A 57275-nucleotide genomic window follows, 5' to 3' on the forward strand; every position below is an offset into this window, starting at 1 on the left:
TCGTGGTCGTCGCCGTGAGCGTCCTGGCGCTCGGAATGGCGGTGATCTGGCGGAGAGCTGAGCGTGCAAGGCGCCGGCTTGACTGATCTGATCGCTCAACCGGTCCACAACTATTGACAATTACTCCGGGCTTCCGCCCACACCTCTCCGTATCCGGTGTCCTGGATGAGCCCGCCGCGCTGCGTCCGGAACAGCCGTCCGTCGGGGGCGACGCCGTAAGCCGTGACGTGCCACCGCAGCAGGTTCACGAGATCGGGCGGGATCGGCACGGTGCGGACGGCTTTCCGGGGCCGGTGCTTGAGCCCTCTCCGGTCGTGTGCCTCCCCGCTGTCCGTCCAGGCCGAACCCGAGCGCGGACGGGTCTCTCGGAGCCGCAGAGTGCCCCACCCACGACGGGGCAGGGCACAGTCCTGGAGGCGGAGACCGATGACTTCCGCCGGCCGCGCCGCCGCGTAGTACATGCAGCCGAAGAACGCGACCAGGCGCCGCCCGCGGGCGCTCTGCCTGCGCACGGCATCGAGCAGCGCGAGAGCCTGCCGGGGGTCTGGCACTGAGGCGGGGTCCAGTTCCTCCGCTACCTGCTCCGGAGCTTTCCACTGCACCTGCGGCAGAGGGTTGTCCGTCAGACGGCCGGCGTCGACGGCGTAGCCGAGTGCGTTGTGGAAGATGGCCCGCTTCCGGCGGATGGTCGACGCGGATGCTGTCGTGCCGTCCAGCTTCTTGGTCAGTGCGTCCAGGGCGGCTCGTACCTGCATGCGGTCGGCCAGCGCGGACGTGGGCAGGGACTTCTGTTCGAACCAGTCCAGCACGGCGGCCACGTCGTCCGGCGGTTCCTGGTCACGGCGGCTCACATTGAATGCCCAGCTATAGAGTGCCGTCCGTACCGTCTGGGCGTCGGCCATGCCCTTGGTGTCCCTGATGAGAGCGGGCGTGACCGTGGCCATGGCTTCAGCGAGCGTCCGGCGAGTGGAGCCGGGGGAGTGCTGCCACTTCATCTCGATGTACTCGCGGGCGTGCCGGTACCAACTCACGTCGTTGCGCTGCCGCAGCTCAGAGAGTGGTACCCCGGTCGACTCGTCGAACGGCTCGCCGGCGTGTGCGGCTCGCAGTAGCTCAGCGCGTCGGCCCTCCGCCAGCGTCTTGGTGCCGAACGTCTGGGAGTGCGGAGTCTCGCCCGTCTTCCAGCGCAATTCTGCGGAGGACTGGCCACGGTCCTTGCGCTGTCGGACAGACCAGATCCGAACGTCGTACGTCTTCCCCATCGGGGGCCTTCCTGCGAAAGGGGCCCGGCGTGAGCCGGGCCCCTGGGGCTGTATCGGTGAGGCGGTGTGATCAGTAGGTGGGCGTGTCCAGGCTGCTGAGCCAGTCGTCCAGGTCGTCGCGGCGCACCCGCAGGTGACCGTTGGGCAGCTTCACCAGCCGCGGCGCCTGCCCGCGTGCGCGCATGCGGTAGAAGGCAGCGCGGCTCATGCCGATCTCGGTGAGGACTTCGGGGAGCTTGAGCATCCGGGGGCGGGCCATTTCACTCCTTGGGGAAGGCGTGGTCCGGTGCTGAGTGAGTTGGAGTGACATTGCTCTGAGTCGCGACTCACCGCGACTCAGAGGCGGGTACGCGGCGTTTGAGTCGCGGTGAGTCACGACTCAGGCAGATGTGGTTCGGACGCGGTGAGCGTGATCCCGCTGTACGTGGCGACCTGCCGGCCGTAGGCGTCGCGGGGGCGCGTGCGGTTGAGCCGGGGGACGACGGAGAGCAGGTTGCGGCCGAAGACCTGTTTGGTCCCGGGGCGGACGCCGTTGTCCTCGGCCCACTCCCGCCAGACCATCCACAGCGCATCTACGGGGATGGTGCACGTGGGCCCGGTGGTGCAGCGCTCACGGACGAACGCGCTGGTGGGTGAGGCGGTGTCCTGCATGGTGGTGATGGCTTCGCGGCTGGACGTCGGTTCGGTGATCCGTCCGCTGTGCTGGAGACGGGCGAGCCCTTCCAGCGACCAGTTCAGGATGCCGGGCATCTCGGCGGTGAGCCGGTCGGTCAGGGTGGTGTCTTCCTTTCCCAGCCACGACGTGCGCATGCTGAGCAGGATGAACCGCTTGGCGATGACGCCTGAGGAGTCGCCGAAGTGCGGCAGCTCGTTGGACAGGATCACCAGCCGGGTGGGGAGCTTGCCGGTCCAGGGCTCGCGGTACTTGCGGTCGATGTCGATGGTGTCCTCGCCGGAAATGGTCAGCAGCCGTTCTACGACCTGCGTGTTGTCGTTGCCGGAGAGGCGGGCGTCGGAGATGACTCCGAGGGGCTTGCCGACCAGGGTGGACAGCCCGAAGTTGGTGCCGAGTCCGGCGAGGGTCGGGCCGGCGAGGTTCTCCTTGCCGACCAGCGCTTTCAGTACGCGCGCGATGGTGCCCTTACCGGACCGGGTGGGGCCGACCATGAGCAGGATCTTCTGCTGGTCTGTACGGCCGGACAGGACGTATCCGAACCATTCCTGTACTGCGCGGATGGAGTCGGGGTCATTGGGCCAGAGCTGGGACAGGAACCCTTCCCAGGTCGGCGCGGTGGCGTTGGGGTCGTAGGCGAAGGGGACGGACACGAGGTTGAAGAAGTCGGGGGTGTGCGGCAGCAGCGCGCGGTCACGGATGCGGAGCAGGCCGTTGGTGCACGCCACGATCGGGCCGCCGTCCGGCTCGCACGCGTCGGCGTCGTGGAGCCACGCGGGCGCGTCGGTGTCGGTCGGCAGGAGGGTGATGGCTCCGAGGGCGTCCAGCAGGTTGCTGATTTTCGGTTTGGTGGGGGCCCAGTGGCGTTCCTCGGTCTCTCCGTCCTTGACGGCTACCTGGTAGACGGCGTGCTCAAGGCGCTCGTACATGGCCTTGCGGACCTGGGCTTCGTCGATCTCGCGCCAGCAGGTTCCGTTCCAGCGCATCCAGGACGCACGCCAGCGCCGGTAGATGAGCTGTCCGTCCTCGGTCTGCCAGTCGGGCAGCAGGCGGCGGGCGACGGCCATTGGATGGGACGGCGCGGGGAGTTCCTCGGTCTCGGGGGCGGGGCGGTCCATCACGCGGCATCCCTCCGTTCCTGGGGGCTGCGGAGCGGGCAGGCGTCTCGGTGTGCGGTGTGGTCGGCGATCAGGGCCAGGACGCGGGCGCGGCCGAACGCCCGGCGGTTCCATCCGCACTCGCACCGTGAGGATGCGGTGGGGGTGGCACCGTTGGGGGCGCTGATGGTCAGCCACGCGACGGGGTACCGGCCGTCGGCACGGCGCGGGTCAGGGCGAAGGACAGAAAGGACGCCCTTGCGGGCGGCGACCTTCGCTTCGCCCACGGACGGCTGTGGCGGACCCTGTACGGCGCCCTGAGGACCGTTTACGGGATTCCGTGTTGGTTTGTTCATGCCGCCCGCCCTGAGGGCGCCTGGAGGCCGTTGGCGACCGCGCGGCGGGCGTAGGTCTCCGGGACGCCCACGGAGACGGCGGCGGCCACGATCTCTTCCCCGAGTGCCTCCAAGGCACAGGGGCCGGGGCATGCGGTGTGCTGGACGGCGAGGAAGCGTGCCGCGCCGAACGCCTGTGATCCGGCGCCGGATTCGGTCCGGGACCGTACGAGGGTGAGCCCGCGTTCCAGGCCGGTACGCACGAAGCGCTCGGTGTGTCGGCACCCGGTGGCGGCGTGCCGGTCCCATGGGGTGCTGGGGGAAGACACCACCCCTGCGCGGGCGGGGGTGGTGTCTTCCTTCTCGACCAGCGCGCGCACGGCCGACGGCAGCGCGGTCATCGGGCCGGTGCCGTGGCCCAGCCAGCGGGCGTACTGCATGCGCGACTTGACATCGACTCCGGGGCGCACGGCGTTCGCCGACCGCATGGCGCCCCGGTAGATCCAGTGCTCCCCGCGCGTCGTCTGCACGGTCCGCGTGGCGGGCAGGGTGGTACGGGCCCAGGCGATGGCGTCCGCGTCGTCCAGGTCGACCACGGTCAGCCCGGCGCCGCCGGGGTGGTAGCCGACGCAGACCGCTTGCCGCCAGGCCGCGACCCACGGGGGCGAGGCGATGAGGGACGGGTCGGTGGTGGCCGCGGCCCAGGCATGGCATACGCCGGGGCAGTGGCAGGGGCCGGGGGTCTTCATGTTCGGTCGGCCGCCGCACGAGTTGCCCGCGCACGTCGTGCAGTTGCCGAACGGCACCTTGCCCCGGCGCAGGGGCAGCACGGGCACGCCGGACGCCGCGAGGCTCAGTGCGGTGTGCAGGGGGTACGGCGTCTTGCTCATGCAGCGGCGCTCCCTTCGAGGGTGAGGAACTGGGCGGCGATCCAGTGGGTGTAGGCCGGGGGGACGGCCTTGCGGGCTTCGAGGTTGGTCATCCAGGTGCAGCCCATGGCGTCTGCGTAGGCGCGCTCTGCCTTGTGGGCGAACGCGAGCAGGCCTTTGTGGTGCCAGCAGGGTGGGACCAGGTCCCCGCCCCCGCCCCACGACGTCTCGAAGACCCGGTGACGGCGGACCTTGAGGCCGAACTGGGTCCCGCAGAGCAGGTAGTCCGGGCGCAGCAGCCCGGCGGCGGCGGTCTCGGGGACGTTCTCCAGCACCCACGGTCGGCCGGTCGCCTGCATAACTTGGCGCCCCGAACCGATCAGGTCTGGGTGCGACTCGGGGTTGCCGCGCCACCTGGTGACGGCGGCGTAGCGCTCGCAGGGCCAGGAACCGTGGACCAGGTCGAAGGCGTGGCCGTGCTGCGCTGCGTAGTCCAGGCCGTCGGCTTGGACGAAGGTGAAGGGGTAGTTGGGCTGCGGATGGATGTCGACCCCGACCACGTCGAAGCCGGCGAGGTAGTAGCCCATGGATAGCCCGCCCGCCCCGCAGCACAGGTCCAGCAGGCGCCGCCCGTTGGGGCGCCGCAGCGGCAGCGCGTGGCCGTTCATGCGGTCCTCTCCGGTCCGGCGTGGAGCGGGGAGTTGTCGGTTCGCGGGATGTCGGTGGGGTGCGTCATGCTGTGAGCTCCAGTTCTGGAAGTGGTTCTGGACGGTGGGCGGCCGCGGTCTTTTTGCGGAGAGGCGGCCGCCCGTGGCTGTCGGGACGTGGGCGAGGGGGAGTCGATGACGAACGCGTGGCTGGTGCTGGCGGTGGGGGACGATCGCACCCACGGCAGCAACGACGGCTACGACGACGAGCCGTCGCGGCACTACAGCTGGGACGACACGGTGCCCAATCACGCGGCGTTGGCGGTGGGCGATGTGATCGCCCTGTGGGACAAGAAGTCGCTGTTGGGCGTCTCGGTCATCGAGGTCATCGAGACGGGACAGGCGGTCAAGAACACCTACACGTGTCCCGAGTGCGGCAAGGCGAGCTTCAAGCCGCGCAAGGTCAAGAAGCCCACCTATCTGTGCTGGGACTGCGCGGCCCAGTTCGATGAGGTGGTCACCCATCGCAAGACGGTGAAGACCTACCGCTCCCGCCACGACGCGGCCTGGGTGGACATGTCGGGCCTGCTGCCCGGTTCCGTCCTCCGGTCGCTGTGCGATGCCCCCAAGTCACAGCTGAGCCTTCGCCCGCTGCGGTGGGAGAAGCTGAGCGCAGCCATCGCCGCGACCGGAGCACCGACAACGATCACCATCGCGGAGACCACACAACAGCGCATCGCGGGTGGGCACCGACAGGCCACCGTGCGAGTGCGGGTCGGACAGGCCGCCTTCCGCAAGCGGCTGCTGGACGAGCAGGGCCAGACGTGCGCCTTCACCGGGCCCGCCCCGGGAGCTGCCCTGGAAGCCGCCCACCTCTACAGCTACGCCGACTCCGGTGAGCACCACGCCCGCGGTGGCCTGCTGCTGCGTCGCGACCTGCACCGCCTGTTCGACCTGGGTCTGATCGCCGTCGACCCACGGACGGGCCTCCTGGACGTCTCGGGTGAACTGGCCGCGTACCCCGAGTACGCCCGGCTTCAGGGAAAGCCGCTCGGGGTCAGGCTGACTCCGGACCATCGTCGATGGCTGGCACAGCACTGGAACATGCACCGCACGCCACAGGCCGACATCCCTGCCCAACAGGGACAGGAACAGCTCCTGACCACGTGAACCACCAACCAGGTCGCCCGTGACCTGGCTAGCCGTGGAAGTGGTTGCGCTTGAAGACGGCCCTGCGGATGTTGACCGTGGTCCCGCCGCCCTGGCGGCCGGTCGTGCTGAGGATCTGCACGGCGATCCATCCGCCGAAGATGACCGTGGCCAGGGTGATGAGCTGGGTGACGAACGCGGTGAGTGCGGCGATGAACGAGGTGAGCAGAAGCAGCCCTGCGCACACGGCAAGGAAGCCGACGCCACCAAGGGCGACGTTCACGGCCGTCCGGGACACGGCCGGCTTGGCGACCACCGGTTCCGGGCGGGCCGGTTCGATGGCGTAGCCGGTGACGACCCGGCCGTCGGGCAGGACGATGCTCGCCACCGCCGGAACGCTGCCGGGCTGCACCGGCACGACCGACGCCGGGGCGGTGGCGGTGGGTGGGATCGGGGTGGGCTGGTGGACTTCCACGGCCCGCCGTGCGGGCGGTTGGTGGGTGTGTTCGGGGTGCATGCGGAATCCCTTCCGAACGTTGGTCAGGGAGGCAGCGGCACCCCCTTCGGGGTGTCGTGTGGAGGGGTGTTCGGGGGGTCTGGCGTGCGTGCCTCCCTGACTCCCTGGACGATCATTTGTGCAGGTCAGGGTCAGGGAGGTGGCCCAGGGAGGCGGTCAGGGAGTTCTCCCTGCCTCCCTGACCGTTCGGGGGTCGGCTCCCTGTCACCGGTCGGCCGAAGCGGAACCCTCGGTGTCGCGGTTGGCGAGCGCTTGGGCGACGCGGTCGCGGGCGACGACCATCACGCCGTCGGACTTGTACGGCTCCGCGCCGACGTCGTCCAGGACGCGCTTGAGGTCGATGAACGACCAGCCGCCGTAGGCGTCCGCGTTCCGCGTGGCCAGCCGCGCCAGTACGTCCTTGGTCCGCACGCGGGGCGCGTCGCCGATGACGGCGGCGATGTCGGCGAGCGGATCGTGTTCCTCGCCCCGTTCGATGGTGTGCAGGGTGGTGACGCCGTCGCGCAGGGCCTTGGCCCGGTCGGTGAGGGCTTCGGCGGCGTCGTCGTCGATGTAGTGCGTGCGCACCGTGAGGGAGGACTGCCCGGCGGGGATGGTGATGCCGTCGGAGGCGACGACCAGGGTGCCCCGGTCCAGGCCAGGCCGCAGCAGGTTCGGCGCCGCCCCACCGTCCACGGCCTTGTCCCCGAGGGCCATGCGGGCCTGCGACTCGGTTCCCAGGGCGAGTGAGGCGCGGGTGTGGGCGCCCTCGCGGACCAGCTTGGGCAGGTTCTCGTTGGTGGGGTCCTGGGTGCCCTGCCACATGAGCACGTTCACGGCCCGACCCTGGTTGTGGATCTTCCGGACGGCCATGAAGTACCGGGAGTTGGCCTTCGAGCCACCGTAGGGGCGCTTGTCCTCGTCCTTGGCCGGGCACATGAACGCCACCTGCGCCTCGTCGACCAGTACGATCAGCGGCGGAAACGTCGTGCCGGCCGGGGCCTGGATGCGGCGGTTCATCTCGTCCACCGCGCCCTCGACCATCTCGGTCACCTGGATCACGTGCTCGTCGGTCGGTCCCTGGATCAGGGTGGTGGCGAGTCCGTCGAACATGGCCCAGTCGCCCACGCCCTTGAGGTCGCCCATGAGGAACTGCACCGACTTGTCCAGCGCCAGCCACAGGGCCAGGGAGCGCAGGGCGACGGTCTTGCCCTGGTTCGAAAGCCCCGTGATGAGCAGGTGCCGCTGATACAGGCTCAGCGCGGCGGCGTCGCCGCGCAGGTCCTGACCCCAGGGTGCGCGGCCCTTGGCGTAGTCGGCAGTCATCGTGTCGTCGACCACGAGCGGGGACGGGCCGATCGGCTCGTCCAGCGCGCCGGAGTCGGCGATCCACAGCCGCACGGTGCGGGCGGCGGTCGGGATGGTGATGAACACCTCGTGCTCGTGCCGGGTCAGGTTCTCGGCCAGCTTCCGGCGCCGGTTCTGCACCTCGACCGTGGACACCCCGGAGGGAAGGGCCACGTCGACCTCCACCCCGCATCCGGCGATCCGGATCGGTCCGAGCATGGAGGCACCGGCGTCGCCCATTTCCTTGATGGCGTTGCGCAGGGCGGGGACGCCGAGGTCGCGCAGGGCCTTGACCACGATCGAGGGGGTGATCGGCTCCCCCTCACTCGACCGCACGTTCGCGGGCAGGGCCCAGGTGGGTGCTGCCTGCTGCTTGCGGCCGACCGACCACAGGGCCAGCAGCGCCAGGAACGGGCCGATCGTGAGGGCCGGTCCCCACACGATCCGCACGATCCGGATCAGCAGAGCGATGAAGTCGATGGTCGCCGACAACGGGGTGATCACGTCGCCGACGTGGCCGCTGTTAAGGGCCATAACGACGCCGAGGGCTACCAGCACACCGATGCTCATCCCGGCACCGACGACCACGCCCTTGGCGGCCTCCACGGGGGAGTGCAGGAGGTCCATGCGGCGGTGGTGGCGGGCGGCACGGAAGCGCTGAAGGCGCTCCTCCCACTCCTCGGCCGCTTCCAGGTTCCCGGCGGCTTCGGCCGCACGGATCATCCGCTCGTAGCGGGACCCGGTGCGGCCGTCCCAGGTCCGGCGGGCCACGATCCGGCCGCCGTTGATGGTGTAGAGGCCGTGCCGGGCGGCGGCACGCGTGGCGGTGCGGGTCCGCTCGTGCGTGATGGCGTTCTTCACCGCACGGCCAGAGCGCACCCACAGCGGCACCGGCTTGGCCGGGGCGGGATCGGGGACCACGGTCAACGTGGTCACGGTCGCCTCATCGGCGATGTCGGCGGGAGGGTCGGGGTTCTTGTGCAAGCGAACGACGTTCTCGGACATGCTGGGAGTGCTCCTGACTGCCCCCAACAAGGGGGCGGGAGTGGAGGGAGTGGGCCGGGGTGGCCGGGTCCGTGGCAGGGATGGCCACCCCGGTGCAGGTCAGCGGCCCTGACGGGCCCGGTTCTCGATGGCGCTGAACTGGGACGGCTCGGTGCGCGGGCCGTCGACCCAGCAGAACGGGCGGATACCGGCGGACGCCTTGAAGACGCGGATGGCGGCGCCTTGCGGGGCATCGGGCAGGGCGTAGACGCGTCCGCCAGCGAGGGAGGCCAGCAGCCGGGCGCCGTGGTGCTCGCACCCGTCGGCCCCGGCGTTGACCGCGTCCAGCACGGTCACCACGACCGGACCGACGCAGGCTGTGGGGTCTTCCGGGTGGGCGGCAGGGCAGCGACCGGTCATGCTCACCACCACCCCGACGACTTCCTGGCCTTCTTGGCGGCCTTGGCGGCGGCGTACTCGCGCACGATGCGCTGACGCTCGATGTGCAGGGCGGTGATCTCGGCCGTCAGCCGGGTGATGGCCTGCTCGGAAACGGACTCCAGCCGGTTCTCCTGCCGGGTGGTGCTCTTGCCGCGCAGGACCCGGTACGAACCCCCGGCGAGCGCGCCGAGGACCGTGCGCCGCTCAAAGCTGTTCAGGGGCCACATCTCGCCCCGGCGGACCGCTTCGAGCTTGCGGTTCGCCTTGCTGATCTCGCGGTCGATACTGCGGGTGTCGGGCTTGCCCATGGGTGAGGACTCCTCAGTAGGTCACGGTGCGGAGCGGGAGGGGTAGACCACGACGCGCTTCCACGCGGCGCGCAGACGCACCTCGGAGGCGGAGTGGCCGGCCGCGCGGAAGCGGATGGCCATCTCGCGGTAGGACAGGGCGGGCGTCTCGCTGTGCCGGATCTCCTCGACCAGCGCGTCGAGGGCGGCGTTCGAGAGGGCGTTGCCGTCGCCTGCACGGAGTGCGACGGGCTCTGACGGCCCCCACACCGGCAGCTCCCACGCGGCCGTGACGTCGGGCGTGACGCGGGCCGTCACGCTGGTCAGCGCCCTGCCGGTGTCCTCACCCCGCCGTGTCGTCTCCAGCGTCGACCACGCGTCGGCGAGGGTGGCGGCGGTCCTGGCCTGGACACGTGCGACGCGCGCGCCAGCCGCCGTCACGGCCGTCAGCCGGGTCTCCTCGGTGCAAGCATCGGCGCGCAGCCGGGCACGGGCCACGGCCGCTTCGTCGCGGGCCTCCTGCTGGATTCCCGCGATGGCGTCCAGCGCGGCCGGGGTGAGCGCGGTGCGCTCCCACAGGCCATGCACCAGCCACAACGCCTTCGCCGCGACCGGGAGCCACGCCACGGCCAGCCACGCGCCGCGCGAGTGGTCGGCCATCAGCGCGTGCGCGACCAGCACGCCCGTGGCGACTGCCCCGAACGACCAGCCGACGGCGGTCACCGCGCGGCTGTGGTCCCCCTGCGCGGCCAGCCTGCGCTCGTAGGCCAGGGTGGCCAGCCACCCGCCGTCGATGCCCAGTCCGACGACCAGGGCGACGGGCCACGGCATCGCGGTGCCCAGCCACATCACCACCACGGCCAGGGTGAGCACCATGGAGACCGCCGTCATCGTGACGGCGGGCAGTACGGTCCTGGCCTTCATGCCGCACCACCGGGCGCACTCGCGCCGGCCGTACGGTTGGCCAGGTCCCGCCACGCGGCCAAGGCCCGGTTGCGCGCCCTGCGGATCCGGCGGGCGTCCACCTCGTTCACCGGCCGGTCCAAGGCCTTGATCTGCACGTCCAGCAGGTCGACCTCCGCCAGGATGACGGGCATCTCCTGCTCGATCGCGTCCAGCTCCGCATCCGTCGGCTCCATGAAGTCGGCGAACGCGGTAACAGCGTCCTGAACAGTCACGATGTGATCCATTGGGTCGCGATTCCTTCCAGGGGTGTACGGCCCGAACAGCGCCCCCGGAGCTGCAACTCCGGGGGCGCGCGCCGTTGCGATGGCACCCCGCGCCGTGCGCGCGGGGGAGTGCTGCTACTGGCTGTCGTTGACGTCGTCGATCAGGACGTTCTGCCCGTAGCCGTCCCGCAGACGGACGATCTGGAAGAAGCTCCCGCCCACGTCCGTGATCCGGTGCGTCTCGCCCTCGTACTGCACGTCGGTACCGACCTGGTCGACGTTCGGGTGCTTGGGGTTGGTCAGCCTGCGCATACCTGTGTCTCCTCGTGTCGATGGAGAGGACAAGAGCCGGTCCCGCGACCAGAGCGGTCAACGGGGCCACCGACTCCCCACGCTCCCGCCCGTACGCCCGCACGCAGAGCGCGGGACGGACGGGCGAGAGAGGCAGTCGGCCGCAGCAGCGGTGCTGCGAACGAGAACGGACCGGGCTACTGCGTGGCACCGCCGGCCGGTCCGTACCGGCGGCGCCTGGATATGTCGTCGGTACACACCGACCTCCCGCGTTCGCAGGGACTTGAGGCGCGGCTTCATGCCGCGCGGTCCGTCTTTTCGACTCGGGGAGACGGGGCCCGCATATGCAGTTCTCAATCAGCCGGCGCTTCCTTCGAACCCGTTTCACGGGGCCCTCCAGGCGCTACCTGCACACCGGGATTCCAGAACCAGCCTGCAATCTGGTGCGCACCAGTAGAGTGCATCTGGTGCGCACCAGTGTCAAGGTGGTTCGCTGATTCGGTGGCGGTCGAGCCGCCGCGGTGCATCTCCAGAAGACCTCTGGAGGCAGGGCCGCCGGTAGCCAACAGGGCTTAACTTCCGGCCTGTTAACCCCTGTTGACCTGCGGCAATGTTCGTCATCCTGGCAAGGTGGTGCGAGGGGAACCAACGCCGGGAGGTGGGCCCGTGAGTGCGGGACTTCGGAGTGCGCGGACGGCGCGCGGGTGGTCGCAGGAGCGGTTGGTTCGCGAGATCGAGCAGTTCGCCCGACGGAACCTCACGGACGTTGCGTCAACCGCGAGTCTGCGGGTGTACGTGTCCGAGTGGGAGAACGGCAAGCGCACCATCTCTGACCGGTACGCGCGCGTCCTGCGGCAGCTTCTCGGCGTAACGGATGAGGAGCTGCGGGATTCCGGTCCGGCCCCGGTGGCGCCGACCGCCGACGGCTACGACGACCTACTGAGCCGGATCGATTCGGCCAGCAGCGTCAGCGAGTCCATGGTGAAGATGTTCAACGACCAGACTGAGCTACTGCGGACCATGGACCGCCAGAGAGGCGCCGCAGCCCTGGTCGATCAGATGTCCGGCCATCTGTCCGCCCTCGAAGACGCGCTCAACTTCGCGGTGCTGCCTGCTGCCCGTCGCCCCGTGGCCCTTGCGCTCGCGGGCGCCTCAACTCTTGCGGCATGGCAGGCAATCGACTCGGGGGCCGTCGAGCGGGCGTGGCGGCACTACGAGCTTGCCAAGCGTGCGGCGCGCGATGCTGAAGAGCCCATGTACCTGGCCCACGCCATGGGCGAACAGGCGTACGTCCTCTGCGAAGCGGGACGGCCGGCGCTCGCCGTCGACCTCGTGCGGGATGCTCAGCGCACTGTTGGGCAAGCCGGTTCCGCCCGACTCCGGGCATGGCTGTACGCCGCAGAGGCCGAGATGTGCGCTCATGCTGGGATGCCCGAAGACTGCCGGCGTGCACTGGACTCGGCCATGGCCGTCGTCCCGTCGGGCCCCGAGGACCGTGACCCGGACATGCTGAGCATCTTCCTGAACGGCGCGCATCTGGCCCGGTGGCAGGGCAATGTGCTCGCCCTGCTCGGGGAAGAGTCGGCGGTCACCAGCCTCTACAGCGCGCTCGAAGTGATGGACCCGACCTTCGTGCGCGCCCGGAGTGGGCTGCACGCCGACCTGGCCCAGGCGCACCTCACGCGAGCCGAGTACGACGAGGCCAGCACGCACCTGCGGCAGGCCCGACTGTTGGCGAGCCGGACCGGTTCGGTCCGGCAGCGCCGTCGCGTCGACCTGCTCAGTGCGCGGTTGTGAGTCCCTGAGTGCGTCGAGCCGCCAGGATGTGGAGCAGTGCGACCAGGGTTCCGGAGCCCAGTAGCTCACCCCGGGCCATGAGCCCGGGGATGTCTGCCAGAGGTACCCACTCGATGTGACCGGACTCCTCCGGGTCGCTCGGCGCACCGACCTTCTCAGCGCCGTGTCCCACGAAGATCTCGTGCGGTGAGTCGACCATGCCGACCATGGGCTGATAGCTCACGACGTGTTCCAGCGATCTGGGACGCCACCCCGTCTCCTCGATGGTCTCCCGCATCGCCGTGTCCGCAGGGTCTTCCCCCTGGTCGACGATGCCGCCCGGCAGCTCCCAGCCGAATTGCTTCGGTACGAAGCGGTACCGCCACATCATCAGGACGCGGTCCTGATCATCAATGACGGCTGTGATCGCTACATGGTGAAGCTTCACGACGTGGTGTTCGAACCGCTTCACTCCCGGCGGCTCCACGTCCCAGAGCTGGAGTTTGACCCATCGGTTGTCGTAGACGTCGCGCTCGCCATGGATTCGCCAGGGCTCCAGCCCTTCGGGCCGCTCAACGCTCACCGCGCCCGGTACCCGGTACGAACTCCGTCCCCGGACCTCCAGCAGTCCCTCTGAGACGAGGCGGGCGAGCACCTGCCGTAGGGCTGTCCGGCCGATGCCGAGTTCTTCCACAAGCGTGCGTTCCGAGGGGAATTTGTCGCCGGGGGCGTACTCACCTGCCGCGAGTCGCGCGCGAAGCGTCTCGTAGACCTTGGTCGTCTTCGGTCCCATCCGCGGAGCACTCTCCGTTCTGACGTGGTGCGTACCAGCGTAGCGGGGATGGGTCACGCTTCCTCCGGCCGTCGGGTAGCCCATGGGGCACGTGTGGGGCAGTGGGTCCTCCAAAGGTGGATATGCACAGGCCACGGCGTGATCGTCGCGCGGACTGTAAATCTGCCGGCTCAGCCTTCCCAGGTTCGAATCCTGGCGCCGCCACACGACCGAAAGGGTCCGTGACCAGCGAAAACGCTGGACGCGGACCCTTTCGTCGTTCTCGGGGCGATGTGGGGCTGTTGTGGTTGAAGATGATCTGGCCATATAGGTACAGTTTGTTCCGCCTTGGTGCGCAGGGTGGGCTGTGAGTGAAGAGGCGGCCGTCCGGTCCGGCGCCGGACCGGGGAACCGCGATCGAAGCGTTGCCCTCGGGCGTCGTGGTGGGTGCTGGATCTGTTCGGCCTCGGTCGGCGTGCAGCTGCGAACCCAGCGGGTTGCGGGTGTTCCGGCGTGAACCGGACAGCGTGCCGTGCTCGTGCTTCTCGTGGCGGACGTGGCCGGCTTCTTGAGGTGGCGCACGGCGGCCCGCTGATTGTCGGCGAAAAGGTCTGGTCGTCGCTGTCGAGGATGCTGCGACTGGCATAGGTGCGTGCGCGGGGAGTGCCGACATCGGTCCCGGAGCTGTTTCGCTGTTTGATGGGCTGTCGGGGTGGGGCGGTTGGTGAAAGGACTCCTCTCCGTCGTCTCGGGAGGAGGGGCCGCCTCGCGGAGGTGGTCGTTCTGCGCTCCTTTTCGTCCAGGTCCTGTTCGTCTGGACCGGCCCGTCCGAATCGAATTGCCCTGCATGCTTAATGTCGGCTTTCGCTGTGCGTGGCGACTGCCGGGGTGATCGGGTGTGCCGCCTTGCTGCTCGAGTGTCTTGAGGGGCGGGCGGGGGAGGTGCGGCGCGAGGGGTGAGTGGAGGTCTGAGCCTCTGCAAGGCATGCTGAATGCATGCAGGCGCGCTTGTGGTCGACCTCATGGCCGGGAGCGGGCAGGCACGGCCGGGTCCTCTTGGTGTTGATGCAGTGTGTGCCCTTCCTGATCGGGCTGGCCGTGCTGGTCATCGAGCTCACGCCGGCCCATTTCATCTACACCGGCCCCTTCCTCACCGCGATCCCGGCGCTCGCGGCGGTGACCCTGGGCCCCGGCGGGACCGCTGCGGCGGCGGGTCTGGCTCTGGCGATCAGCGTGACCACGGCCACTCATAACGATGCCTGGGGCACCTTGCAGGTCTATACCAACTTCCTGGCCTTGGCCCTGGTTTCCACGGCCAGCTTCATCACCAGCACAGCCATGCAGACGCGTCGGCGGAGAGAACTCGACCAGGTGCGTCGGATCGCCGTGGCAGCCCAGGACGTGGTGCTGCGGCCCGTACCCGCGCGGCTGGGCCCGGTGCGCGCGGCAAGTCTGGGCCTTGCGGCCGGGACGGGCGCGCAGGTGGGCGGGGATCTGTACGAGGCGGTGCAGACCCGGTACGGCGTCCGGATGATCGTGGGAGACGTCCGCGGCAAGGGTTTGGTCGCGGTGCGAGCCGTCGCGGTTGCGGTGGGTGCCTTCCGGGAGGCCGTGCACTACGAATCCGAGCTGGTGGAGGTCATGAACCGCTGCTCGGCTGCTCTGCGCAGGGAAGTCGTGGTGCAGGGCGCCTTCGATGAGGAAGTTCGGATGGAAGGGTTCACCACCGTGCTCATCGCGCAGATTCCGGACGAGCCCGTGGTGCAGCTCGTCAATCGTGGGCACCCGCCGCCGCTGCTGTTGCACGAGGGCAAGGCGACGCCGCTGATGCCCACCTCGCCTTTGCCGCCGGTCGGATTGGAAGATCTCGCGACCGGCCCTCCGCCGAAATCCGAGAGCTATCCCTTTCTCCCGGGCGACCGTCTGCTCCTGTACACCGACGGGGTGATTGAGGCCCGTGATCCCGCCGGTGAGTTCTTCGATCTGCCGAAGGCCGTGGAGGGAATGGGTTCCGATCCCGTACCGCCGGAATTCCTGGAACAACTGCACCGGGCGTTGCTCCGCCACACCCAGGGCGACCTGGCGGACGACGTGGCGATGCTCCTGGTCGACCGGCTCGACGGTGAAGGGGAGCCGTCTTCCGATGATGTGGACGTCGGGGAGACACTGCTGTGAGCTGAGCAACCGCCCGCAAGGCGGGTGACGCCGCTCCGTGCCCAAGACAGGCAGGCGGGTGGGCGGCCGGGCCCCGGGCGGGCGCTGAGGGCTGTCCCCGGTTCTTGCTCCGGTTCGTCCGGTGGGTTCCGCCGTGTGGTTCTGGTGGGTTCGGCCGTGTGGTCCTGTCGGGTCCTTGCCCCGGGGATTCGGTCCGGGGAGAGCGCAGCGCCGCTCGACGGCCGTCGCCGGGTCGTGGGGTGCCGCGTCGGCGTCGAGCCGGCGTCACGCCTCGCCGGTGGGGGGCTCCTGGGCGATCTTCTTCACCTCCGCCTCGACCTCGTTGCGCGGCTTGCCCTCGCTCTTGGCGTACTCGGTGACCGACGCCTGTGCCTCCCGCGCGAGGTCGCGCCAGGCGCGCCAGGCGGTTTCGTACGTGCCGTGCTGCTCGTCGGCCCAGGCCGACGCCGTCGGGGCGCCGAAGGCGTCGCGCAGCTCCAACACGCGCGCGTGCGCCTCGTTCGCCGCACGCTGCTTCTCCACGAGCTCGTCGAAGGTGTGTGCCACGTTGGGATGCTAAGGAGGTCACGGCACATCCGCGCGGCGGGCCGGGCGCCGCGCGCGCAGGGGTACACGACTGGCGCACCGGGGCAGACCGCCCGGTGCCCAGCCGCCCCGTTCGCTGCTCGCCGGCTTCCGGGAGAGCGCTGCCTTCGCGAGCCGGCGTCACCGCGAGCGACCCGGGCTTCGCCCGGCACGTCCCGCCCGACCCCGGGGGAGCGGAGTGCCGACGTCCTGTGCCCGTTCGGGGCAGGCCCGCCCGACCGGGCACGATGCAGCCGAGATCGGACTGACACATCGTTCCGCAAGTCCCTGGCCGCCCCTTCCGGCGGTCCGGTGGTCCGACGGGGTGGCGGGGCGGCGGGCCGTCGGTCTGTGGGGTCGACGGGGCGGCGGTCGGACGGGCCCGTGTCGCAAGCTGCCCTGGCGGCCAGGTGCTCCTCGGGGCTGGGCGGCGGGCGGGCCCCTCAGAGCCGTCGATCCGTCAGGGTCAGTTCCCCGCCACCGACTTCACCGCCACCGAGACCGGAGTCGAGCCGCTGACCAGCTCCAGGGTCAGTCCGGCTGTGGCCGTGCTGTCGACGAGCTCGGTGAGGACGGCGGCCACGTCGTCGCGGGGGATCGGGCCGCGGCCGGTGCGGGCCTCCAGGCGGACCAGCCCGGTGCCGGCGTCGTTCGTGAGGGAACCGGGGCGCAGGATCGTCCAGTCCAGGTCCAGGCCACGCACATGGTCGTCGGCCTCGCCCTTCGCCCGCAGGTACACGTCGAACACCTCGTCGCCCTGGTGCCGGGCGTCCGCACCCATCGACGACACGACCACGAAGCGCCGCACGCCCGCCCGGACCGCCGCGTCCGCGAACAGCACGGCCGCGCCCTTGTCGACCGTGTCCTTGCGCGCGATCCCGCTGCCCGGACCCGCACCCGCGGCGAAGACGGCCGCGTCCGCACCCTGCAGATACGCCGCGACCTCCTCGACGGACGCCGACTCCAGGTCCAGCAGGACCGGTTCGGCGCCGGCTGCGCGGAGGTCGGCGCCCTGTTCGGCCTTGCGGATCAGCCCTGCGACCTCGTCCCCGCGCGCGGCGAGCAGGCGCTCCAGCCGCAGCGCGATCTGACCATGACCACCAGCGATGACAATGCGCATGCCTTCGACCGTACGCCCGTGGCGTCGCATCCGCCGCACGATGCCGACAGCGCGCTCCCGAGTCGTGCACGGCGCGTGGAACGGCGCTCTCGGTCTGCCGTGCGCCGTCCGTTCGACCTCGACGCGCCGGTTCTTCCCGCTCTTCCGCCCTCCCGCAGTACGCCGGGCGCCCACCCCTCCGCCTCTCCGCCGGGCGTGGGCGCTGCCGTGCGCCGGTACCACGCCTCGCACAACGGCTCACGCGCTGTCACTGCACGACTGGCGCCCCCGCGCCCCCGGCACCCGCCGCGCCCCCGGCACCCGCGTTACTGCACCGCCGTATGCGCGCCGTGCACGGCGCGGGGGGCGGCCCGCACACGGCCGTGCCCGTAGCGCGGGGGGACGGCGCGCGGCGATCCGTGCGCCGTCAGGACAGCTCCTTGCGCCCCTGTCGCGGCAGGCCCAGCTCCACCGCCACGGCCGAGTCGCAGAATTCCCTGACCGCGCTGGTGCGTGCCACCACACGCCCCCGGTGGATCACGATCCGGCTGTACGCCAGGGACAGCGCGCCGGAGAGCCGGTCGCCCCGCACCGCCAGCAGTTCGGCAGGGAAACCCGCCTCCACGCGCACCTCGGGCAGGCCGATCGCGGCGCGCGCGGCGGAGCTGACGGTGTCGTAGGCGTCCTCGGGGCGGAGTTTCTCGCGTGAGGCGAGCAGGTACGCGGCCTCCAGGGGATCACCGCGGCCCACGGGGTTGCCGGCGTCCCGCAGGGCACCGCTGCCCGCCGCCAGGTGCACGCCCGCAGCGCGCAGGAGCCGTACGGGCGCCGTGTCCCGCTCTTCCGCGCTCCCGCAGCCGCCCTGCGGCAGGCACACCACGGAGACGCCTGCGGCGGCCAGCTGGTCGGCGGTGCGTCCGGCGATGTCCGCGGGCAGCCGGTCCAGGCCGCCGCACGGTCCGATGGTCACACCGGGCCGCAGGCCGCCGGACATCGCGGCCACGCGCGCGAGGCGTGCCGGATCTGCGGCGTCGGTGTGCAGGTCGACGGGGCAGCCGTGCTCGGAGGCGACCGCCAGGACGGCCTCGACGTAACCGGTGGGGTCCGGGTCCAGGTCCGGGCAGCCGCCCACCACGGAGGCGCCCATCTTCATCGCGTCCCGCAGCATGGCGAGTCCGTCGGCCCCCGCCGCCCCGGTCAGCACACGGGGCATCGCCACCGTCGACAGCTCCACCAGTCCGCGCAGCGCCCGCCGCGCCTGCAGGACCGCGGCCAGTGCGCCGAGTCCCTGCACGTCGCCCACGCGCACGTGCGCGCGCTGAGCGGTCGCGCCGTGCCCGAGTTGGAGCAGGGCGGCCTCGGTGGCCCGGCGCTGGACGTCGTGCGCGTCGTACGGGACCGGTCCGCCGAGGTCCGCCGACAGCGCGGTGTCGGCGTGGGCGTGCGGTTCCGCCGGCGCCGGCAGGAGCAGGAAGCCGCTGAGGTCCAGGCGGGTGCCGCCGCGGGCGCCTCCGGCGGTCAGGCTCCCGGCGGTGCCCACCGCCACGATGCGCCCTGCGCCCAGTCGTACGTCCACCCGCCGGCCGTCGGTGAGCCGCGCCCCGCTCAGCAACAGGGGAGAGGGGTGGGCCGGGCCCGAGGGCGGCGGCGTCGCGTGGGGCGGCTGCTGCTGACTGTCGGGCATCGCGCTCCAGGGGCTCGGGCCTGTCGTTCGGGATGACGTCCGGTCGTGGTCCGGTCGCCGTCCGGGTGTCGTCCAGTTGCCGTCGGGTGCTCGGATCGTGCCCGGCACGCCCGCGCGGTCGGGTTCCGGACCGGGCTGCGGTGCAAGATCGCACAGGCTTCGAGCCTAGGGCGGACGCCCGCCCCCGTAGCGGAGGAGCGCAATAGTCGTACCGGTGTGGTCCGCCGTTCGGATGGCGCGGTCGGGGCCCGTGAGAAGGCTCTGCGGTGCCGCCGGCGAGGGCGCGGGATACGGATTTGGGCGAACGGCGGGCGACCGTGTAATGTCTTCATCGCTCGCCCCAATAGCTCAGTCGGCAGAGCGTCTCCATGGTAAGGAGAAGGTCAACGGTTCGATTCCGTTTTGGGGCTCTGGTGAGAGAGGTTCCCGCCGCAAGGTGGGAACCGATCGATCCGCAGCGGTGTAGCTCAGTCGGTAGAGCAAGCGGCTCATAATCGCTGTGTCACCGGTTCAAGTCCGGTCACCGCTACTCACAGTAGCCGATTGCCGGGTCGGTCCGTCGATCGGCTACTCTTTTTGCGTTAATAGCCTACCCGTTCGTCAAGGAGCACTCACGTGGCTGCCACCGACGTCCGCCCGAAGATCACGCTGGCCTGCGTGGAGTGCAAGGAGCGGAACTACATCACCAAGAAGAACCGGCGGAACAACCCCGACCGGCTCGAAATGAAGAAGCACTGCCCGCGTTGCAACGCGCACACCGCGCACCGCGAAACGCGCTGATCCAGGCTCGTACACGAGGCCGCCCCCGCAGTCGGGGGGCGGCCTCGTGTCGTTTCCGTGCCGGTTACCCACCGGTTCGGGCAGGCGGCCAAGTCGTCCGCCGGTCATCCACAGCAGACACCAGGAGGTGCCGGGCCATGGCGCTCGACCAGTCCTTCGTCGGGCGGAGCTACCCGCCCACCGAGCCCTACGAGGTGGGGCGCGAGAAGATCCGTGAGTTCGCGGAAGCGGTGGGGGACGCCAACCCGGCGTACACGGACCCGGAGGCCGCCAAGGCGCTCGGCCACCCCGACGTCGTGGCCCCGCCGACCTTCGTCTTCGCGATCACCTTCAAGGCGGCCGGTGCGGTCGTCCAGGACCCGCAGCTCGGCCTGGACTACAGCCGTGTGGTGCACGGCGACCAGAAGTTCGCGTACACCCGCCCGGTGCGCGCGGGGGACCGGCTCACCGTCACCTCCACCATCGAGGCGATCAAGTCGATGGCCGGCAACGACATCCTGGACGTTCGCGGAGAGGTCCACGACGAGGCCGGCGAGCACGTCGTGACCGCTTGGACGAAGCTGGTCGCCCGCGCGGCGGACTCCGGTGAAGGGCAGGACTGAGGACCACATGACCGCGAAAATCGCTTACGACGAGGTCGAGGTCGGCACGGAACTGCCCGTCCGGTCCTTTCCCGTGACGCGTGCCACGCTCGTCCAGTACGCGGGCGCCTCCGGGGACTTCAACCCCATCCACTGGAACGAGAAGTTCGCCAAGGGGGTCGGCCTCCCGGACGTCATCGCCCACGGCATGTTCACCATGGCCGAGGCGATCCGGGTCGTCACCGACTGGACGGGGGACCCGGGCGCGGTCGTCGAGTACGGCGTGCGCTTCACCAAGCCGGTCGTCGTCCCCAACGACGACCAGGGCGCCGTGATCGAGGTCGGCGGCAAGGTCGCGGCCAAGCTCGACGACAACACCGTCCGTGTGGACCTCGTCGTGACCAGCGGCGGGCAGAAGGTGCTGGGGATGTCGCGGGCGGTCGTCCGTCTGGCCTGATCGGCGGACCGGCGGCAGGGTGTCCCGGCAGACCGGCAGACCGGCAGACCGGCAGACCGGCAGACCGGCAGACCGGAGGAACCGTGGCCGGCGTCCCGGCGTCCCGGCGTCCCGGCGTCCCGGCAGGCCCGCCAACCCGCAGACCGCGAAGGTCGCCAGGGCGTCCGGTCATCCGGCCATCCGGGCATCCGGCCATCCGGCCTGGAGCCGACATGCCGCCGGACCGACGCACCAGCAGGTCGGCACAACGTGAGGCCGGCACACCCGGAGGTCGGCACACCGCAGGCCGGCGGACCCGCAGGCCTGCAGGTCGGAAGGCGGGCCGGTCCTGCGGCGGGCCTGCCGTCGGTGACGTGTGACCGGCGGCGGCCAGGGGGCGTTCCTCGGTGGAGGGCGCCCCTGCGTGCGTGCATGCCCTTGACGAAGTTAGTGATTGAGCACTAACTTACTCTCATGGTCAGGATGAGCGCAGAAGAGCGACGCGAGAGTGTCGTCCGGGCGGCGACCGCCGAGTTCGCGCGAGGTGGTTACCACGGCACCTCGACCGAGGCGATCGCCAAGCGGGTCGGTGTCTCGCAGCCGTACCTCTTCCGGCTCTTCCCCGGAAAGAAGGCGATCTTCCTCGCGGTGGCCGAACGCTGCGTCGAGGACACCATCCGGACCTTCCGGCAGGCCTCCGAGGGGCTGCACGGCGAAGAGGCCCTGCATGCCATGGCGAACGCGTACACCACGGTCATCGCGGAGCAGCCCGAGCGGCTGATGATGCAGATGCAGATGTACGTCGCCGTGGGCGCCGCGGAGGCGGAGGGCGACCGCGAGTTCGGTGAGGCCGTGCGGGCCGGCTGGATGCGGCTGTGGGACACGGTCCATCTGCCGCTGGGGGCGGACGTCGACGAGACGACGACCTTCATGGCGTACGGCATGCTCATCAACTGCCTGGTGGCGATGGGCTTCCCGCCCGACCACCGGGTATGGGAAGGGGTGTACTCGTCGGCCCGGCTGCCGGACGGGCCGGAACGGTAGTGCGGGCGGCGGGTGCGCGGTGGCGCGGGCCCGCGGCCGTGCGAGCGGTGGTGGTGCAGGGGTGTGGAGTGAGTGCATTCCTGTGCCCCCGAAAGTTAGTAATCAATAACTAATCAACCTTGTCAGCGCTCTCTGGGGGAGAGATGTCACAGCGAACCGCACCACGCGGGGGAGCAGCATGGGCCCTCGTCATCACCAGCGTCGCCGGATTCATGGCGGCCCTCGACAACCTCGTCGTCACCACCGCGCTGCCCTCGATCCGCAAAGATCTCGGCGGTGCCCTGGACGACCTCGAATGGACCGTGAGCGCCTACACGCTCACCTTCGCCGTCCTGCTGATGTTCGGAGCGGCCCTCGGTGACCGATTCGGCCGCCGCAGGCTGTTCCAGGTCGGTCTGGTCATCTTCACCGGCGCCTCGGCGGCCGCCGCCCTGGCGCCCGGCATCGGCTCCCTCATCGCCGCCCGCGCGGTCCAGGGAGTGGGCGCCGCCGTGATGATGCCGCTGACGCTCACCCTGCTCACCGCCGCCGTCCCCGCGGCCAAACGCGGCATGGCGTACGGCATCTGGGGCGCGGTGAACGGTCTCGCGGTCGCCTCGGGGCCCCTGATCGGCGGCAGCCTCACGGAACACATCTCCTGGCACTGGATCTTCTGGCTGAACGTACCGCTCGGCATCGCCCTGCTGCCGCTCGCCCGCCTGCGCCTCGCCGAGTCCTTCGGCACCGGCGCACCGCTCGACGTCCCCGGCACCCTGCTCGCCAGCGGCGGCCTGTTCGGCATCGTCTACGGACTGGTGCGCGGCCCGGCCGACGGCTGGACCAGCGCCCTGGTGCTGACCGGCCTGTTCGCGGGCGGCGCCCTGCTCCTCGCCTTCGTCCTGCACGGCTCGCGCGCCGCCAACCCCATGCTGCCGATGCGGCTGTTCCGCTCCCGCGCCTTCTCCGGCATCAACGCGGCGAGTCTGCTGATGTTCCTCGGCATGTTCGGCTCGATCTTCCTGCTCAGCCAGTACATGCAGGGCGTCCTCGGCTACTCGCCCACCCAGGCGGGCCTGCGGATGCTGCCGTGGACCGGTATGCCGATGCTCGTCGCGCCGATCGCCGGCATCCTGTCCGACCGCATCGGTGGTCGCCCCGTCGTCGCCACCGGCCTGTTCCTCCAGGCGGCCGGCCTCGGCTACCTGGCCTCCGTGGCCGCGACCGACACCTCCTACGCCGGTCAGCTGCCCGGCCTGATCATCAGCGGCATCGGAATGGCCCTGTTCTTCGCGCCGGCGTCCAACCTGGTCATGTCCAGTGTCCGCCCGGCCGAGCAGGGCATCGCCTCCGGCGCCAACAACGCCCTGCGCGAGGTCGGCGGCGCACTCGGCATCGCGATCATGTCGTCGATCTTCTCGGCACAGGGCGGCTACGAGTCCGGCCAGGCCTTCGTCGACGGCCTCAGGCCCGCGCTGGTCACCGGCTCCGCCGTGGTCGCCCTCGCCGGTGTCGCGGCCCTGCTGATCCCCGCCCGGCGCGCGGGCGGCCGAACCGCGGCGGAGAACGCGCGGGCGCCCGAGGCGGCTCTCGAGACCGCTTCGCACTGACCACGACCCCACCTGCAGGAGCCAGGAGTCCGACATGCCCACTCTTCCCTGGACCGTGCCGAACACCCCGCCCCAGGGCGCCGCCGTCCACGTCTTCGCCTCCCGCTTCGAGACGCGCACCCTCCTGGGAGCGCTCCGCTTCCTGGCGCGTACGGCGGGAGTGTGGCGGCAGGTCGGCCGGGCGCCCGGAGCGTACGGGGCGACGCTGAGGGCGCAGCCGCTGAAACGGACGTTCTGGACGCTGTCCGCCTGGGAGTCGGCGGAGGCGCTGAAGGCGTTCGCCCGCTCCGGCACCCACGCACCGACCTCGCAGGGCCTGGCCGGCGAGATGAAGGACGTGAGGTTCGCCTCCTGGACGACGACGGCCGACCGGCTTCCCCTGCCGTGGGAGGAGGCGGTACGGCGCCTGAAGTGAAGCGAACGCGGCGGGCCGTCCCTTCGGGGCCACCGGTGCCGCCCGCCCGCCGACCGCGGGTGGGCGGCACCCGCGTCCCCACGTCCGCCCACGGCGCCTGACCCGGATCAGCCCGCTCCGCCCGCATCCGCGCCTGCCCACCGCGCTGGAGCCGAGCGCCCGCACCGGGCCCGAACCAGCACACGCGGCTGCGTCCGGGCCCGCAGCCGCGCCGGGGTCGGACGGGCCGGCCGCGCCGAGCCGCACGGTGCGGCGCCGGTGGGGCGACACCTGCGCGGCTGCGGGCCACCCGCGCAGGCCGCCGCGGACGCCCCGTCTCGTAGTCTTGGCGCGTGCAGGAACTCCACGACGCCCCCCTCGCCCCGCTGACCACCTTCCGGCTGGGCGGACCCGCCACTCGGCTGATCACGGCGACCACCGACGCCGAGGTCGTCGACGTCGTCCGTGAGGCCGACGCCGCCGGGACGCCGTTGCTCGTCATCGGCGGCGGCTCGAACCTGGTCGTCGGCGACAAGGGCTTCGACGGCACCGCCCTGCGCATCGCCACCACCGGCTTCGAACTGACGGGCACCACGCTGGAGCTCGCCGCCGGCGAGGCCTGGACCGACGCCGTCGCCCGTACCGTGCGGGCAGGCCTGGCCGGCATCGAGTGCCTGGCCGGCATCCCCGGCTCCGCCGGCGCGACCCCGATCCAGAACGTGGGGGCGTACGGCCAGGAGGTCTCCGCCACGATCACCGAGGTGATCGCCTACGACCGCCGCACCCACCGGACGGTCACCCTCACCAACGCCGAATGCGTCTTCTCCTACCGCCACAGCCGCTTCAAGGCCGACCCCGACCGCTACGTCGTCCTGCGGGTCCGGTTCGGCCTGGAGGACGCGGACGGCCTCTCGGCGCCGATCAGGTACGCCGAGACGGCACGCGTGCTCGGCGTGGAACCCGGTGACCGGGTCCCGCTCGCCGACGCGCGCGAGACGGTCCTGAAGCTACGCGCCGGAAAGGGCATGGTCCTGGACCCGGAGGACCACGACACCTGGTCGGCCGGCTCCTTCTTCACCAATCCGATCCTCACGGACGCCGACTTCGCCGCGTTCCGCGCCCGCGTCCACGACCGGCTCGGAGCCGACGCCGAACCGCCCGCGTACGCCGCGGGTACCGGCCACACCAAGACCTCCGCGGCCTGGCTGATCGACAAGGCGGGCTTCACCAAGGGCTACGGCACCGGCCGGGCCCGCATCTCCACGAAGCACACCCTCGCGCTGACCAACCGCGGCGGGGCCACGACCGAGGACCTGCTCGCCCTGGCCCGCGAGGTCGTCGTCGGCGTCCGCGAAGCCTTCGGCATCACGCTGGTCAACGAGCCGGTGACGGTGGGCGTCAGCCTGTAGCCCTCGGACCCCCAGGTCCCGCAGGCCCCGGAACCCCGCGGGGCCGTCCCGGTTCTTCCGAGCGGCCGAGGGTGTCCTGCCGGGACATCGGTGCCCCGTTGCCCCGCGCCCCGTTGCCCCGTGCCTCGCGAGCGCGGGCGCCGAATGCGGCCTGCCGAGGTGACGGCTGCCTGCGCGCCGACCCTGGTTCCGGCTCCTGGAGCTGGGTAAATCCGGCTTCCGCGGGCCCACAGAGATCGCATAAGGTCGGTCCCGCCCGGCCAGCCGGGCGGGACCGACGGGAGAAGAGGGGAAGCCATGCGAGGGGGACCGGGCCGCCGTACGGCCGCGGTGGCGGCGACAGCCGCCGTACTGGTGGGGATGCTCGCCACGGGATGCGGCGGGCGCGCCTCGGGGAAGGACCACGGGGCCGCGAGCGCCACGGCTCAGGCCTACACGGACGTCCACGAGATCCCGGAGTCGATCGCGCCCGACGGCACCACCGTCCGGATCGGCTCCCCGCAGGCGAAGGTCGTCGTGCACGTGTACGAGGACCTTCGCTGCCCGGTCTGCAAGGAGTTCGAGACCCAGGGCGGCGGCGAGGGGCTGCGCGACCTGGTGCTGTCCGGCGGGGTCCGCGTCGAGTACACGCTCGCCTCGTTCCTCGACGAGCGGCTCGCCGGTGAAGGCTCGCAGAAGGCGGCCAACGCGCTGCGGGCGGCCCTGGACGCCGGAAGGTTCGTCGAGTACCACGAGATGCTCTTCGCCCATCAGCCCGAGGAGTCCGTCGACGGCTACACCGACGCGTTCCTGTTGAAGACGGCCTCCGAGATCGAGGGCCTGCGCAGCACGCGGTTCGACGCGGCCGTCCACGGCATGAAGTACCGCGACTTCGTGGCCGCGTCCGAGAAGGCCTTCGAGGCCTCGGGAGTGCCCGGCACCCCCGGTATGAAGGTCAACGGCAACTTCGTGGGTGACCAGCTCAAGGACCAGATCTTCGACCGGCAGACGCTTCCGCTCGTCATTGCCCTCGTGGGCCGGCAGTGAGCGCCGGCCGACACCGCCTCACCCGGCGGCCAGCCAGTCGTCCACGCCCGACAGCAGCTTGTCGCGCACGCCGTCCGGTGCCGCCGACGCCCGGATCGACTGGCGGGCCAGCTCGGCGAGCTCCTCGTCCGTGAAGCCGTGGTACCGGCGGGCGATCTCGTACTGAGCCGCCAGCCGGGAGCCGAACAGCAGCGGGTCGTCCGCGCCCAGCGCCATCGGCACACCCGCCTCGAACAGGGTGCGCAGCGGGACGTCCTCCGGCTTCTCGTACACCCCCAGGGCCACGTTGGAGGCCGGGCACACCTCGCACGTCACCCCGCGCTCGGCGAGGCGCCGCAGCAGGCGGGGCTCCTCCGCGGCCCGCACGCCGTGCCCGACGCGGTGGGCGTGCAGGTCGTCCAGGCAGTCCCGCACCGACGACGGCCCCGTCAGCTCGCCGCCGTGGGGCGCGGACAGCAGCCCGCCCTCCCGGGCGATGTGGAAGGCGCGGTCGAAGTCCCGGGCCATGCCCCGGCGCTCGTCGTTGGACAGCCCGAAGCCCACCACGCCCCGATCGGCGTACCGCACCGCGAGCCGGGCCAGGGTGCGTGCGTCCAGGGGGTGCTTCATGCGGTTCGCGGCGACCAGGACCCGCATGCCCAGCCCCGTGTCCCGGCTCGCCCTCTCCACGGCGTCGAGGATGATCTCCAACGTGGGGATCAGACCTCCCAGCCGGGGCGCGTACGACGTCGGGTCGACCTGGATCTCCAGCCAGCCCGAGCCGTCGGCCAGGTCCTCCTGTGCGGCCTCCCGGACCAGCCGCTGGAGGTCCTCGGGCTCACGCAGGCAGGAGCGCGCCGCGTCGTACAGCCGCTGGAAGCGGAACCAGCCCCGCTCGTCCGTCGCCCGCAGCCGCGGCGGCTCCCCGCCGGTCAGTGCTTCGGTCAGGGCCTCCGGCAGGCGCACGCCGTACTTGTCGGCCAGTTCCAGCACGGTTCCGGGCCGCATCGATCCGGTGAAGTGCAGGTGCAGGTGGGCCTTCGGCAGCCCAGAGAGATCACGTACACGCTCCATCCCAGGATCCTGCCGTACGTCCCGGCGGTCCGGGTAGCGCATTCCCCGAACGTGGCCTTGCTCGCACAAACGAAGGGGCCGGCGCCCCCCCGGGGAGGGGACACCGGCCCGTAGGGGTCCGGAGCCGGAGTACGTCAGTCCCTGGCCTCCGCCAGCAGCTTCTGGAGGCGGCTCACGCCCTCGACGAGGTCCTCGTCGCCGAGCGCGTACGACAACCGCAGGTAGCCCGGGGTGCCGAACGCCTCACCCGGGACGACGGCGACCTCCGCCTCCTCCAGGATGAGCGCGGCCAGCTCGACGGTGTCCTGCGGACGCTTGCCGCGGATCTCCTTGCCGAGCAGGCCCTTGACCGACGGGTAGGCGTAGAAGGCGCCCTCGGGCTCCGGGCAGAGCACGCCGTCGATCTCGTTCAGCATCCGCACGATGGTCCGCCGCCGCCGGTCGAAGGCCTCGCGCATCCGCTCCACGGCCGACAGGTCGCCGGAGACGGCGGCCAGGGCGGCGACCTGGGCGACGTTGGAGACGTTGGAGGTGGCGTGCGACTGGAGGTTGGTGGCGGCCTTGACGACGTCCTTCGGACCGATGACCCAGCCCACGCGCCAGCCCGTCATGGCGTACGTCTTGGCGACGCCGTTGACGACGATGCACTTGTCGGCCAGCTCGGGCACGACCACGGGCAGCGAGTGGAACTCGGCGTCGCCGTAGACGAGGTGCTCGTAGATCTCGTCGGTGAGGACCCACAGGCCCTTCTCCGCCGCCCAGCGGCCGATCTCCTCGATCTGCTCGCGGGTGTAGACGGCGCCGGTCGGGTTCGACGGCGACACGAAGAGAAGCACCTTGGTGTTCTCGGTGCGGGCGGCCTCCAGCTGCTCCACGCTCACCCGGTAGCCGGTCGTCTCGTCGGCGACGACCTCGACCGGGACACCGCCGGCCAGGCGGATCGACTCAGGGTACGTCGTCCAGTACGGGGCCGGGACGATGACCTCGTCGCCCGGGTCCAGGACGGCCGCGAAGGCCTCGTAGATGGCCTGCTTGCCGCCGTTGGTGACGAGGACCTGGGTGGTCTCGACCTCGTAGCCGGAGTCACGCAGCGTCTTCGCGGCGATCGCGGCCTTCAGCTCGGGCAGGCCGCCCGCCGGGGTGTAGCGGTGGTACTTCGGGTTCTTGCAGGCCTCGACGGCCGCATCGACGATGTAGCCGGGGGTCGGGAAGTCGGGCTCGCCCGCGCCGAAGCCGATCACCGGGCGCCCGGCGGCCTTCAGAGCCTTGGCCTTGGCGTCCACGGCGAGGGTGGCGGACTCGGAGATCGCGCCGATGCGGGCCGATACCCGGCGCTCGGTGGGAGGGGTTGCAGCGCTCATACCGCCCATGGTTTCAGACCGGAAACGAGCCCGGCACGCGGGTTTCACAGACTGAACAGCACAGGGGACGGGGGCGAACGCCAGTCCGGAACCCCGCGCCGGCCTGGGTGATCTTCCGGTCGTTTCCCGCCGATCTTGTGTCTCCGGGGCCCTCACGGGCCCTTTCTGTTCGACGGGGCGCTTCGGACCACGTACACTCTCACCTCGTTGGCCTTCAGCAGCCGCACCCCAGTCGGTGCACACCAAGCACCCGACCGGATGCGGTACGTTGGGGGACACACAAAGGGTCGTAGCTCAATTGGTAGAGCACCGGTCTCCAAAACCGGCGGTTGGGGGTTCAAGTCCCTCCGGCCCTGCTACACACACCTTCGCCAGGATGTGTGCGCATGTACGTACAGCAATGCACCGCCGTGCGGCTCAGACCGGGCGCGGCACGGCCACGACCCGGGATCAGGTGAGGACTAATGGCGGACGCCGTGGGCTCCATCGACACGCCTGACGCCCAGGATGAGGCGCCGGAGTCGAAGAAGAAGACCCGCAAGGGTGGCAAGCGCGCCAAGAAGGGCCCGCTGAAGCGCCTCGCGATCTTCTACCGACAGGTCGTCGCGGAACTCCGCAAGGTGGTCTGGCCGACGCGGAACCAGCTGACGTCGTACACGACAGTGGTGATCTTCTTCGTCGCCATCATGATCGCCCTGGTGACCGTGATCGATTATGGGCTCAGCCACGCAGCCAAGTACGTCTTCGGCTGAGGCGAGAGCGAAGGGCGCCGAGGTATCCGGCGCCCGTTTCGCATGTTCCACCCCTCTGTATCCAGGAAGAAGCAGCCACCGTGTCTGACCAGAACCTGAACGACGCCGTCGAGCCTCGCGCGGAGGACGTCGAGTCCGTCGACGACGAGCTCGACATCGTCGAGGGCGCGGACGAGGACCTGGACGAGGTCGAGGCTGCCGACGCCGAGGTGGGCGAGCCCGCCGAGGAGGCCGCGCTGCACACCGAGGAGACGGTCGAGGGCGCCGAGGGTGCCGAAGACGCCGTCGAGGCGCTCGACGAGGTCGAGGAGGCGGAGGAGGCCGAGCCGGTCGACCCCGTCCAGGCGCTGCGCGAGGAACTGCGCACCCTGCCCGGCGAGTGGTACGTCATCCACACGTACGCCGGCTACGAGAACCGCGTGAAGACCAACCTGGAGCAGCGCGCCGTCTCGCTGAACGTCGAGGACTACATCTTCCAGGCCGAGGTGCCGCAGGAAGAGGTCGTCCAGATCAAGAACGGCGACCGCAAGACGATCAAGCAGAACAAGCTGCCGGGTTACGTCCTGGTCCGCATGGACCTGACGAACGAGTCCTGGGGCGTCGTCCGCAACACCCCGGGTGTCACCGGCTTCGTGGGCAACGCCTACGACCCGTACCCGCTGACGCTGGACGAGATCGTCAAGATGCTCGCCCCGGAGGCCGAGGAGAAGGCCGCCCGCGAGGCCGCCGAGGCCGAAGGCAAGCCGGCGCCGCAGCGCAAGGTCGAGGTCCAGGTGCTGGACTTCGAGGTGGGCGACTCGGTCACCGTCACCGACGGTCCCTTCGCCACGCTCCAGGCGACCATCAACGAGATCAACCCCGACTCCAAGAAGGTCAAGGGCCTGGTGGAGATCTTCGGGCGCGAGACGCCGGTCGAGCTGTCCTTCGACCAGATCCAGAAGAACTGACGACGCGATCATCCGGCAGAGCCCCTGCCCGGCGGTCTCCCCGCCGGGCAGGGGCTCCGCCGCGTTCCGGGCCGTCCTGTGGCGGCCTCGGGGCCGCCCGGGGGCGATGGTCGCCTTCCCGCGCCGCGGCCACCGGGTCCGCGGGCCCTCGGTGCGACCGTGCGCCCGTGCCGGACGCGGCCGTGCCGGCGAGCGGGGCCCGGAGTGCAGCCGTGGGGCGACTCCCGGCGCGACCGGGCCCGGGAGCCGCTGTCCCGAGCACCGCACGACGGGCCCGGGAGCCGCTGTCCCGAGCACCGTACGACCGGGCCGCGGGTGACCGCGTCCGGGCCGGTGGGCCGCGCCTTCGGTCACCCCCGCCGCTACCTCTGACCTGGGCGATTTCGTGCCGAGGGGCGGTGGCGGCTATCGTGGTGCGGTATGCCATCTGCAGGATCATGCATCCGAATGGTGCAGATGGTAATCAACCTCTCAGTAAGGACCCGGAGAGAGCATGCCTCCCAAGAAGAAGAAGGTCACGGGGCTCATCAAGCTCCAGATCCAGGCCGGCGCAGCCAACCCGGCTCCGCCGGTCGGCCCGGCGCTGGGTCAGCACGGCGTCAACATCATGGAGTTCTGCAAGGCCTACAACGCCGCGACCGAGTCGCAGCGCGGTTGGGTCGTGCCGGTGGAGATCACGGTCTACGAGGACCGCTCCTTCACCTTCATCACCAAGACGCCGCCGGCCGCGAAGATGATCCTCAAGGCTGCGGGTGTGGACAAGGGCTCCGGCGAGCCGCACAAGACCAAGGTCGCCAAGATCACCGAGGCGCAGGTCCGCGAGATCGCCCAGACCAAGATGCCCGACCTCAACGCCAACGACCTGGACGCTGCCGCGAAGATCATCGCCGGCACCGCCCGGTCCATGGGCGTCACCGTCGAGGGCTGACCCCCCACCACCCCCAGCAGAAGCACGTGGCGGGGCCTGCTCGGCCCGGACCACGACTCCTAGCGACAACACAGGAGACAGAAGTGAGCAAGCGCAGCAAGGCTCTCAAGGCTGCGGACGCCAAGGTCGACCGGGACAAGCTCTACGCCCCGCTCGAGGCCGTCCGTCTCGCCAAGGAGACCTCCACGACCAAGTTCGACGCCACCGTCGAGGTCGCCTTCCGTCTGGGCGTCGACCCGCGCAAGGCCGACCAGATGGTCCGTGGCACCGTGAACCTTCCGCACGGCACCGGTAAGACCGCCCGGGTCCTGGTCTTCGCGACCGGCGACCGTGCCGAGGCCGCGCGTGCCGCGGGCGCCGACATCGTCGGTGCCGACGAACTGATCGACGAGGTCTCGAAGGGTCGCCTGGACTTCGACGCCGTCGTCGCCACCCCGGACCTCATGGGCAAGGTCGGCCGCCTCGGCCGCGTGCTCGGTCCGCGTGGTCTGATGCCGAACCCGAAGACCGGCACCGTCACCCCCGACGTGACCAAGGCCGTCACCGAGATCAAGGGCGGCAAGATCGAGTTCCGCGTCGACAAGCACTCGAACCTGCACTTCATCATCGGCAAGTCGTCCTTCGACGACTCGAAGCTGGTGGAGAACTACGGCGCCGCGCTGGAGGAGATCCTCCGTCTGAAGCCGTCCGCCGCCAAGGGTCGCTACATCAAGAAGGCCGCCATCACCACCACGATGGGCCCCGGCATCCCGGTCGACCCGAACCGCACCCGCAACCTCCTCACCGAGGAGGACCCGGCCGCGGTCTGAGCCTGACGGCTCACCGAAGTCGGACACGGGCCCCGCACCCTCCGGGTGCGGGGCCCGTTCCCGTTCCGCGGGTCCCCACCACCGGGCCGGCCCGAAGAGCAGGAGGGATCGCGCTGATCTCGGGCGCCACGGGGTCGGGGAGCACGGGGACCGCGGGGAGCGATGCGCCCCCGTCGTCGGACGCGGCGGCCGTCGCGGCGGCCTCCCGACGCCCCCCGCCCGCCCAGCCCCTCCCCCCTGTTCTGGCCGCGAGCGTCGCTGTGACGGCGTGCAGGGCCCCGAGCGGCGCCGAGAACCACGTTCCCCCGGCTCCGGAAGCCCACAGACCCCACAGGCCCCACAGAGGTCCGTAGAAGTCCGCAGGGCGTCCACAGGGCGCCGGGAGCTGCCCACGCGCGCGGCGCACTCCGGCCTCCACGGCCAACCCCCACGGCGGGCCTCCACGGTGTCCGGGCCTCCGTGACGACCTCGTGGGCAGGCGGCACTCCGGGCTGCGCGGGGTGGTGGGCGGGCGGAGGCCGCCGGAATCGAGGCGACCCGTCGGTAACGAGGGGATATGGTCATGACACCGCTGCCGTGCACCGAGTCGCCGTGCACCGACCATGTCGTTCCTGGGGGGAACCGATGAAGCCTGCCACACCTGCCGTCGTCGTCGCCGCGCTGCTCCTCGCCGGAGCGGTCGGCTGCTCCAAGGGGGACGCGTCGCCGGAGATGGAGCCCGCCGCGGCGGTCGCCAGGGCCGCGAAGAGCTCCGACGACATCACGTCCTTCCGGTACCGGCTCACCGGCACCGTGCCGGAGACGGGCCGCATCCACGCCGATGCGGCGATGAACGTCGAGCCGCTCGCGATGAGCATGAAGATGACCGCCGAGGATCAGGCCGCCGACGGCCAGGTGGAGCTGCGGCTCGTCGACGGCGCCATGTACATCGACGGGGGCGCCGAGGCCGCCAAGGAGATGGACGGCAAGAGCTGGATCAAGTTGGACCTGTCCGCGACGGGCGCGGACAAGGAGCTCAACGGCCAGCAGCTCGGAGGCGGCCAGGCCGACCAGAACCCGGCTGCCGCGTCCACCTTCCTCACCGGCTCGAAGGACGTGAAGAAGGTCGGCACCGAGACGGTCGAGGGTGTGCGGACGACCCACTACAAGGGCACCGTCACCCTCGACGCCCTGGAGAAGTCCTTCGAGAAGGCCGACAAGGCCACCCGCGAGAAGCGGAAGAAGAGCGTCGAGCAGTACGAGAAGATGGGCGTCGACCGGCTCACCATGGACCTGTGGGTCGACGGCGACGAACACACCAAGCGGTTCCGCATGCGCGGCGACGCCGACAAGGGCCCGCTCGACATGACGATCACCTTCTTCGACGTCAACAAGCCGGTGACCGTCGCGGCCCCGCCCGCCGGGGACGTCGCCGACCTCGCCGCGATGATGAAGGGCGACGACGCCTGAGAGCCGGCGAGCCACGGGAGCGGGCGCCGCATGAGCGGATTTGCTTGACGGCGGCCCGTTCCCTTACTCTCCTCAGGAAGCCAAAGACCGCTGGTCGTTGCCGTGCCCCTGCCGGGGTCGGTGGCCGAAGGATCCGCTGAAAATGCGGACGACCCGCGCAGGTGACAGTGGAAGAACTCCCGGTGCGCGCGTGCCATGTGTGTGCGATCCGGTCGAGTCCGCCCCGTGCGCCTGCGCCGGGGCGTTTCGTTTTACCCCAGTCCTCCTTCGGGTCCGCGCGGTCCGAATCACCCGGAAGGAGGCCGAGGCTCTATGGCGAGGCCCGACAAGGCTGCTGCGGTTGCCGAGCTGACGGACAAGTTCCGCAACTCGTCGGCTGCCGTGCTGACCGAGTACCGGGGTCTCACCGTGGCGCAGACCAGGAAGCTGCGTCTTGCACTCGGTGAGAACGCCCAGTACGCCGTGGTGAAGAACACGCTGACCAAGATTGCGGCCAACGAGGCCGGGATCACGACGCTGGACGACCTGTTCAACGGTCCGACGGCTGTCGCCTTCGTCACCGGTGACCCGGTGGAGTCGGCGAAGGGTCTCCGTGACTTCGCCAAGGAAAACCCGAATCTCGTCATCAAGGGCGGTGTCCTTGACGGCAAGGCGCTGTCCGCCGACGAGATCAAGAAGCTTGCGGACCTCGAGTCCCGCGAGGTTCTGCTCAGCAAGCTGGCCGGTGCCTTCAAGGCGAAGCAGTCCCAGGCTGCCTCCGTCTTCCAGGCGCTGCCGTCGAAGCTCGTCCGTACCGTGGACGCGCTGCGCGCCAAGCAGGCCGAGCAGGGCGGTGCCGAGTAACTCGGCTCGCACCCCGGCCCCCGCTCACCGAACGCGGAGGCCGACGCGGGCCGACGTACGCCCGCCTCATCCAGTACATCCGGCACCTGCCGATTTAGTGGAAGGACCGCCATCATGGCGAAGCTCAGCCAGGAAGACCTGCTCGCGCAGTTCGAGGAGATGACCCTCATCGAGCTCTCCGAGTTCGTGAAGGCCTTCGAGGAGAAGTTCGACGTCACCGCCGCTGCCGCTGCCCCGGTCGTCGTCGCCGGTGCCGCCGGTGGCGCCGAGGCCGCCGCTGTCGAGGAGCAGGACGAGTTCGACGTCGTCCTCACCGGCGCCGGTGAGAAGAAGATCCAGGTCATCAAGGTCGTGCGTGAGCTGACCTCCCTCGGCCTGAAGGAGGCCAAGGACCTGGTCGACGGCACCCCGAAGGCCGTCCTGGAGAAGGTCAACAAGGAGGCCGCGGACAAGGCCAAGGAGGCCCTCGAGGGCGCCGGCGCCTCGGTCGAGGTCAAGTAGGACCTTCGCGACCTCCGCGACAGCGAGACCGGCCCCGCAGGGGCTGTAACGCGAACGCACCGAAGGGCGATCATCCATCTGGGTGGTCGCCTTTCGGCGTTCCCCGGGGTCCGGCGCGGGCCGCCTTGCACCTCGGTGCGCGAGGGGTAAGGTGATCTTCGTCGTGTCTCAGGAAGCCCCGGTTCGGGCAAGGGGGCCTTGACGAACCGCACGCAGCGCGCAATTCTCAGGACGCGTCGTCACAAGGATCCGAATCCGAGGCATGGATCGACGGCGAAGAGGGCAGTATCAACGTGCGTTGAGGGCAGGCATGCCGCAGGCGTTGAGAACAATGGGAGTCTCAGTAAATCGGGACTGGACATCAGTGTGCCATGTGGCTACACTGACCCTTTGCGCTGCCTGTTAGCTGTCCCCTGCCCGTCACCAGGGGTCTGCCCTCACTCGAGCACTGACCGACAGATGGTCTCCGACCTGGGACTTCTGTCTCTGTGTACGGGTGAGGGGCCGGTACGCGCGTAGTGAGTCCGAGCCCTCGGAAGGACCCCCTCTTGGCCGCCTCGCGCACTGCCTCGATCGCGAATACGAACAACGGCGCCAGCACCGCCCCGCTGCGCATCTCCTTTGCAAAGATCAAGGAGCCTCTCGAGGTTCCGAACCTGCTCGCGCTGCAGACCGAGAGCTTTGACTGGCTGCTCGGCAACACCGCCTGGCAGAGTCGGGTCGAGGAGGCTCTCGAGAACGGTCAGGACGTCCCCACCAAGTCCGGCCTCGAGGAGATCTTCGAGGAGATCTCCCCGATCGAGGACTTCTCCGGGTCGATGTCGCTGACCTTCCGCGACCACCGCTTCGAGCCGCCGAAGAACTCGATCGACGAGTGCAAGGAGCGCGACTTCACGTACGCCGCGCCGCTCTTCGTCACGGCCGAGTTCACCAACAACGAGACCGGCGAGATCAAGTCCCAGACCGTCTTCATGGGCGACTTCCCGCTCATGACGAACAAGGGCACCTTCGTCATCAACGGCACCGAGCGTGTCGTGGTGTCGCAGCTGGTCCGTTCGCCGGGTGTCTACTTCGACTCCAGCATCGACAAGACGTCCGACAAGGACATCTTCTCCGCCAAGATCATCCCGTCCCGGGGTGCCTGGCTGGAGATGGAGATCGACAAGCGCGACATGGTCGGTGTCCGCATCGACCGCAAGCGCAAGCAGTCCGTGACCGTCCTGCTCAAGGCGCTCGGCTGGACGACCGAGCAGATCCTCGAGGAGTTCGGCGAGTACGAGTCCATGCGCGCCACCCTGGAGAAGGACCACACCCAGGGCCAGGACGACGCGCTGCTCGACATCTACCGCAAGCTGCGCCCGGGCGAGCCCCCGACGCGTGAGGCCGCGCAGACGCTGCTGGAGAACCTGTACTTCAACCCCAAGCGCTACGACCTCGCCAAGGTCGGCCGCTACAAGGTCAACAAGAAGCTGGGTACGGACACCGCGCTCGACGCCGGCGTCCTGACCGTCGAGGACATCCTCGCGACGATCAAGTACCTGGTGAAGCTGCACGCCGGTGAGACCGAGACCACCTCCGAGTCCGACCGGACGATCATCGTCGAGACCGACGACATCGACCACTTCGGCAACCGCCGCATCCGCAGCGTCGGCGAGCTCATCCAGAACCAGGTCCGCACCGGCCTGGCCCGGATGGAGCGCGTCGTGCGTGAGCGCATGACCACGCAGGACGTCGAGGCGATCACGCCGCAGACCCTGATCAACATCCGGCCGGTCGTCGCCTCCATCAAGGAGTTCTTCGGCACCAGCCAGCTGTCCCAGTTCATGGACCAGAACAACCCGCTGTCGGGGCTGACGCACAAGCGTCGTCTGAACGCCCTCGGCCCGGGTGGTCTCTCCCGTGAGCGGGCCGGCTTCGAGGTCCGCGACGTGCACCCGTCGCACTACGGCCGCATGTGCCCGATCGAGACGCCCGAAGGCCCGAACATCGGTCTGATCGGCTCGCTGGCCTCCTACGGCCGGGTCAACGCCTTCGGTTTCATCGAGACCCCGTACCGCAAGGTCGTCGAGGGCCAGGTCACCGACGAGGTCGACTACCTGACCGCCGACGAGGAGGACCGCTTCGTCATCGCGCAGGCCAACGCGCCGCTGACGGAGGAGATGCGCTTCGCCGAGAACCGCGTCCTGGTCCGCCGCCGCGGCGGCGAGGTCGACTACGTCCCCGGCACCGACGTGGACTACATGGACGTCTCGCCGCGCCAGATGGTGTCGGTCGCGACCGCCATGATCCCCTTCCTGGAGCACGACGACGCCAACCGTGCCCTCATGGGCGCGAACATGATGCGCCAGGCCGTTCCGCTGATCCAGGCGGAGTCCCCGCTCGTCGGCACCGGCATGGAGTACCGCTCCGCCGTCGACGCCGGCGACGTCGTCAAGGCCGAGAAGGCCGGTGTGGTCCAGGAGGTCTCCGCGGACTACATCACCACCGCCAACGACGACGGCACGTACATCACGTACCGGCTGGCCAAGTTCTCCCGCTCCAACCAGGGCACCTCGGTCAACCAGAAGGTCATCGTCAACGAGGGCGACCGCATCATCGAGGGCCAGGTCCTCGCCGACGGTCCCGCCACCGAGGACGGTGAGATGGCGCTCGGCAAGAACCTCCTCGTGGCGTTCATGCCGTGGGAGGGCTACAACTACGAGGACGCCATCATCCTCAGCCAGCGCCTGGTGCAGGACGACGTCCTCTCCTCGATCCACATCGAGGAGCACGAGGTCGACGCCCGTGACACCAAGCTCGGCCCCGAGGAGATCACCCGGGACATCCCGAACGTCTCCGAGGAGGTCCTCGCCGACCTCGACGAGCGCGGCATCATCCGCATCGGTGCCGAGGTCGTCGCCGGTGACATCCTCGTCGGCAAGGTGACCCCGAAGGGCGAGACCGAGCTGACGCCGGAGGAGCGCCTGCTGCGCGCGATCTTCGGTGAGAAGGCCCGTGAGGTCCGTGACACCTCGCTGAAGGTGCCGCACGGCGAGACCGGCAAGGTCATCGGCGTGCGCGTCTTCGACCGCGAGGAGGGCGACGAGCTGCCGCCCGGCGTGAACCAGCTGGTCCGCGTCTACGTCGCGCAGAAGCGCAAGATCACCGATGGTGACAAGCTCGCCGGCCGCCACGGCAACAAGGGCGTCATCTCCAAGATCCTGCCGATCGAGGACATGCCGTTCCTGGAGGACGGCACCCCGGTCGACATCATCCTCAACCCGCTCGGTGTCCCGTCCCGGATGAACCCGGGACAGGTCATGGAGATCCACCTCGGCTGGCTCGCCTCCCAGGGCTGGAAGGTCGAGGGCAGCGAGGAGTGGATGGAGCGTCTGAAGGCCATCGGCGCCGACGACGTCCCCGCCCGGACCAACGTCGCCACGCCGGTCTTCGACGGCGCGCGCGAGGACGAGCTGGCCGGCCTGTTCGACTACGCCCTGCCCAACCGCGACGGCGACCGCATGATGCTGCCGTCCGGCAAGGCGCGGCTGTTCGACGGCCGCTCCGGCGAGCCGTTCCCGGACCCGATCTCCGTCGGCTACATGTACATCCTCAAGCTGCACCACCTGGTCGACGACAAGCTGCACGCCCGCTCGACCGGTCCGTACTCGATGATCACCCAGCAGCCGCTGGGTGGTAAGGCGCAGTTCGGTGGCCAGCGCTTCGGCGAGATGGAGGTGTGGGCCCTCGAGGCCTACGGCGCCGCCTACGCGCTCCAGGAACTGCTGACCATCAAGTCCGACGACGTCACCGGCCGCGTGAAGGTCTACGAGGCCATCGTCAAGGGCGAGAACATCCCCGAGCCCGGCATCCCCGAGTCCTTCAAGGTGCTCATCAAGGAGATGCAGTCGCTCTGCCTGAACGTGGAGGTGCTGTCCAGCGACGGTATGTCCATCGAGATGCGCGACACCGACGAGGACGTCTTCCGCGCTGCGGAGGAGCTCGGTATCGACCTGTCCCGGCGCGAGCCGAGCAGCGTCGAAGAGGTCTGACGGGAGTCCGGTAGGGGCCTCGCCGCCGTGCGAGGCCCCCGCCGACCCCCAGGCCCCCGTTTCAGACCACAGACTTAACGACCCTGAGAGGGATTGACGCATAGTGCTCGACGTCAACTTCTTCGACGAGCTCCGGATCGGCCTGGCCACCGCTGACGACATTCGGCAGTGGAGCCACGGCGAGGTCAAGAAGCCCGAGACCATCAACTACCGCACCCTCAAGCCCGAGAAGGACGGCCTCTTCTGCGAGAAGATCTTCGGCCCGACCCGGGACTGGGAGTGCTACTGCGGCAAGTACAAGCGCGTCCGCTTCAAGGGCATCATCTGCGAGCGCTGCGGCGTCGAGGTCACGCGCGCCAAGGTGCGTCGTGAGCGGATGGGCCACATCGAGCTGGCCGCTCCCGTCACGCACATCTGGTACTTCAAGGGTGTCCCGTCCCGCCTGGGCTACCTGCTCGACCTCGCCCCGAAGGACCTGGAGAAGGTCATCTACTTCGCGGCGTACATGATCACGTACGTCGACGAGGAGCGCCGCACGCGCGACCTGCCCTCCCTGGAGGCACACGTCTCCGTCGAGCGGCAGCAGATCGAGAACCGCCGCGACTCCGACCTGGAGGCCCGCGCCAAGAAGCTCGAGACCGACCTGGCCGAGCTGGAGGCGGAGGGCGCCAAGGCGGACGTGCGCCGCAAGGTGCGCGAGGGCGCCGAGCGCGAGATGAAGCAGCTTCGCGACCGCGCGCAGCGCGAGATCGACCGCCTCGACGAGGTGTGGACCCGCTTCAAGAACCTCAAGGTCCAGGACCTCGAGGGCGACGAGCTGCTCTACCGCGAGCTGCGGGACCGCTTCGGCACCTACTTCGACGGCTCGATGGGTGCCGCGGCGCTGCAGAAGCGCCTGGAGTCCTTCGACCTCGACGAGGAGGCCGAGAGGCTCCGCGAGATCATCCGCACCGGCAAGGGCCAGAAGAAGACCCGCGCCCTGAAGCGGCTGAAGGTCGTCTCCGCGTTCCTGCAGACGTCCAACAGCCCCAAGGGCATGGTCCTGGACTGCGTCCCGGTCATCCCGCCGGACCTGCGTCCGATGGTGCAGCTGGACGGTGGCCGCTTCGCGACCTCCGACCTGAACGACCTGTACCGCCGTGTGATCAACCGCAACAACCGCCTGAAGCGGCTTCTCGACCTCGGCGCCCCCGAGATCATCGTGAACAACGAGAAGCGCATGCTCCAGGAGGCCGTCGACGCGCTCTTCGACAACGGCCGCCGCGGCCGCCCGGTCACGGGCCCCGGCAACCGTCCGCTGAAGTCGCTGTCCGACATGCTCAAGGGCAAGCAGGGCCGCTTCCGCCAGAACCTGCTCGGCAAGCGTGTGGACTACTCCGCGCGTTCCGTGATCGTCGTCGGTCCGCAGCTGAAGCTGCACCAGTGCGGTCTGCCGAAGTACATGGCGCTGGAGCTGTTCAAGCCGTTCGTGATGAAGCGTCTGGTCGACCTGAACCACGCGCAGAACATCAAGTCGGCCAAGCGCATGGTCGAGCGCGGCCGCACCGTGGTGTACGACGTCCTCGAAGAGGTCATCGCCGAGCACCCGGTGCTGCTGAACCGTGCTCCCACCCTGCACCGCCTCGGCATCCAGGCCTTCGAGCCGCAGCTGGTCGAGGGCAAGGCCATCCAGATCCACCCGCTCGTCTGCACCGCGTTCAACGCGGACTTCGACGGTGACCAGATGGCCGTGCACCTGCCGCTGTCCGCGGAGGCGCAGGCCGAGGCCCGCATCCTGATGCTGTCCTCGAACAACATCCTCAAGCCCGCCGACGGCCGTCCGGTCACCATGCCGACCCAGGACATGGTGCTGGGTCTGTTCTTCCTGACCACGGACAAGGAAGGCCGCGAGGGCAAGGGCGAGGGCCGCTCGTTCGCGTCCACCGCCGAGGCGATCATGGCCTTCGACGCCGGTGAGCTCTCGCTCCAGGCGCCGATCGACATCCGCTTCCCCGTCGGCACCATTCCGCCGCGCGGTTGGACGCCGCCGGCCGCGGAGGAGGGCGACGAGGCACTCGGCGAGCGGGCGTGGCAGCAGGGCGACTCGTTCCGTCTGCGGTCGACCCTGGGCCGCGCGCTCTTCAACGAGCTGCTGCCCGAGGACTACCCGTTCGTCGACTACGAGGTCGGCAAGAAGCAGCTCTCCCAGATCGTCAACGACCTGGCCGAGCGCTACCCGAAGGTCATCGTCGCGGCGACCCTGGACAACCTGAAGTCGGCCGGTTACTACTGGGCGACCCGTTCCGGTGTCACCGTCGCCATCTCCGACGTCGTCGTCCCCGACGCGAAGAAGACCATCGTCGCGGGCTACGAGGCGCAGGACGAGAAGGTCCAGAAGCAGTACGAGCGCGGTCTGATCACCAAGGACGAGCGCACGCAGGAGCTCATCGCGATCTGGACCAAGGCGACCAACGAGGTCGCCGAGGCGATGAACGAGAACTTCCCGAAGACCAACCCGATCTTCATGATGGTGAACTCGGGTGCACGAGGCAACATGATGCAGATGCGTCAGATCGCCGGTATGCGTGGTCTGGTGTCGAACGCGAAGAACGAGACGATCCCGCGTCCGATCAAGTCGTCCTTCCGTGAGGGCCTGTCCGTGCTGGAGTACTTCATCTCCACGCACGGTGCCCGTAAGGGTCTGGCGGACACCGCCCTGCGGACCGCCGACTCGGGTTACCTCACCCGTCGTCTGGTCGACGTCTCCCAGGACGTCATCGTCCGCGAGGAGGACTGCGGCACCGAGCGCGGCCTGCGGCTGCGGATCGCCGACCGCGGCGCCGACGGCGTGCTGCGCAAGGCGGAGGACGTCGAGACGTCCGTGTACGCGCGCTGCCTCGCCGAGGACATCGTGGTCGACGGCCAGGTCCTGGCCCCGGCCGGCACGGACCTGGGCGACGTGCTCATCGACGAGCTCGTGCTGCGCGGCATCGAGGAGGTCAAGACCCGCTCGGTCCTGACCTGCGAGTCCGCCGTCGGCACCTGCGCGATGTGCTACGGCCGTTCGCTGGCCACCGGCAAGCTGGTGGACATCGGCGAGGCGGTCGGCATCATCGCCGCGCAGTCCATCGGTGAGCCCGGTACCCAGCTGACGATGCGTACCTTCCACACCGGTGGTGTGGCCGGTGACGACATCACCCAGGGTCTGCCGCGTGTCGTCGAGCTCTTCGAGGCGCGTCAGCCCAAGGGTGTCGCCCCGATCTCCGAGGCCTCCGGCCGCGTGCGGATCGAGGAGACCGAGAAGACCAAGAAGATCGTCGTCACGCCGGACGACGGCAGCGACGAGACGGCCTTCCCGATCTCGAAGCGCGCCCGCCTCCTGGTCAGCGAGGGCGAGCACGTCCAGGTGGGCCAGAAGCTCACCGTGGGTACCGAGAACCCGCACGACGTGCTGCGCATCCTGGGTCAGCGTGCCGTCCAGGTCCACCTGGTCGGCGAGGTCCAGAAGGTGTACAACTCGCAGGGCGTGTCGATCCACGACAAGCACATCGAGATCATCATCCGGCAGATGCTCCGCCGAGTGACGATCATCGAGTCCGGCGACGCCGAGCTGCTGCCCGGCGAGCTGGTCGAGCGCTCGAAGTTCGAGACCGAGAACCGTCGTGTGGTCCAGGAGGGCGGTCACCCGGCCTCGGGTCGTCCGCAGCTGATGGGTATCACCAAGGCCTCGCTGGCGACGGAGTCCTGGCTGTCGGCCGCCTCCTTCCAGGAGACGACCCGAGTCCTGACGGATGCGGCGATCAACGCCAAGTCCGACAGCCTCATCGGCCTCAAGGAGAACGTCATCATCGGTAAGCTCATCCCGGCCGGTACGGGTCTGTCCCGCTACCGCAACATCCGGGTCGAGCCGACCGAGGAGGCCAAGGCCGCGATGTACTCGGCCGTCGGCTACGACGACATCGACTACTCGCCGTTCGGCACCGGCTCCGGCCAGGCCGTTCCGCTGGAGGACTACGACTACGGTCCGTACAACCAGTAAGCGAGCAGCATGAAGGGCGGTCATCCCCGATCCGGGGGTGGCCGCCCTTCGGCATGCCCGGGTGCGGCGCGGTGTCAGTGCCGCTGCGGCTGGAGGTAGGGCTGGAGGTGGTGCAGCCGGGTGTAGTAGTCCGGGTGGGAGGCCAGCAGCTTGCTCACCGGGCTCTCCGCGGGCGCGGAGCCGCCGTTGCGGGCGGCGAGGGCGGCGACGGCCTGCTCCTCCTCGTGGTGCATCTTCTCCAGCACGGAGGCCAGCATCGGGGCGAACCCGAGGGCCGCCGCGTGCTGGTCGGCCCGCAGCTCGGAGCGCCGGCCGACGGCGGCGAGGGCGTAGGGCACGCCCAGGACCAGCAGCGGCAGGCCGTACAGGGAGCTGACGGTCACCAGGGCGATCCCGCCCACGATCAGGCCGAAGAAGAGGACGCCGAAGCAGGAGAAGGCCTGCGACATCTGGAACATCACGGTGGTCATCACGCGCAGCACCCGCCAGGCGATCCGGCCCGGCAGCGCGTACCAGTAGCCGAGCAGGCCGGACCAGGCGTGGCCGCCGACGTGGTGCCCCAGCTCGTGGGCCATGACGGCGGCGAGTTCGCCGTTGGGCAGGTCGGTCATGGCGAAGCGGGTGACGCCGACGATGTGCCCGGCCGCCGCGACGGCGTTCAGATGGTCGCTGTCCTCCACCCACAGCTCGTAGATCCGGCCGTCCACACCGGCCCGCGTGGTCACCTCCTGCCAGACCGGTTCGAGTTTGGCTCGTTCCTGCGGCGTGGGGTAGCGCAGGCGGAGCAGATGGCGCGCGAGGGTGCGTTCCGTGGGGCGGTGGAAGACGAGCGCGCCGGTCGCGAGCCAGGCGAGTATCAGCACCGGCCCGAAGTCGCCGAAGAGCAGGGAGATCAGGGCGACGACGAAGAGGCTGCACAGGAAGTTCGGCAGGTGCAGCAGCAGGCTGCCCACGGTGGTGGCGTCGGTGCGCCGCTGGTGGGCGGAGATGTGGACGCGGCGCGGTCCGGTGCTGATGTGGTGGGGGTGGTCGGTGTCGTCCGCGGCGGCAGGTGCCTGCGGGGCGGCCGGGGCCGCCGGTGGGGGAGCCGCCGGCTGCGCGGGAGCCTGGGGGTACTGCGGGGGAACGGCGGCGGAGGTGGGCGCCTGGGGGTACGGATGGCCCGGGGCGCCGGGGTGGTGGGGTGCCGCGGGGTACCCGGGCGGCTGCGGCGGCTGCGGGGCCTGCGGGTACCCCGGGGCGGCCTGCTGGAACGGCGACGGCCCGGGGCCGGGCTGCTGCGGCTGGTGCTGAGGGGGCGGGTACCCGGCGCCGGGAGGCTGCGGGTACTGCGGTGCGACCGCAGGCTGTGGCTGCTGCGGGTACTGCGGTGCGACCGCAGGCTGTGGCTGCTGCGGGTACTGCGGCTGCTGTGGTGCTGCCGCCGGCTGCGGGTACTGCGGTTGCTGCGGGTAGGGAGGGGTCTGCCCGGGCGGGGGTGTCGCGGGTTGCCCGGGGTGTTCCGGCGGTGTGGGCGGCGGCTGGGTCATGGGGTTCCGGATTCCTTCTCTGTGCGGGGACGGTGGCGGTCAGCCGATGAGCAGGGAGGCCGGCACCAGGACCGTGCCGACGCAGAACGCGATCAGGCCGGTGCGGATCCACTGGTGCTTGCGTGCGGCGATCCCACTCGTCTCGGTGAGGGCCGCGACCAGACCGGCCGCGGGGTCGCGCTCGGTGTCGGCGAGCGCGGTCTCCAGCCGGTTCGTGCGGACGGCTTGCTGGATGTCTCCGAAGTACGACAGGGGCAGGCCCGGCTCCCACGCGTCCCGGCGGTAGCGCGGCAGGACGGCCAGCAGCAGGGCGAACAGGGACAGGGCGAGTGCGGCGATCCCGGCCCACCACGCGACGCTGCCCGGACCGGACAGCGCGGCCGGGGACCAGTCGCGCCCGGCGAGCATCCCGCTGAACACGCCCCCCGCCAGCCCGAGCGCGGCGACCAGCACGGACGCCTTGCTGTCGGCCCGCGCGATCTCGCCCCGCAGATCCGCCAGCAGCCGCTCGCAGAGCTGCGCCCGGGCGGACGCACCGGTCATGGGCACGGGCTCGCCGGTCGTCGTCATGCGGCACCGCCGTCGTCGGCCTCGTCGGCGGCCGGGTCCGCGGCCGCCGACGAGGCCGACGCGTCGCTCTGCGCACCGGTGCCGGGGGAGGAGGGCCGCGGGGAGGCCGCACCGGAAGGCGCGGGTGCGGTGGGTGCCTGGGCGGCCGGCCGTGGTGCGGGCTGTTGCGGGGCGCTGTGCGCCGGGCCGGTCGGCTGGGAGGGGGGCTGCGGGGGTGCTGTCGGGATGCTTCCGTAGCCGGGCGGCGCCTGCCAGCCCGGGGCCGCCCCGCCGGACGCCGTCGGAGACGTGGCCTGCGGGGCGGGGGGACCCTGGTGGGGCGCGTACGGTCCCGGGGCGCCGGGTGCTCCCGCGGGCGCTCCGGGGGATCCCGGTACCGGACCTGCCGACGGCTGCGGCGGGGTGTACGGCGGCTGCGCCGGGAGGTACGGCGCCGTCGGCTGCACCCCGGGCCCGGGTACCGCTCCGGGCGGGGCCGTCGGGACCGGGCCGCCCGGGCCGCCGGGGCTGCCGTACGGCGTTCCGGTAGGCGGGGTGCCCTGCGGAGGCATGGCCGGGGGAGTGAGGGGCGGGCCGGGAGGAGGCGCGTGGGGCGGGGCTCCGGGCACCGGTGGAGCCGTCGGGGCCGTCATGCCCGGGTAGGGGAACGCGGGCGGCTGGGGCACGGCGTACGGCGCCGCGTCCTGCGGCCCGGGTGCGGCGGCCCCGGCTCCCTCGGCGCCCTGCGGCGTTCCGGCATGGGCCCCCGTCGCCGCGGTGCCGCCGGGCTCCGCGCCGGGCGGGACCGTGCCGGGAGGGAGACCCGGGGCCTGGCCGTCTGACGACGGGACCAGGGGCGGGTTCTGGGCCACGCCGGGCAGGCGCTGGTTCAGGATGTCGCTGACCGTGCGCAGGGCCAGCTGCTTGGGCCCCTCCAGCTCGAACTTCTCCGCGTTCTCACCGGCCAGCAGTTCCTTCACCAGCTCCATCTGCGCCTGGATCATGCGGAGCTGGTCGTCCCGCATGGCGTTCATGACCAGACCGGTGTCCTCGGGGTGCTCGGACAGGTGCAGCGCCCAGGCCTGGACGCCGCCCTGCTGGAGGTGCGCCTGGTAGAACTCGATCTTCTGCGCCTCGTAGTGCTGCATCGCCAGGGCGTACTGGGCCTGCTGCGCGGCGACCTGGTACTGCTGCGTGCCGTGCAGCATGGTCTGCTCGTGCTGCCAGTGCGCCTGCTGGAGGGCGAGCTCCTGCTGCTGCCGGCCGAAGGCCAGCGCGCGCTCGATCTGCAGCCGGTCCTGCTCGCGCGCCCTGAGGTCCACCTCGGCGTCGACCTCGGTGCCGCGCCGGGCGGTGTGCACCTGCTCGGTGGCCGAGTGGTCGATCGCCTGGAGCCGCTGCTGGTGCTCGATGTTGGCCAGGTCCCGCTTGATCCGCAGGGTCCAGGTGACCATCAGCCCGGCGGTCGCGCCGAGCGGATCGAGCGAGGTCAGCGCGCGTAGCAGCTCCTCCTCGGCCGTCGCGCTCCCCGCGATGGGGAACCGGCGGGACACCGGCCGGGCCGCCTGCTGGAGCTGCCCGATCAGCATGTCCGGCACGTCCCGGTGGCCGCTGGCGACGAACCGCGCGGGATCCAGCACCTGCCAGGAGAAGTCGACCTCGGCGGTGAACTCGAAGGCGTCGTTGTCGCTGGGCAGGGGGAACGTGCCGGTGAACGGGTGCACGCCCATGTCCACCTCGTACACGGCCGTGTACCGGTGGGCGGCGATCTCGCTGCGGCTCGGGCGGCGCGGTGGCAGGTACGCCTCGTAGCCGCCCTTGGGGGTGGAGAAGACCAGTGCGTGGTCGATGCGGACCACGTGCTTGATCGAGAGCTCGAAGCGGGACAGCTGGCGGACGGTGAGCACCGGGTCGATCAGCTGCGAATGCCGGTCCGCGTGCTGCTGCCATTCGGGTGGGCGGTTGAAGCGGGGCATGGGGTGGGTCTCCTCGGCGGGGCGGAACGGGGGCCGGTCGGCGGGGGGATCGGCCGGGTGCGGCAGGCGCCGGTCGGCGGGCGGATCAGCGGGGCGGAAGCGTGGTCAGCAGACGGGCCGCGACCCGGGGCGGGGGCGCGCCGTCCTTGCCGGGCATGGTGCGCAGCAGGTGGCTGAGCCGCTGGTGCTCCGTCGGCGTGGTGACGAGCTGCGGCAGCAGTGCGGCCAGCGGCCACTCGGTGCCGGGCGACCGGTCGGCGATCAGCACCCAGTCCCGCAACACCTCCAGCGCGTACCGGGTGCTGTAGCGGTCGCCGAGCACGGCGCGCCACAGGAAGGCGATGCCTGCCGCGGCCGGGGAGCCGGCGGTGGCCGCGTCGGCGTACCAGGCGAGGACGGTCGGGCGGCCGTCCGGGCCGGTGTCGTCCTCCTGGCGGCGGCAGGCGTTGACGAAGCCGCCCAGGGACAGCGCGTGCACCGCCTGGTCGTCGTCGAGGTGCTTGCGCAGTTCGGTGAGGACCTGGTCGTGGGCGGGGGAGAGCAGCAGCAGTGCCACCGCGTCGGACAGCTCCCGCACCATCTCCAGGTCGAAGGCGTCCGGGTCGTCGAGGTCGTCGTACAGGGTGCGGGCGGCGTCGCGCAGGGCGGCGAGCGCCTGGTCCGGTATCTCGGGGCCGATCAGCGCGTACGCCCGGGCAGCCACCCAGCGCAGACGCCGGTCCTCGCTCCCCGACCAACCGTCCAGGATGCGCGGGATGTTGGGCGTGCCGACGAGGTGGGCGAGGGTGAGGGAGTTGACCGCGACGAGCCGGTGCCGGAACAGGTTGGAGGTGGCCCACGGTTCGATGACCAGGGCCATCGCGGACGGCAGGTCGGTGCGGGCGAGGACGGCGACGGTGGACGCGGCGCGGGTGCGGACCAGCGGGCGGCCGTCGTCGGCGAGCACGCGCAGCCACTCGATCAGCGCGGGCCGGGCGGACGGGTGGCCCGTCCACACCAGACGCAGCAGCATCAGGGAGACCCGTTCGTCGAGGAACCTCGCCTTGAACTGGGTCACCGGCCCCCACTCGGTGTTCTCGTCGTCGTCGTACCCCTCGGCGCGGGCCAGCTGGAGCCGCTTGTCGATGTGGGTGCCGAAGACGGGCACCTCGGGCATCCGGCTCGGGTTCTCCGTCTTCAGCAGGTGGCGGTAGAGCAGGTCGCTCAGCTCGGCGGTGAGGGCGTACGGTCCGCCGTCGAACGCGGCGAGCGCGACGAGGAACGCCTTGTCCCGCAGGTGGATCGCGCTCTCGTCCTCCTCGAACCACTCCTGGACCTGGTTCTCCAGCGAGGCCCGGGAGAACGCCGCCACGACCTCGTCGGCCACCTCCCCGGCGGCATGGCGGCCCAGCAGCGCGGCGAAGTCGGCGATCTCGCGCAGCCGGTGGCTGCGGCCGAGGAAGTCGGCGGTGGCCGGCAGCGCCAGCAGCTCCGACACGGTCTCCCGCGCCACCAGGGTCCGCAGATGGGCGGAGAGCACCTCCGCCGCGGCGGGCGGCTCCCAGTGGACGACGGGTATGTCCTCCAGTACGGCCGTTGGCCCGACGGTGATCACCAGGTACGCGTCCTGCTCGGCGAGTCGGCTGCGGGCGGCCAGGAGATGGGGTTCGCGCAGTGGCGTGCCGCGCCGCGTGGGCAGATCGCCCAGGACGTATCCACGGGCCGGGCGTTCGCCGGTGGCGGTGAGCCGTTCGGCCAGGGAACCGGGGGCGGTGTCCCGGTCCAGGACGTGCACGGGCGCGGCGCCGAGCCGGTGCAGCAGGACCAGTGCCGCGGTCTGCCGGCCCGTGAAGCGGGCGCCGGCCAGGACCAGGACCCGCTCGCGGCGCAGCCGTTCCAGCAGGTCCCCCACAGTCCCGTCGTCCGCGACGAAGGACGACGCCAGCCGCTCCAGCCGCGCCTGCGGCACCTCGCCGGAGGTGACGGAGGACGCCGACAGACCGGCGAAGGTCCAATGGTGGACCTCCGTCTTGCCGCCCATGAAGACGTCGCCGGTGATCTGGTTGCCGGCCAGGTTGTTCTGGTCGCCGTGGACGGTGCCGCCGCCGAACCGGGCGCGGGCGCCTATGTTCATGGTCCGCGGGCTGTGGTCGACCAGGTCCCGTCGGGCGGCCCAGGCGTCCTGCGGCTGGTCCCGTTCCTCCGCCTCCTCCGCACCGGTGGAGGTCGGTTCCGGGTCCGGCTCCTGCGGGGTCTGCTCGGGCTCGGTGCTCGCCCGCTCCGCCTGCTGCTCGCTCATGCGTCCTCGGCCTGTTCCCGGGGTGTGCTCCCGCCCAGGTGGATGCCGCCGGTGATCTGGTTGCCGGCGATGTTGTTCTGGCCGCCGTGGACGGTGCCGCCGCCGATGGTGACGGCACCGTTGAAGTGGAGGGCGGGACCCGGCGCCGGGGCTCCCCGTGTTCCGTCCGGCGCCGGGCGGCGGCCCGCGCCGGGTTCGCCCTGCGCGGGGACCCGCGGCGCCGGGCGGTCCCCCGAACCGCCCGGCGCCTCCCCCTCCCCCGTGCCACAGTGGTCCTCGTCGGCCGCCCCCGTCGGGGGCGGCCCGTACAGCCAGGCAGTCAGCGGGCCGTTCTTGCTGGTCACGGTCACGCGGTGGAAGTCGCCCGCGGGGATGCCGGGGTGGTCGTGCCGTACGACCCCGGTGTAGAGCGGGTCGGAGACGCAGAGGGCCAGGTCGTCGGTCCGCTCGCGCAGGGCGGAGCGCAGCACGTCCGCGTCCAGCAGGCGGCAGGCGTGGTTGAGGTCGGAGCCGACCCAGCCGTCGCGCTCGTCGACGGCGACGTAGCCGGTGGCGACGACTCCGCGCAGCCGGATCTGGGCCGAGCGGGAGGCCATGCGGTTGACCGCGCGCAACTGGGCCGGCACCTCGGTGAGCAGGGCCCGCAGCAGTGCCGTCACCGGGGCGTTCGCGTCGATGAGCTCCATCACCGAGTCGCCGCGGTCGGCGCGCAGCCGCAGTCTCCGGTCGATGCCGGCGCTGTCCAGCGTGCGGTCGGTGACGTCGTACAGCATCCGCCGCAGGTAGGCCTGCTCCACGTCGTCCCGGTCGCTGAACCTCTCGATGTCCAGCAGCAGGATGGTGCGGCTCACGGGGTCGCTCATGGTCGCCTTTCTCGGGGGGTGACGTGCAGGGCAGCAGAGTGCGCCCGCCGGGGCCGCGGTGGTGAGGGCGGATGACGCACTCGGAGTGTGACCGTGTGCACAGAAGGCCCGCCGGGGCCCGCGGGCCGCCTGATCGGTGCCGGGTGCCGGGGTGCTGCCGGGGGCGCGGCGTCCGGGTGCCGGCCGGGTGTTCTGGGGTGGGAACGCGGGGACTGCGCGGCTTCGGGCCCCGGGGTGCGGGTGGTGACGGGGTGCCCGGGCGGGCACCCGGGGGGCCTGCCCGGGGGAGCCCGCGGTGTGTGCGGCGGGCCGCGCGCGCCGGGTGGGCGCGGCGGGTGGCTGCGACGCGAGCGCGTGTCCGTGGGCGAGCGCGCGCCCTTCGGCGTCGTGCGGGTGGGTCTCGGTGCCTGCGCGGTACCCGGACGGGGACCGCTCCGGTCGAGCCCGTCACTCCTCCGGTGGCCGCGGCGGGGCCGGGATCCCCGGTACGGGGGCGGAGGCGGCGATGCGGCCGAGCAGGTCGGGGCGGCGGATGAGGAGCTCCCGGCGGCCGGTGACCACGGCCTCCCGGTCCCGCAGCTCCTTCAGCAGCCGCTGCACCATCTCCCTGGACGCGCCGACCGACCCGGCCAGCTCCTGCTTGCTGAGCGGCACGGCGAGTTCGATCCCGTCGGCGGTGGGTCGGCCGTGGGTGCGGGCGAGGTCGAGGAGGAGGACGGCGAACCGCTGCCGCACGCTCATCGACGCGAACTCCAGGCGGCGCCGGTCGGCGGCCCGCGTCCGGTCCGCGGTGAGGCCGAGCAGGGCGAAGGAGACGCCGGGTGAGCGGCCCAGGAAGTCCCGGAAGCGCTCCCGTTCCACCGCCACCGCCCGCACCGCCTCCAGTGCGGTGACCGTGGCCGAGCGCGCCCGGCCGGTCAGAGCGGCCGACTCGCCGACGACGTCGCCGGGTCCGCGCAGCGCGAGCAGGGCCTCGTAGCCGTTGGCGGCGGATGCGGTGACCTTGGTCCAGCCGTCCACCAGGAACAGCACGTGCGAGGAGGGTTCGTGCTGGTGGAGCAGGACCATGCGGGGCGTGAAGGTGAGGGTGCGGCCGAGGGCGAGCAGCGCGGATCTGTCCTCGCGTTCCAGTCTGGCCAGGAAGGGCACTCGGTCCTCGAGGCCCCCGTCGTCCGGCGAGTACGCCGGCGTGCTCGTCGTCATGACCCATCCCCCGGATGTCGCAGCGGCCGATCAACGTACTGAAAGCGCAAGACTGCGTACGGTGGGAAGGGCGTGATTCGGCCAATATGCGACCGCAGGACAACCTGGGCGAATCGGAGACGACGAGGTGAGGGGCCCGGCGTGTCGGGGTGCGCTCCGTTTGTTTTGACCGGAGCTGATGGGCTAGGTACGCTCAGACCTTGTGCCTGGGGTGTGCCCTGGCCCTCGTGCGTGCGTACGACCGCACCGGGGTCTGAGACGGCCACCGCGATCTGCGCTTCCTCCTGCCTTCCGGTGGGAGTCCGCGTGATTCGACACACCCGACCGCGTGGGTCGGCGACGTTCCAGGTTAGCTGTACCTATCGGCACACAGAAACCGGAGAAGTAGTGCCTACGATCCAGCAGCTGGTCCGTAAGGGCCGGCAGGACAAGGTCGAGAAGAACAAGACGCCCGCACTCGAGGGTTCCCCTCAGCGTCGTGGCGTCTGCACGCGTGTGTTCACGACCACCCCGAAGAAGCCGAACTCGGCCCTGCGTAAGGTCGCGCGTGTGCGTCTGACCAGCGGCATCGAGGTCACCGCTTACATTCCGGGTGAGGGACACAACCTGCAGGAGCACTCCATCGTGCTCGTGCGCGGCGGCCGTGTGAAGGACCTGCCGGGTGTTCGCTACAAGATCATCCGCGGCTCGCTCGACACCCAGGGTGTCAAGAACCGCAAGCAGGCCCGCAGCCGCTACGGCGCCAAGAAGGAGAAGTAAGAATGCCTCGTAAGGGCCCCGCCCCGAAGCGCCCGGTCATCATCGACCCGGTCTACGGCTCTCCTCTGGTGACCTCCCTGATCAACAAGGTGCTGCTGAACGGCAAGCGCTCCACCGCCGAGCGCATCGTCTACGGCGCCATGGAGGGTCTGCGCGAGAAGACCGGCAACGACCCGGTCATCACGCTCAAGCGCGCTCTCGAGAACATCAAGCCGACCCTCGAGGTCAAGTCCCGCCGTGTCGGTGGTGCCACCTACCAGGTTCCGGTCGAGGTCAAGCCCGGCCGTGCCAACACCCTGGCGCTGCGCTGGCTCGTCGGTTACTCCCGCGCCCGTCGCGAGAAGACCATGACCGAGCGTCTGCTCAACGAGCTCCTCGACGCCTCCAACGGCCTCGGCGCCGCTGTGAAGAAGCGCGAGGACACGCACAAGATGGCCGAGTCCAACAAGGCCTTCGCGCACTACCGCTGGTAGTCGCAGTCCACATCGAGACCGAGAGAAGACTGAAGCCTTATGGCTACCACTTCGCTTGACCTGGCCAAGGTGCGCAACATCGGCATCATGGCCCACATCGACGCGGGCAAGACGACCACCACCGAGCGGATCCTGTTCTACACCGGTGTGTCCTACAAGATCGGTGAGGTCCACGACGGCGCCGCCACCATGGACTGGATGGAGCAGGAGCAGGAGCGTGGCATCACGATCACCTCTGCTGCCACCACCTGCCACTGGCCGCTGGAGAACGTCGACCACACCATCAACATCATCGACACCCCGGGTCACGTCGACTTCACCGTCGAGGTGGAGCGCTCCCTGCGTGTGCTCGACGGTGCCGTGACGGTGTTCGACGGCGTTGCCGGCGTCGAGCCGCAGTCCGAGACCGTGTGGCGTCAGGCGGACCGTTACGGCGTTCCGCGTATCTGCTTCGTCAACAAGCTCGACCGCACCGGTGCCGAGTTCCACCGCTGTGTCGACATGATCTCCGACCGCCTGGGCGCGCAGCCGCTGGTCATGCAGCTGCCGATCGGTGCCGAGGCCGACTTCAAGGGCGTCATCGACCTCGTGACGATGAAGGCCCTGGTCTGGTCCCCGGAGGCGACCAAGGGCGAGATGTACGACACCGTCGACATCCCGGCCACGCACACCGAGGCCGCCGAGGAGTGGCGCGGCAAGCTGCTCGAGGCCGTCGCCGAGAACGACGAGGAGCTGATGGAGCTGTACCTCGAGGGCCAGGAGCCCTCGGTGGAGCAGCTGTACACGGCGATCCGCCGTATCACCATCGCCTCCGGCAAGGGCACCGGCACCACGGTGACCCCGGTGTTCTGCGGCACCGCGTTCAAGAACAAGGGCGTGCAGCCCCTGCTCGACGCGGTCGTGCGCTTCCTGCCCTCCCCCGTCGACATCGAGGCCATCGAGGGTCACGCGGTCGCCGACGCGGACGAGGTCATCAAGCGCAAGCCGTCCGACGAGGAGCCCCTCGCGGCGCTGGCGTTCAAGATCATGAGCGACCCGCACCTCGGCAAGCTCACCTTCGTCCGCGTGTACTCCGGCCGCCTGGAGTCCGGCACCGCCGTGCTGAACTCCGTCAAGGGCAAGAAGGAGCGCATCGGCAAGATCTACCGCATGCACGCCAACAAGCGTGAGGAGATCGCGTCGGTGGGCGCCGGCGACATCGTCGCCGTCATGGGTCTGAAGCAGACCACCACCGGTGAGACGCTCTGCGACGACAAGTCCCCGGTCATCCTGGAGTCCATGGACTTCCCGGCGCCGGTGATCCAGGTCGCCATCGAGCCGAAGTCGAAGGGCGACCAGGAGAAGCTGGGTGTCGCCATCCAGCGCCTGGCCGAGGAGGACCCGTCCTTCCAGGTCCACTCCGACGAGGAGACGGGCCAGACCATCATCGGCGGCATGGGCGAGCTGCACCTCGAGGTGCTGGTCGACCGCATGAAGCGCGAGTTCAAGGTCGAGGCCAACGTCGGCAAGCCGCAGGTCGCGTACCGCGAGACCATCCGCAAGTCGGTCGAGAAGGTCGAGTACACCCACAAGAAGCAGACGGGTGGTACCGGCCAGTTCGCCCGCGTCATCATCGCGATCGAGCCGATCGAGGGCGGCGACGCCTCGTACGAGTTCGTCAACAAGGTGACCGGTGGCCGCGTGCCGAAGGAGTACATCCCTTCGGTCGACGCGGGTGCGCAGGAGGCCATGCAGTTCGGCATCATCGCCGGCTACGAGATGACCGGTGTCCGCGTGACGCTGCTCGACGGTGCCTACCACGAGGTGGACTCCTCCGAGCTCGCGTTCAAGATCGCCGGTTCGCAGGCCTTCAAGGAGGCCGCGCGCAAGGCCGGCCCCGTGCTGCTCGAACCGATGATGCAGGTCGAGGTCACGACGCCCGAGGACTACATGGGCGACGTGATCGGCGACATCAACTCCCGCCGTGGCCAGATCGAGGCCATGGAGGAGCGGGCCGGTGCCCGCGTCGTCAAGGGCCTCGTGCCCCTGTCGGAGATGTTCGGCTACGTCGGCGACCTCCGCAGCAAGACGTCGGGTCGCGCGAGCTACTCGATGCAGTTCCACTCCTACGCCGAGGTTCCGCGGAACGTCGCCGAGGAGATCATCGCGAAGGCCAAGGGCGAGTAACGCACCGCGTTCACACGCCGTAGGCTTGACTCCGGAGCCTCAAGGGGTAAACGTCCGCAATCGTGAGCGTTTGCCCCGGGTTCCGGGCTTTGACAGCAAAGATCACCTGGCGCCGATGAAGTAAGGCGTACAGAACCACTCCACAGGAGGACCCCAGTGGCGAAGGCGAAGTTCGAGCGGACTAAGCCGCACGTCAACATCGGCACCATCGGTCACATCGACCACGGTAAGACGACCCTCACGGCCGCCATTACCAAGGTGCTGCACGACGCGTACCCGGAGCTGAACGAGGCCACCCCGTTCGACAACATCGACAAGGCGCCCGAGGAGCGTCAGCGCGGTATCACCATCTCCATCGCGCACGTCGAGTACCAGACCGAGGCGCGTCACTACGCCCACGTCGACTGCCCGGGTCACGCGGACTACATCAAGAACATGATCACCGGTGCCGCGCAGATGGACGGCGCGATCCTGGTGGTCGCCGCCACCGACGGCCCGATGCCGCAGACCAAGGAGCACGTGCTCCTGGCCCGCCAGGTCGGCGTTCCGTACATCGTCGTCGCCCTGAACAAGGCCGACATGGTGGACGACGAGGAGATCCTGGAGCTCGTCGAGCTCGAGGTCCGTGAGCTCCTCTCCGAGTACGAGTTCCCGGGCGACGACGTTCCGGTCGTCAAGGTCTCCGCGCTCAAGGCCCTCGAGGGCGAGCAGCAGTGGGTCGACTCCGTCCTGGAGCTGATGAACGCTGTCGACACCGCCATCCCGGAGCCGGAGCGCGACGTCGACAAGCCGTTCCTGATGCCGATCGAGGACGTCTTCACCATCACCGGTCGCGGTACGGTCGTCACCGGCCGCATCGAGCGTGGTGTCCTCAAGGTCAACGAGACCGTCGACATCATCGGCATCAAGACCGAGAAGACCACCACCACGGTCACCGGCATCGAGATGTTCCGCAAGCTGCTCGACGAGGGCCAGGCCGGTGAGAACGTCGGTCTGCTGCTTCGCGGCATCAAGCGCGAGGACGTCGAGCGCGGCCAGGTCATCATCAAGCCGGGCTCGGTCACCCCGCACACCGAGTTCGAGGCTCAGGCCTACATCCTCTCCAAGGACGAGGGTGGCCGCCACACGCCGTTCTTCAACAACTACCGCCCGCAGTTCTACTTCCGTACCACGGACGTGACCGGCGTCGTGCACCTCCCCGAGGGCACCGAGATGGTCATGCCGGGCGACAACACCGAGATGCGCGTCGAGCTGATCCAGCCCGTCGCCATGGAGGAGGGCCTGAAGTTCGCCATCCGTGAGGGTGGCCGGACCGTCGGCGCCGGCCAGGTCATCAAGATCGTCAAGTAGGTTCCGCTTGCTTGAGGGTCCGGTGACCCGGTAGCTCCAGCTGCGAGCTCCTGGAAGGGGCCCGTACGACTTCGGTCGTGCGGGCCCCTTCTTCTGTCGGTGCAGCCCTTCGGGACGCGCCAGTTGAGCAGGCCCAGGTCCAGGACCCGCTCCTGCTCACTGGTCGGGAACGGTTCTGTCACAGGTTGTTCGTCCTGCAACCGGCCGGACCGGTGAGGCCCTCCTACTGCATGAACCTGGCCGGATTTCGGCCCCGGTCGCACTCCGGACCGTGCTCCGACCCGCCTCACCCACCTCGTCTTCCCGTCCGGGGGGAATCAGCATGACGACGCCATCACTCAGACCTGCCCTGCTCACGGCAGCCGGCCTCTGCCTGGCCGCCCTGACCGCCTGCACGCCCAGCAGCCACGCGGACGCCGGGGCCGGTCGGACGGCCTCCACCACCGCGTCCCCGTCGTCCGGCACGACCACGACGGACGGTGCGACCGGGACGCCGTCGCCGACCGGCTCCGCGACGCCCGGCTCGCCGTCCCCCGCGTCGTCGTCCTCCACCCCCGGCCGCTCCACCCCGGCCACCTCGGCGACGCCCGGCCCCGCGAAGGCCACACCGGCGCCCCGCCCCTTCTGGCCGCGCGCCACCTTCGGCGGCCTCACCTTCCAGATCCCGCCGAGCTGGGCGGTGAACCGGGAGAGCGACCAGTACGCCTGCGTCGAACCGGTGCGGCACGTCGGGCTGCCCCGGATGTTCGGCTGCACCGGGCTCGCGATCAGGGCGGACGGCTTCATCGCCGGCTACGAGCTGAGCACCTACAAGCCCGGCCAGCCCGGCGGCTGGTACGCGGCCACCGACGTTCAGCCCTGCCCCGTCAGCCCGCGCCTGGCGGACGGCTCCTTCAACGGCATCAGCAGCGCACACGCCGCGCCCGTCGCCTCCGGCCTGCGCCCGGTGGGCTCCCACAAGGCCTGGTACGACCGCTGGAGCGCGAGCTGCTGGAACGGCTACCGCTTCTCCCCCCAGGCCTGGTACCTGCCGGTGTCCAAGGTGCTGATCCTGGACTACACCG

At 70.3% G+C, this 57275-nt stretch carries 49 protein-coding genes and 4 tRNA genes (1 of these 53 running past the window's edge); 29 read left to right on the forward strand and 24 right to left on the reverse strand.

Features of this window, described 5'->3' with window-relative positions; translation table 11 throughout:
• Positions 1-110 precede the first annotated feature (110 nt).
• From JS756_RS08440 to JS756_RS08460, 5 genes are all read right to left on the reverse strand, one after another.
• The gene (locus JS756_RS08440) at positions 111-1262 is read right to left on the reverse strand and encodes a tyrosine-type recombinase/integrase (protein WP_240203487.1); all 1152 of its coding nucleotides are present in this window, start codon (positions 1260-1262) and stop codon (positions 111-113) included.
• 70 nt (positions 1263-1332) lie between these two features.
• On the reverse strand, positions 1333-1521 hold the full coding sequence (locus JS756_RS08445; protein ID WP_205382390.1) for a helix-turn-helix transcriptional regulator: 189 nt from the start codon (positions 1519-1521) through the stop codon (positions 1333-1335).
• A gap of 113 nt (positions 1522-1634) precedes the next feature.
• Positions 1635-3053, reverse strand: coding sequence for a DNA primase family protein (locus JS756_RS08450; RefSeq protein WP_240203488.1), 1419 nt, complete (start codon positions 3051-3053; stop codon positions 1635-1637).
• Positions 3054-3384: 331 nt separating this feature from the next.
• Complete coding sequence (locus JS756_RS08455) at positions 3385-4257, reverse strand: bifunctional DNA primase/polymerase (RefSeq protein WP_205382391.1); 873 nt, start codon at positions 4255-4257, stop codon at positions 3385-3387.
• Complete coding sequence (locus JS756_RS08460; protein WP_205382392.1) at positions 4254-4904, reverse strand: class I SAM-dependent methyltransferase; 651 nt, start codon at positions 4902-4904, stop codon at positions 4254-4256. The genes JS756_RS08455 and JS756_RS08460 overlap by 4 nt, the downstream gene beginning before the upstream one ends.
• A gap of 174 nt (positions 4905-5078) precedes the next feature.
• Between JS756_RS08460 and JS756_RS08465 the strand changes: the two genes are divergently transcribed.
• Positions 5079-6053 carry an HNH endonuclease gene (locus JS756_RS08465; protein ID WP_205382393.1) on the forward strand — a complete coding sequence of 325 codons (975 nt, stop codon included), beginning with the start codon at positions 5079-5081 and terminating at the stop codon, positions 6051-6053.
• Between the two features lie 28 nt (positions 6054-6081).
• On the opposite strand, the gene JS756_RS08470 is transcribed toward JS756_RS08465, so the two are convergent.
• From JS756_RS08470 to JS756_RS08500, 7 genes are all read right to left on the reverse strand, one after another.
• Positions 6082-6549: a hypothetical protein gene (locus JS756_RS08470; protein ID WP_205382394.1), complete on the reverse strand. Its 468-nt coding sequence runs from the start codon at positions 6547-6549 to the stop codon at positions 6082-6084.
• Positions 6550-6753: 204 nt separating this feature from the next.
• Positions 6754-8880: an FtsK/SpoIIIE domain-containing protein gene (locus JS756_RS08475; protein WP_205382395.1), complete on the reverse strand. Its 2127-nt coding sequence runs from the start codon at positions 8878-8880 to the stop codon at positions 6754-6756.
• A gap of 99 nt (positions 8881-8979) precedes the next feature.
• A complete protein-coding gene (locus JS756_RS08480; protein ID WP_205382396.1) occupies positions 8980-9279 on the reverse strand; it encodes a hypothetical protein in 300 nt (99 codons plus the stop codon).
• Between the two features lie 2 nt (positions 9280-9281).
• Complete coding sequence (locus JS756_RS08485; protein WP_205382397.1) at positions 9282-9608, reverse strand: hypothetical protein; 327 nt, start codon at positions 9606-9608, stop codon at positions 9282-9284.
• 21 nt (positions 9609-9629) lie between these two features.
• Positions 9630-10511: a protein spdB gene (locus JS756_RS08490; protein WP_205382398.1), complete on the reverse strand. Its 882-nt coding sequence runs from the start codon at positions 10509-10511 to the stop codon at positions 9630-9632.
• A complete protein-coding gene (locus tag JS756_RS08495; protein ID WP_205382399.1) occupies positions 10508-10777 on the reverse strand; it encodes a DUF6284 family protein in 270 nt (89 codons plus the stop codon). The genes JS756_RS08490 and JS756_RS08495 overlap by 4 nt, the downstream gene beginning before the upstream one ends.
• 114 nt (positions 10778-10891) lie before the next feature.
• Positions 10892-11068: a single stranded DNA-binding domain-containing protein gene (locus tag JS756_RS08500; RefSeq protein ID WP_205382400.1), complete on the reverse strand. Its 177-nt coding sequence runs from the start codon at positions 11066-11068 to the stop codon at positions 10892-10894.
• Positions 11069-11836: 768 nt separating this feature from the next.
• On the opposite strand from JS756_RS08500, the gene JS756_RS08505 reads away from it, so the two are divergent.
• Positions 11837-12844 (forward strand): NsdA family TPR-like regulatory protein, encoded by a 1008-nt coding sequence (locus tag JS756_RS08505; protein WP_205382649.1) that lies wholly within the window; start codon positions 11837-11839, stop codon positions 12842-12844.
• Here the strand turns inward: JS756_RS08505 and JS756_RS08510 are convergent.
• Complete coding sequence (locus JS756_RS08510; protein WP_205382401.1) at positions 12828-13616, reverse strand: NUDIX domain-containing protein; 789 nt, start codon at positions 13614-13616, stop codon at positions 12828-12830. The genes JS756_RS08505 and JS756_RS08510 overlap by 17 nt on opposite strands.
• Positions 13617-13713: 97 nt before the next feature.
• Between JS756_RS08510 and JS756_RS08515 the strand changes: the two genes are divergently transcribed.
• Positions 13714-13820, forward strand: a tRNA-OTHER gene (locus JS756_RS08515).
• 840 nt (positions 13821-14660) lie between these two features.
• The gene (locus JS756_RS08520) at positions 14661-15770 is read left to right on the forward strand and encodes a PP2C family protein-serine/threonine phosphatase (protein WP_240203501.1); all 1110 of its coding nucleotides are present in this window, start codon (positions 14661-14663) and stop codon (positions 15768-15770) included.
• A 264-nt stretch (positions 15771-16034) separates the two neighbouring features.
• On the opposite strand, the gene JS756_RS08525 is transcribed toward JS756_RS08520, so the two are convergent.
• The 3 genes from JS756_RS08525 to JS756_RS08535 form a co-directional block, all read right to left on the reverse strand.
• Positions 16035-16316, reverse strand: coding sequence for a hypothetical protein (locus tag JS756_RS08525; RefSeq protein WP_205382403.1), 282 nt, complete (start codon positions 16314-16316; stop codon positions 16035-16037).
• Between the two features lie 484 nt (positions 16317-16800).
• Positions 16801-17454, reverse strand: a complete 654-nt coding sequence (locus JS756_RS08530) for an SDR family oxidoreductase (protein WP_205382404.1) — start codon at positions 17452-17454, stop codon at positions 16801-16803.
• Between the two features lie 406 nt (positions 17455-17860).
• Complete coding sequence (locus JS756_RS08535; protein WP_205382405.1) at positions 17861-19117, reverse strand: amidohydrolase family protein; 1257 nt, start codon at positions 19115-19117, stop codon at positions 17861-17863.
• A gap of 337 nt (positions 19118-19454) precedes the next feature.
• Between JS756_RS08535 and JS756_RS08540 the strand changes: the two genes are divergently transcribed.
• From JS756_RS08540 to JS756_RS08585, 10 genes are all read left to right on the forward strand, one after another.
• Positions 19455-19527: transfer RNA gene (locus JS756_RS08540), tRNA-Thr, on the forward strand.
• A 46-nt stretch (positions 19528-19573) separates the two neighbouring features.
• Positions 19574-19646, forward strand: a tRNA-Met gene (locus JS756_RS08545).
• Positions 19647-19732: 86 nt separating this feature from the next.
• Complete coding sequence (rpmG, locus tag JS756_RS08550) at positions 19733-19897, forward strand: 50S ribosomal protein L33 (protein WP_003948671.1); 165 nt, start codon at positions 19733-19735, stop codon at positions 19895-19897.
• A 137-nt stretch (positions 19898-20034) separates the two neighbouring features.
• The gene (locus JS756_RS08555; protein WP_205382406.1) at positions 20035-20499 is read left to right on the forward strand and encodes a MaoC family dehydratase N-terminal domain-containing protein; all 465 of its coding nucleotides are present in this window, start codon (positions 20035-20037) and stop codon (positions 20497-20499) included.
• Positions 20500-20506: 7 nt separating this feature from the next.
• Positions 20507-20935, forward strand: coding sequence for a MaoC family dehydratase (locus JS756_RS08560; protein ID WP_205382407.1), 429 nt, complete (start codon positions 20507-20509; stop codon positions 20933-20935).
• Between the two features lie 453 nt (positions 20936-21388).
• Positions 21389-21958 carry a TetR/AcrR family transcriptional regulator gene (locus JS756_RS08565; protein ID WP_205382408.1) on the forward strand — a complete coding sequence of 190 codons (570 nt, stop codon included), beginning with the start codon at positions 21389-21391 and terminating at the stop codon, positions 21956-21958.
• A 143-nt stretch (positions 21959-22101) separates the two neighbouring features.
• The gene (locus tag JS756_RS08570; protein ID WP_205382409.1) at positions 22102-23544 is read left to right on the forward strand and encodes a DHA2 family efflux MFS transporter permease subunit; all 1443 of its coding nucleotides are present in this window, start codon (positions 22102-22104) and stop codon (positions 23542-23544) included.
• Between the two features lie 34 nt (positions 23545-23578).
• Entirely contained in the window at positions 23579-23959 is a 381-nt protein-coding gene (locus JS756_RS08575; protein ID WP_205382410.1) for a DUF3291 domain-containing protein, read from the forward strand.
• A gap of 332 nt (positions 23960-24291) precedes the next feature.
• Complete coding sequence (locus tag JS756_RS08580) at positions 24292-25347, forward strand: UDP-N-acetylmuramate dehydrogenase (RefSeq protein WP_205382411.1); 1056 nt, start codon at positions 24292-24294, stop codon at positions 25345-25347.
• Between the two features lie 297 nt (positions 25348-25644).
• On the forward strand, positions 25645-26373 hold the full coding sequence (locus tag JS756_RS08585; RefSeq protein WP_205382412.1) for a DsbA family protein: 729 nt from the start codon (positions 25645-25647) through the stop codon (positions 26371-26373).
• A gap of 18 nt (positions 26374-26391) precedes the next feature.
• Here JS756_RS08585 and JS756_RS08590 read toward each other — a convergent pair whose 3' ends face one another.
• Complete coding sequence (locus JS756_RS08590; RefSeq protein WP_205382413.1) at positions 26392-27426, reverse strand: adenosine deaminase; 1035 nt, start codon at positions 27424-27426, stop codon at positions 26392-26394.
• 134 nt (positions 27427-27560) lie between these two features.
• Positions 27561-28787 (reverse strand): pyridoxal phosphate-dependent aminotransferase, encoded by a 1227-nt coding sequence (locus tag JS756_RS08595; RefSeq protein ID WP_205382414.1) that lies wholly within the window; start codon positions 28785-28787, stop codon positions 27561-27563.
• Positions 28788-29070: 283 nt separating this feature from the next.
• Here JS756_RS08595 and JS756_RS08600 point away from each other — a divergent pair.
• From JS756_RS08600 to JS756_RS08645, 10 genes are all read left to right on the forward strand, one after another.
• Positions 29071-29143: transfer RNA gene (locus JS756_RS08600), tRNA-Trp, on the forward strand.
• 108 nt (positions 29144-29251) lie between these two features.
• Positions 29252-29539, forward strand: coding sequence for a preprotein translocase subunit SecE (gene secE, locus JS756_RS08605; RefSeq protein WP_205382415.1), 288 nt, complete (start codon positions 29252-29254; stop codon positions 29537-29539).
• 80 nt (positions 29540-29619) lie between these two features.
• Entirely contained in the window at positions 29620-30486 is an 867-nt protein-coding gene (gene nusG, locus JS756_RS08610) for a transcription termination/antitermination protein NusG (protein ID WP_205382416.1), read from the forward strand.
• Between the two features lie 493 nt (positions 30487-30979).
• On the forward strand, positions 30980-31414 hold the full coding sequence (gene rplK, locus JS756_RS08615) for a 50S ribosomal protein L11 (RefSeq protein ID WP_205382417.1): 435 nt from the start codon (positions 30980-30982) through the stop codon (positions 31412-31414).
• A gap of 83 nt (positions 31415-31497) precedes the next feature.
• Positions 31498-32223, forward strand: a complete 726-nt coding sequence (rplA, locus tag JS756_RS08620; RefSeq protein ID WP_205382418.1) for a 50S ribosomal protein L1 — start codon at positions 31498-31500, stop codon at positions 32221-32223.
• Between the two features lie 624 nt (positions 32224-32847).
• On the forward strand, positions 32848-33672 hold the full coding sequence (locus tag JS756_RS08625) for an SCO4651 family lipoprotein (protein ID WP_205382419.1): 825 nt from the start codon (positions 32848-32850) through the stop codon (positions 33670-33672).
• Between the two features lie 312 nt (positions 33673-33984).
• Positions 33985-34515 (forward strand): 50S ribosomal protein L10, encoded by a 531-nt coding sequence (gene rplJ, locus JS756_RS08630; RefSeq protein ID WP_110629788.1) that lies wholly within the window; start codon positions 33985-33987, stop codon positions 34513-34515.
• Positions 34516-34629: 114 nt separating this feature from the next.
• Positions 34630-35016 (forward strand): 50S ribosomal protein L7/L12, encoded by a 387-nt coding sequence (gene rplL / locus JS756_RS08635; RefSeq protein WP_205382420.1) that lies wholly within the window; start codon positions 34630-34632, stop codon positions 35014-35016.
• Positions 35017-35564: 548 nt separating this feature from the next.
• Positions 35565-39047: a DNA-directed RNA polymerase subunit beta gene (gene rpoB / locus JS756_RS08640; protein ID WP_205382421.1), complete on the forward strand. Its 3483-nt coding sequence runs from the start codon at positions 35565-35567 to the stop codon at positions 39045-39047.
• A 103-nt stretch (positions 39048-39150) separates the two neighbouring features.
• On the forward strand, positions 39151-43065 hold the full coding sequence (locus JS756_RS08645) for a DNA-directed RNA polymerase subunit beta' (RefSeq protein ID WP_205382422.1): 3915 nt from the start codon (positions 39151-39153) through the stop codon (positions 43063-43065).
• A 74-nt stretch (positions 43066-43139) separates the two neighbouring features.
• Here the strand turns inward: JS756_RS08645 and JS756_RS08650 are convergent, their stop codons facing one another.
• The 6 genes from JS756_RS08650 to JS756_RS08675 form a co-directional block, all read right to left on the reverse strand.
• Positions 43140-44594: a M48 family metalloprotease gene (locus JS756_RS08650; RefSeq protein WP_205382423.1), complete on the reverse strand. Its 1455-nt coding sequence runs from the start codon at positions 44592-44594 to the stop codon at positions 43140-43142.
• A gap of 39 nt (positions 44595-44633) precedes the next feature.
• Entirely contained in the window at positions 44634-45164 is a 531-nt protein-coding gene (locus JS756_RS08655; RefSeq protein WP_438817292.1) for a Pycsar system effector family protein, read from the reverse strand.
• Positions 45161-47119 carry a hypothetical protein gene (locus JS756_RS08660; RefSeq protein ID WP_205382424.1) on the reverse strand — a complete coding sequence of 653 codons (1959 nt, stop codon included), beginning with the start codon at positions 47117-47119 and terminating at the stop codon, positions 45161-45163. Before JS756_RS08660 ends, JS756_RS08655 begins: the two co-directional genes overlap by 4 nt.
• Before the next feature lie 85 nt (positions 47120-47204).
• Positions 47205-49397, reverse strand: a complete 2193-nt coding sequence (locus tag JS756_RS08665) for a hypothetical protein (protein WP_205382425.1) — start codon at positions 49395-49397, stop codon at positions 47205-47207.
• The gene (locus JS756_RS08670) at positions 49394-50260 is read right to left on the reverse strand and encodes a hypothetical protein (RefSeq protein ID WP_205382426.1); all 867 of its coding nucleotides are present in this window, start codon (positions 50258-50260) and stop codon (positions 49394-49396) included. The genes JS756_RS08665 and JS756_RS08670 overlap by 4 nt, the downstream gene beginning before the upstream one ends.
• Before the next feature lie 447 nt (positions 50261-50707).
• On the reverse strand, positions 50708-51463 hold the full coding sequence (locus JS756_RS08675; protein ID WP_205382427.1) for a Crp/Fnr family transcriptional regulator: 756 nt from the start codon (positions 51461-51463) through the stop codon (positions 50708-50710).
• 387 nt (positions 51464-51850) lie between these two features.
• Between JS756_RS08675 and rpsL the strand changes: the two genes are divergently transcribed.
• The 5 genes from rpsL to JS756_RS08700 all read left to right on the forward strand — a co-directional run.
• Positions 51851-52222: a 30S ribosomal protein S12 gene (rpsL, locus tag JS756_RS08680; RefSeq protein ID WP_003948652.1), complete on the forward strand. Its 372-nt coding sequence runs from the start codon at positions 51851-51853 to the stop codon at positions 52220-52222.
• 2 nt (positions 52223-52224) lie between these two features.
• Positions 52225-52695, forward strand: a complete 471-nt coding sequence (gene rpsG, locus JS756_RS08685; protein WP_003998848.1) for a 30S ribosomal protein S7 — start codon at positions 52225-52227, stop codon at positions 52693-52695.
• A 39-nt stretch (positions 52696-52734) separates the two neighbouring features.
• On the forward strand, positions 52735-54861 hold the full coding sequence (fusA, locus tag JS756_RS08690; protein ID WP_205382428.1) for an elongation factor G: 2127 nt from the start codon (positions 52735-52737) through the stop codon (positions 54859-54861).
• 156 nt (positions 54862-55017) lie between these two features.
• Positions 55018-56211 (forward strand): elongation factor Tu, encoded by a 1194-nt coding sequence (gene tuf, locus JS756_RS08695; protein ID WP_205382429.1) that lies wholly within the window; start codon positions 55018-55020, stop codon positions 56209-56211.
• A 322-nt stretch (positions 56212-56533) separates the two neighbouring features.
• Positions 56534-57275, forward strand: the 5' portion of a protein-coding gene (locus tag JS756_RS08700; RefSeq protein ID WP_205382430.1) for a hypothetical protein. The gene runs 50 nt beyond the window's last position; only the first 742 of its 792 coding nucleotides appear in the window; its start codon is at positions 56534-56536; its stop codon lies beyond the right edge, outside the window.

Origin of the sequence: Streptomyces actuosus, assembly GCF_016921115.1 — a bacterium.
GTDB classification, from domain to species: Bacteria; Actinomycetota; Actinomycetes; order Streptomycetales; family Streptomycetaceae; genus Streptomyces; species Streptomyces actuosus_A.

What these genes read in the sequence shown, in the direction of transcription:
- JS756_RS08440 (WP_240203487.1), bottom strand. Translation starts at nt 1,262, where the DNA reads ATGGGGAAGACGTACGACGTTCGGATCTGGTCTGTCCGACAGCGCAAG.
- JS756_RS08445 (WP_205382390.1), bottom strand. Translation starts at nt 1,521, where the DNA reads ATGGCCCGCCCCCGGATGCTCAAGCTCCCCGAAGTCCTCACCGAGATC.
- JS756_RS08450 (WP_240203488.1), bottom strand. Translation starts at nt 3,053, where the DNA reads ATGGACCGCCCCGCCCCCGAGACCGAGGAACTCCCCGCGCCGTCCCAT.
- JS756_RS08455 (WP_205382391.1), bottom strand. Translation starts at nt 4,257, where the DNA reads ATGAGCAAGACGCCGTACCCCCTGCACACCGCACTGAGCCTCGCGGCG.
- JS756_RS08460 (WP_205382392.1), bottom strand. Translation starts at nt 4,904, where the DNA reads ATGAACGGCCACGCGCTGCCGCTGCGGCGCCCCAACGGGCGGCGCCTG.
- JS756_RS08465 (WP_205382393.1), top strand. Translation starts at nt 5,079, where the DNA reads ATGACGAACGCGTGGCTGGTGCTGGCGGTGGGGGACGATCGCACCCAC.
- JS756_RS08470 (WP_205382394.1), bottom strand. Translation starts at nt 6,549, where the DNA reads ATGCACCCCGAACACACCCACCAACCGCCCGCACGGCGGGCCGTGGAA.
- JS756_RS08475 (WP_205382395.1), bottom strand. Translation starts at nt 8,880, where the DNA reads ATGTCCGAGAACGTCGTTCGCTTGCACAAGAACCCCGACCCTCCCGCC.
- JS756_RS08480 (WP_205382396.1), bottom strand. Translation starts at nt 9,279, where the DNA reads ATGACCGGTCGCTGCCCTGCCGCCCACCCGGAAGACCCCACAGCCTGC.
- JS756_RS08485 (WP_205382397.1), bottom strand. Translation starts at nt 9,608, where the DNA reads ATGGGCAAGCCCGACACCCGCAGTATCGACCGCGAGATCAGCAAGGCG.
- JS756_RS08490 (WP_205382398.1), bottom strand. Translation starts at nt 10,511, where the DNA reads ATGAAGGCCAGGACCGTACTGCCCGCCGTCACGATGACGGCGGTCTCC.
- JS756_RS08495 (WP_205382399.1), bottom strand. Translation starts at nt 10,777, where the DNA reads ATGGATCACATCGTGACTGTTCAGGACGCTGTTACCGCGTTCGCCGAC.
- JS756_RS08500 (WP_205382400.1), bottom strand. Translation starts at nt 11,068, where the DNA reads ATGCGCAGGCTGACCAACCCCAAGCACCCGAACGTCGACCAGGTCGGT.
- JS756_RS08510 (WP_205382401.1), bottom strand. Translation starts at nt 13,616, where the DNA reads ATGGGACCGAAGACGACCAAGGTCTACGAGACGCTTCGCGCGCGACTC.
- JS756_RS08520 (WP_240203501.1), top strand. Translation starts at nt 14,661, where the DNA reads ATGCAGTGTGTGCCCTTCCTGATCGGGCTGGCCGTGCTGGTCATCGAG.
- JS756_RS08530 (WP_205382404.1), bottom strand. Translation starts at nt 17,454, where the DNA reads ATGCGCATTGTCATCGCTGGTGGTCATGGTCAGATCGCGCTGCGGCTG.
- JS756_RS08535 (WP_205382405.1), bottom strand. Translation starts at nt 19,117, where the DNA reads ATGCCCGACAGTCAGCAGCAGCCGCCCCACGCGACGCCGCCGCCCTCG.
- JS756_RS08555 (WP_205382406.1), top strand. Translation starts at nt 20,035, where the DNA reads ATGGCGCTCGACCAGTCCTTCGTCGGGCGGAGCTACCCGCCCACCGAG.
- JS756_RS08560 (WP_205382407.1), top strand. Translation starts at nt 20,507, where the DNA reads ATGACCGCGAAAATCGCTTACGACGAGGTCGAGGTCGGCACGGAACTG.
- JS756_RS08565 (WP_205382408.1), top strand. Translation starts at nt 21,389, where the DNA reads ATGGTCAGGATGAGCGCAGAAGAGCGACGCGAGAGTGTCGTCCGGGCG.
- JS756_RS08570 (WP_205382409.1), top strand. Translation starts at nt 22,102, where the DNA reads ATGTCACAGCGAACCGCACCACGCGGGGGAGCAGCATGGGCCCTCGTC.
- JS756_RS08575 (WP_205382410.1), top strand. Translation starts at nt 23,579, where the DNA reads ATGCCCACTCTTCCCTGGACCGTGCCGAACACCCCGCCCCAGGGCGCC.
- JS756_RS08585 (WP_205382412.1), top strand. Translation starts at nt 25,645, where the DNA reads ATGCGAGGGGGACCGGGCCGCCGTACGGCCGCGGTGGCGGCGACAGCC.
- JS756_RS08590 (WP_205382413.1), bottom strand. Translation starts at nt 27,426, where the DNA reads ATGGAGCGTGTACGTGATCTCTCTGGGCTGCCGAAGGCCCACCTGCAC.
- JS756_RS08595 (WP_205382414.1), bottom strand. Translation starts at nt 28,787, where the DNA reads ATGAGCGCTGCAACCCCTCCCACCGAGCGCCGGGTATCGGCCCGCATC.
- secE (WP_205382415.1), top strand. Translation starts at nt 29,252, where the DNA reads ATGGCGGACGCCGTGGGCTCCATCGACACGCCTGACGCCCAGGATGAG.
- rplK (WP_205382417.1), top strand. Translation starts at nt 30,980, where the DNA reads ATGCCTCCCAAGAAGAAGAAGGTCACGGGGCTCATCAAGCTCCAGATC.
- JS756_RS08625 (WP_205382419.1), top strand. Translation starts at nt 32,848, where the DNA reads ATGAAGCCTGCCACACCTGCCGTCGTCGTCGCCGCGCTGCTCCTCGCC.
- rplJ (WP_110629788.1), top strand. Translation starts at nt 33,985, where the DNA reads ATGGCGAGGCCCGACAAGGCTGCTGCGGTTGCCGAGCTGACGGACAAG.
- rplL (WP_205382420.1), top strand. Translation starts at nt 34,630, where the DNA reads ATGGCGAAGCTCAGCCAGGAAGACCTGCTCGCGCAGTTCGAGGAGATG.
- JS756_RS08650 (WP_205382423.1), bottom strand. Translation starts at nt 44,594, where the DNA reads ATGACCCAGCCGCCGCCCACACCGCCGGAACACCCCGGGCAACCCGCG.
- JS756_RS08655 (WP_438817292.1), bottom strand. Translation starts at nt 45,164, where the DNA reads ATGACGACGACCGGCGAGCCCGTGCCCATGACCGGTGCGTCCGCCCGG.
- JS756_RS08660 (WP_205382424.1), bottom strand. Translation starts at nt 47,119, where the DNA reads ATGCCCCGCTTCAACCGCCCACCCGAATGGCAGCAGCACGCGGACCGG.
- JS756_RS08665 (WP_205382425.1), bottom strand. Translation starts at nt 49,397, where the DNA reads ATGAGCGAGCAGCAGGCGGAGCGGGCGAGCACCGAGCCCGAGCAGACC.
- JS756_RS08670 (WP_205382426.1), bottom strand. Translation starts at nt 50,260, where the DNA reads ATGAGCGACCCCGTGAGCCGCACCATCCTGCTGCTGGACATCGAGAGG.
- JS756_RS08675 (WP_205382427.1), bottom strand. Translation starts at nt 51,463, where the DNA reads ATGACGACGAGCACGCCGGCGTACTCGCCGGACGACGGGGGCCTCGAG.
- rpsG (WP_003998848.1), top strand. Translation starts at nt 52,225, where the DNA reads ATGCCTCGTAAGGGCCCCGCCCCGAAGCGCCCGGTCATCATCGACCCG.
- fusA (WP_205382428.1), top strand. Translation starts at nt 52,735, where the DNA reads ATGGCTACCACTTCGCTTGACCTGGCCAAGGTGCGCAACATCGGCATC.